The 57,671-nt window shown below is 52.1% G+C and carries 35 protein-coding genes, 16 tRNA genes and 1 rRNA gene (1 of these 52 running past the window's edge); 48 read left to right on the top strand and 4 right to left on the bottom strand.

What is annotated here, in order from left to right; translation table 11 throughout:
* The 26 genes from M3194_RS15065 to M3194_RS15190 all read left to right on the top strand — a co-directional run.
* Positions 1–127 (top strand): 23S ribosomal RNA (locus M3194_RS15065); the annotation flags it as partial.
* A 126-nt stretch (positions 128–253) separates the two neighbouring features.
* Positions 254–329, top strand: a tRNA-Asn gene (locus tag M3194_RS15070).
* 3 nt (positions 330–332) lie between these two features.
* Positions 333–423 (top strand) — tRNA-Ser (locus M3194_RS15075).
* 18 nt (positions 424–441) lie between these two features.
* A tRNA-Glu gene (locus tag M3194_RS15080) sits at positions 442–516 on the top strand.
* An 81-nt stretch (positions 517–597) separates the two neighbouring features.
* Positions 598–673, top strand: a tRNA-Val gene (locus M3194_RS15085).
* Positions 674–694: 21 nt separating this feature from the next.
* Positions 695–771 (top strand) — tRNA-Met (locus M3194_RS15090).
* 37 nt (positions 772–808) lie between these two features.
* Positions 809–885, top strand: a tRNA-Asp gene (locus M3194_RS15095).
* A 15-nt stretch (positions 886–900) separates the two neighbouring features.
* Positions 901–976, top strand: a tRNA-Phe gene (locus tag M3194_RS15100).
* 31 nt (positions 977–1,007) lie between these two features.
* A tRNA-Thr gene (locus M3194_RS15105) sits at positions 1,008–1,083 on the top strand.
* Between the two features lie 7 nt (positions 1,084–1,090).
* A tRNA-Tyr gene (locus M3194_RS15110) sits at positions 1,091–1,174 on the top strand.
* Positions 1,175–1,177: 3 nt separating this feature from the next.
* A tRNA-Trp gene (locus M3194_RS15115) sits at positions 1,178–1,251 on the top strand.
* A gap of 24 nt (positions 1,252–1,275) precedes the next feature.
* Positions 1,276–1,351: transfer RNA gene (locus M3194_RS15120), tRNA-His, on the top strand.
* A gap of 31 nt (positions 1,352–1,382) precedes the next feature.
* Positions 1,383–1,457: transfer RNA gene (locus M3194_RS15125), tRNA-Gln, on the top strand.
* Positions 1,458–1,462: 5 nt separating this feature from the next.
* Positions 1,463–1,537: transfer RNA gene (locus M3194_RS15130), tRNA-Gly, on the top strand.
* Between the two features lie 10 nt (positions 1,538–1,547).
* Positions 1,548–1,621, top strand: a tRNA-Cys gene (locus tag M3194_RS15135).
* 18 nt (positions 1,622–1,639) lie between these two features.
* Positions 1,640–1,716: transfer RNA gene (locus tag M3194_RS15140), tRNA-Arg, on the top strand.
* Between the two features lie 11 nt (positions 1,717–1,727).
* Positions 1,728–1,809: transfer RNA gene (locus M3194_RS15145), tRNA-Leu, on the top strand.
* Positions 1,810–1,924: 115 nt separating this feature from the next.
* Positions 1,925–3,391: a spore germination protein gene (locus tag M3194_RS15150; RefSeq protein ID WP_251654911.1), complete on the top strand. Its 1,467-nt coding sequence runs from the start codon at positions 1,925–1,927 to the stop codon at positions 3,389–3,391.
* A gap of 45 nt (positions 3,392–3,436) precedes the next feature.
* The gene (locus M3194_RS15155) at positions 3,437–4,609 is read left to right on the top strand and encodes a Ger(x)C family spore germination protein (RefSeq protein ID WP_251654912.1); all 1,173 of its coding nucleotides are present in this window, start codon (positions 3,437–3,439) and stop codon (positions 4,607–4,609) included.
* A 263-nt stretch (positions 4,610–4,872) separates the two neighbouring features.
* Entirely contained in the window at positions 4,873–5,973 is a 1,101-nt protein-coding gene (locus M3194_RS15160) for a GerAB/ArcD/ProY family transporter (RefSeq protein ID WP_251654913.1), read from the top strand.
* Positions 5,974–6,190: 217 nt separating this feature from the next.
* Entirely contained in the window at positions 6,191–6,490 is a 300-nt protein-coding gene (locus tag M3194_RS15165; protein ID WP_251654914.1) for a LiaF transmembrane domain-containing protein, read from the top strand.
* 24 nt (positions 6,491–6,514) lie between these two features.
* Positions 6,515–7,201, top strand: coding sequence for a PspA/IM30 family protein (locus M3194_RS15170; protein WP_251654915.1), 687 nt, complete (start codon positions 6,515–6,517; stop codon positions 7,199–7,201).
* A complete protein-coding gene (locus M3194_RS15175) occupies positions 7,189–7,686 on the top strand; it encodes a PspC domain-containing protein (RefSeq protein WP_251654916.1) in 498 nt (165 codons plus the stop codon). Before M3194_RS15170 ends, M3194_RS15175 begins: the two co-directional genes overlap by 13 nt.
* Positions 7,687–7,688: 2 nt before the next feature.
* Positions 7,689–8,384, top strand: a complete 696-nt coding sequence (locus M3194_RS15180) for a PspA/IM30 family protein (protein ID WP_251654917.1) — start codon at positions 7,689–7,691, stop codon at positions 8,382–8,384.
* Positions 8,385–8,512: 128 nt separating this feature from the next.
* Positions 8,513–9,526, top strand: coding sequence for a sensor histidine kinase (locus tag M3194_RS15185; protein ID WP_251654918.1), 1,014 nt, complete (start codon positions 8,513–8,515; stop codon positions 9,524–9,526).
* A gap of 23 nt (positions 9,527–9,549) precedes the next feature.
* On the top strand, positions 9,550–10,227 hold the full coding sequence (locus M3194_RS15190; RefSeq protein WP_311290904.1) for a response regulator transcription factor: 678 nt from the start codon (positions 9,550–9,552) through the stop codon (positions 10,225–10,227).
* Positions 10,228–10,336: 109 nt separating this feature from the next.
* Here M3194_RS15190 and M3194_RS15195 read toward each other — a convergent pair whose 3' ends face one another.
* Together M3194_RS15195 and M3194_RS15200 are read right to left on the bottom strand one after the other, a co-directional pair.
* The gene (locus tag M3194_RS15195; RefSeq protein WP_251654919.1) at positions 10,337–11,005 is read right to left on the bottom strand and encodes a hypothetical protein; all 669 of its coding nucleotides are present in this window, start codon (positions 11,003–11,005) and stop codon (positions 10,337–10,339) included.
* Between the two features lie 74 nt (positions 11,006–11,079).
* Positions 11,080–11,466, bottom strand: coding sequence for a hypothetical protein (locus M3194_RS15200; protein WP_251654920.1), 387 nt, complete (start codon positions 11,464–11,466; stop codon positions 11,080–11,082).
* 165 nt (positions 11,467–11,631) lie between these two features.
* Here M3194_RS15200 and M3194_RS15205 point away from each other — a divergent pair, with 165 nt between their 5' ends.
* The 9 genes from M3194_RS15205 (at position 11,632) to M3194_RS15245 (ending at position 21,862) form a co-directional block, all read left to right on the top strand.
* Positions 11,632–12,333 (top strand): YwmB family TATA-box binding protein, encoded by a 702-nt coding sequence (locus tag M3194_RS15205; protein ID WP_251654921.1) that lies wholly within the window; start codon positions 11,632–11,634, stop codon positions 12,331–12,333.
* A gap of 123 nt (positions 12,334–12,456) precedes the next feature.
* On the top strand, positions 12,457–14,001 hold the full coding sequence (zwf, locus tag M3194_RS15210; protein ID WP_251654922.1) for a glucose-6-phosphate dehydrogenase: 1,545 nt from the start codon (positions 12,457–12,459) through the stop codon (positions 13,999–14,001).
* A gap of 39 nt (positions 14,002–14,040) precedes the next feature.
* On the top strand, positions 14,041–14,664 hold the full coding sequence (locus M3194_RS15215) for a cyclase family protein (protein WP_251654923.1): 624 nt from the start codon (positions 14,041–14,043) through the stop codon (positions 14,662–14,664).
* 39 nt (positions 14,665–14,703) lie between these two features.
* Positions 14,704–16,293: a peptide chain release factor 3 gene (locus M3194_RS15220; protein WP_251654924.1), complete on the top strand. Its 1,590-nt coding sequence runs from the start codon at positions 14,704–14,706 to the stop codon at positions 16,291–16,293.
* A 203-nt stretch (positions 16,294–16,496) separates the two neighbouring features.
* Positions 16,497–17,510: a LacI family DNA-binding transcriptional regulator gene (locus tag M3194_RS15225; protein WP_251655347.1), complete on the top strand. Its 1,014-nt coding sequence runs from the start codon at positions 16,497–16,499 to the stop codon at positions 17,508–17,510.
* A 29-nt stretch (positions 17,511–17,539) separates the two neighbouring features.
* Complete coding sequence (locus tag M3194_RS15230) at positions 17,540–18,709, top strand: Gfo/Idh/MocA family protein (protein WP_251654925.1); 1,170 nt, start codon at positions 17,540–17,542, stop codon at positions 18,707–18,709.
* Positions 18,710–18,739: 30 nt separating this feature from the next.
* On the top strand, positions 18,740–19,435 hold the full coding sequence (locus M3194_RS15235; protein WP_251654926.1) for a ThuA domain-containing protein: 696 nt from the start codon (positions 18,740–18,742) through the stop codon (positions 19,433–19,435).
* The gene (locus tag M3194_RS15240) at positions 19,428–20,528 is read left to right on the top strand and encodes a Gfo/Idh/MocA family protein (RefSeq protein ID WP_251654927.1); all 1,101 of its coding nucleotides are present in this window, start codon (positions 19,428–19,430) and stop codon (positions 20,526–20,528) included. Before M3194_RS15235 ends, M3194_RS15240 begins: the two co-directional genes overlap by 8 nt.
* Before the next feature lie 131 nt (positions 20,529–20,659).
* Positions 20,660–21,862: an alpha-D-ribose 1-methylphosphonate 5-triphosphate diphosphatase gene (locus M3194_RS15245; protein ID WP_251654928.1), complete on the top strand. Its 1,203-nt coding sequence runs from the start codon at positions 20,660–20,662 to the stop codon at positions 21,860–21,862.
* On the opposite strand, the gene sspI is transcribed toward M3194_RS15245, so the two are convergent.
* Positions 21,859–22,086: a small acid-soluble spore protein SspI gene (gene sspI, locus M3194_RS15250; RefSeq protein WP_251654929.1), complete on the bottom strand. Its 228-nt coding sequence runs from the start codon at positions 22,084–22,086 to the stop codon at positions 21,859–21,861. The two genes, M3194_RS15245 and sspI, sit on opposite strands and share 4 nt — an antisense overlap.
* 157 nt (positions 22,087–22,243) lie before the next feature.
* Between sspI and M3194_RS15255 the strand changes: the two genes are divergently transcribed.
* From M3194_RS15255 to M3194_RS15295, 9 genes are all read left to right on the top strand, one after another.
* Positions 22,244–22,909 (top strand): potassium channel family protein, encoded by a 666-nt coding sequence (locus M3194_RS15255; protein WP_251654930.1) that lies wholly within the window; start codon positions 22,244–22,246, stop codon positions 22,907–22,909.
* A gap of 8 nt (positions 22,910–22,917) precedes the next feature.
* Positions 22,918–23,712, top strand: coding sequence for a TrmH family RNA methyltransferase (locus M3194_RS15260; protein ID WP_251654931.1), 795 nt, complete (start codon positions 22,918–22,920; stop codon positions 23,710–23,712).
* 414 nt (positions 23,713–24,126) lie between these two features.
* Positions 24,127–28,320, top strand: coding sequence for a family 43 glycosylhydrolase (locus M3194_RS15265; RefSeq protein WP_251654932.1), 4,194 nt, complete (start codon positions 24,127–24,129; stop codon positions 28,318–28,320).
* A gap of 135 nt (positions 28,321–28,455) precedes the next feature.
* Positions 28,456–34,314, top strand: coding sequence for a glycosyl hydrolase 115 family protein (locus tag M3194_RS15270; RefSeq protein ID WP_251654933.1), 5,859 nt, complete (start codon positions 28,456–28,458; stop codon positions 34,312–34,314).
* Positions 34,315–34,534: 220 nt separating this feature from the next.
* Positions 34,535–35,485, top strand: coding sequence for an ABC transporter permease (locus M3194_RS15275; RefSeq protein WP_251654934.1), 951 nt, complete (start codon positions 34,535–34,537; stop codon positions 35,483–35,485).
* Positions 35,479–36,375, top strand: a complete 897-nt coding sequence (locus tag M3194_RS15280; RefSeq protein WP_251654935.1) for a carbohydrate ABC transporter permease — start codon at positions 35,479–35,481, stop codon at positions 36,373–36,375. Before M3194_RS15275 ends, M3194_RS15280 begins: the two co-directional genes overlap by 7 nt.
* A 112-nt stretch (positions 36,376–36,487) precedes the next feature.
* Complete coding sequence (locus tag M3194_RS15285) at positions 36,488–38,092, top strand: extracellular solute-binding protein (RefSeq protein ID WP_251654936.1); 1,605 nt, start codon at positions 36,488–36,490, stop codon at positions 38,090–38,092.
* 111 nt (positions 38,093–38,203) lie between these two features.
* Positions 38,204–39,646: a response regulator gene (locus M3194_RS15290; RefSeq protein ID WP_251654937.1), complete on the top strand. Its 1,443-nt coding sequence runs from the start codon at positions 38,204–38,206 to the stop codon at positions 39,644–39,646.
* A 21-nt stretch (positions 39,647–39,667) separates the two neighbouring features.
* On the top strand, positions 39,668–41,473 hold the full coding sequence (locus M3194_RS15295) for a sensor histidine kinase (protein ID WP_251654938.1): 1,806 nt from the start codon (positions 39,668–39,670) through the stop codon (positions 41,471–41,473).
* A gap of 50 nt (positions 41,474–41,523) precedes the next feature.
* Here the strand turns inward: M3194_RS15295 and M3194_RS15300 are convergent, their stop codons facing one another.
* Positions 41,524–44,226, bottom strand: coding sequence for an MGH1-like glycoside hydrolase domain-containing protein (locus tag M3194_RS15300; RefSeq protein WP_251654939.1), 2,703 nt, complete (start codon positions 44,224–44,226; stop codon positions 41,524–41,526).
* A gap of 147 nt (positions 44,227–44,373) precedes the next feature.
* On the opposite strand from M3194_RS15300, the gene M3194_RS15305 reads away from it, so the two are divergent.
* The 4 genes from M3194_RS15305 to M3194_RS15320 form a co-directional block, all read left to right on the top strand.
* Complete coding sequence (locus M3194_RS15305) at positions 44,374–45,291, top strand: helix-turn-helix domain-containing protein (protein ID WP_251654940.1); 918 nt, start codon at positions 44,374–44,376, stop codon at positions 45,289–45,291.
* A 115-nt stretch (positions 45,292–45,406) separates the two neighbouring features.
* A complete protein-coding gene (locus tag M3194_RS15310) occupies positions 45,407–47,224 on the top strand; it encodes a sensor histidine kinase (RefSeq protein ID WP_251654941.1) in 1,818 nt (605 codons plus the stop codon).
* Positions 47,205–48,347: a response regulator gene (locus M3194_RS15315; RefSeq protein WP_251654942.1), complete on the top strand. Its 1,143-nt coding sequence runs from the start codon at positions 47,205–47,207 to the stop codon at positions 48,345–48,347. Before M3194_RS15310 ends, M3194_RS15315 begins: the two co-directional genes overlap by 20 nt.
* A 200-nt stretch (positions 48,348–48,547) precedes the next feature.
* Positions 48,548–57,671: the 5' portion of an S-layer homology domain-containing protein gene (locus tag M3194_RS15320; RefSeq protein ID WP_251654943.1), read on the top strand. Its footprint extends 4,724 nt past the window's final position; 9,124 of the gene's 13,848 nt are visible here — the first part of the coding sequence; it begins with the start codon at positions 48,548–48,550; its stop codon lies off the right edge, out of view.

Below are 57,671 nucleotides of genomic sequence, written 5' to 3' on the forward strand. Positions count from 1 at the left end.
AGCCCCCCTCAAGATGAGATTTCCCAACTAGTAAGACCCCTTGAAGACGACGAGGTTGATAGGTTCGGGGTGGAAGCACAGCAATGTGTGGAGCTGACGAATACTAATCGGTCGAGGGCTTATCCTACAACAAACCCCAAAAAGTGAAGTTAAGCGTTGCTGCTTATTCCGATTACTTTCCGGGGACCCCGCAAGAAACTTAAGGGATTCAAACTTTCGCATCCAGTTTTCAAGGCGCAAGCTTTGAACATATTCCCTGATAGCTCAGTTGGTAGAGCACTCGACTGTTAATCGAGTTGTCACAGGTTCGAGTCCTGTTCGGGGAGCCATATAGAGAGGTGTCCGAGTGGTCGAAGGAGCACGATTGGAAATCGTGTAGGCTCTAACCGGGTCTCGAGGGTTCGAATCCCTTCCTCTCTGCCATACTTACTTTAGTTATAAGGCCCGTTGGTCAAGGGGTTAAGACACCTCCCTTTCACGGAGGTAACAGGGGTTCGAATCCCCTACGGGTCACCATCTTTACAAAAAAGAAATAAAAAAACTTCTTGCAAAGCGAACTTGAGTGTGATATATTATAAAAGTCGCTCGAGAGAGCATGGAGGCTTAGCTCAGCTGGGAGAGCATCTGCCTTACAAGCAGAGGGTCGGGGGTTCGATCCCCTCAGCCTCCACCATATATGTTTTGCTTATAATGACGCGGGGTGGAGCAGCTCGGTAGCTCGTCGGGCTCATAACCCGAAGGCCGCAGGTTCAAATCCTGCCCCCGCAACCAAAACTTTATCTCTGGTGAAATACCGAGAATTCGATGTGGAGCTGTGGTGTAGAGGCCTAACATGCCTGCCTGTCACGCAGGAGACCGCGGGTTCGAATCCCGTCAGCTCCGCCATTTTATCAAACATCAGGCTCGGTAGCTCAGTTGGTAGAGCAGAGGACTGAAAATCCTCGTGTCGGCGGTTCGATTCCGTCCCGAGCCACCATGTTAGATGGTTGGAATTTTTAAATTAATATGCCGGTGTAGCTCAGTTGGTAGAGCAACTGACTTGTAATCAGTAGGTCGTGGGTTCGACTCCTATCGCCGGCACCAGTTTTATGGAGGGTTAGCGAAGTGGCCAAACGCGGGAGACTGTAAATCTCTTCCTAACGGTTCGGTGGTTCGAATCCATCACCCTCCACCACTTAGGGGCATAGTTTAAAGGTAGAACAAAGGTCTCCAAAACCTTTGGTGTGGGTTCAATTCCTGCTGCCCCTGCCAGATTTTAATAAAGTAGTGAGTATGGCGGTCGTGGCGAAGGGGTTAACGCACCGGTCTGTGGCTCCGGCATTCGTGGGTTCAAGTCCCATCGATCGCCCCATTTTCACTATTTAGTTACAAAAAGTTTTTGTTGGGGATTAGCCAAGCGGTAAGGCAACGGACTTTGACTCCGTCATTCCAAGGTTCGAATCCTTGATCCCCAGCCATTTATGCGGAAGTGGCTCAGCGGTAGAGCATCGCCTTGCCAAGGCGAGGGTCGCGGGTTCGATTCCCGTCTTCCGCTCCAATCATATGGTGGCGCCATAGCCAAGTGGTAAGGCAGAGCTCTGCAAAAGCTTTACCCCCAGTTCGAGTCTGGGTGGCGCCTCCACAATTATTTCAATAAGATGTGCCCTTAGCTCAGCTGGATAGAGCGTTTGACTACGAATCAAAAGGTCAGGAGTTCGAATCTCTTAGGGCACGCCATATTTACAAATGCCGGTGTGGCGGAATGGCAGACGCGCGCGACTCAAAATCGTGAGGGAAACCGTGGAGGTTCGAGTCCTCTCACCGGCACCATACATTGAAATAAGCAAGCCTTTAAGATCTCAGATCTTAAAGGCTTTTTTGTTGTTTATATCGATAATCGTATGACCATACTGATTAATATCAAAAATGGGTGATGTGATGCAGCATGAGTCAAATCGATATTGCAACAATCAAAGAGCAGCTTGGAAACAGTGCGGATATTGTATTTAAAGATTTCCATATCGAATTTGATAACAGGAAACAAAAAGTAGACCTGTTCTATGTGGACGGTTTAGTGGACACGAATTCTGTTCAGGATTTTATCCTGGAAACATTAATGGTGGACATGCCGCACCTCAATACGGACGAACATCCTTTCCTGGAATTATTGACAGCGGGAGAAGCAGGAGAAGTTACTTCAACGGATACGATGTATCATGACTTGTTCTCCGGATATGTCATTCTTGTTCTGGATATTACGAAGATCTACTCCATTGCCATGACTGATATAAAGGGTCGAGCTGTTTCAGAAGCAATAACGGAAACGGTAACTCGAGGTCCGAAGGAATCGTTCACGGAATCTATTTGTACCAATAGGGCATTAATTCGAAGAAAAATTAAGAACCGGAATTTATGGCTTGAAAATATGAGAATCGGAAAAATGACACAGACCGATGTCTCCATCATGTACATTTACGGAGTTGTAACGGATAAGATCGTTCAAGAGGTGCGAGATCGCTTATCAAGAATAGATATTGACGGAATACTGGAAAGCGGCTATATCGAGGAACTCATTCAGGATGCGGCATATAGTCCGTTTCCTACAATGTATAACTCTGAGAGGCCAGACGTCATTGCTGCAGAACTGCTTGAAGGAAAAGTCGCGATATTAGTTGATGGCACGCCTCATGTGCTGATTGTACCGGCGTTGTTTATTTCTTTTATGCATTCCGCCGAGGATTACTACCAGAGAGCGGATATTAGCTCGCTTATAAGGATTCTTCGTTTTGTGGGTATATTTATTGCCTTATTAGGGCCGTCGTTGTATATCGCGATTACCACTTTCCACCAGGAAATGCTCCCTACTCAGTTACTGATCGGGCTTGCAGCCCAACGGGAAGGGATCCCTTTTCCCGCTTTTATCGAGGCTTTGATTATGGAAATTACGTTTGAGATCTTGCGCGAGGCCGGAGTAAGAATGCCAAGAACAATGGGGCAAGCGATTTCCATCGTAGGTACTTTGGTTATTGGACAGGCAGCTGTTGATGCGGGGATTGTATCTGCTGCTATGGTTATTGTTGTATCGATTACAGCCATCTCGAGCTTTGTTGTGCCGGCCATTAATATGTCAATCTCGATCCGGATGATACGGTTCTTATTAATGGGCTTGGCTGCATCGTTTGGCTTGTACGGAATTATTCTGGGGATTTTTGTACTGGTGTTCCATTTATGCAGTCTTCGGACATTTGGAATCCCGTACATGAGTCCGTTTGGACCGTTTATTGCCCAGGATTTGAAGGATACCTTGTTCAGGCTTCCGCATTGGGCAATGCGGAAACGCCTGCGTTTAATTAATCAAAATAATGTTACTCGGAGCAAAGACAAGGCTCCTGGCCCAAATCGGAGAACCTAGGCAACGAGATGAGGAATTGCGATGCTTCGAAGATTATTAATTGCCATGATGCTCATTTCAATAGCTATGACGCTGGCGAGCTGCTGGAACCGTCGTGAATTGAATGATCTGGCCATTGCACTAGCAATCGGAATTGATAAGGCAGGTGATCAGTACCTGGTATCGGTTCAGGTCGTTGATCCGGGAGAGGTCGCTGCAAATAATAGAACAATGACGAGAACTCCGGTTACCCTTTACCAGGCAAAGGCACAAACGATACTTGAGGCGATACGTAAAATGACCACGGTATCTCCAAGGAGCATTTATGCGGCCCATCTTCGAATGTTAATTATAGGCGAAGATTTGGCAAGAGAAGGTATAGGCGATTCTTTGGAATATATGTCAAGGTATTATGAGCATCGCACCGATTTCTACATAGCGATAGCCAAGGGTACAACGGCAGCCAGTACGTTGAAAATATTAACCCATCTAGAAGCTATTCCGGCTAATCTAATGTTCTCTTCCTTGCAGGCCTCGCAGAAGGAATGGGCGCCTACGGCTGCAATCACGCTTGATCAGCTCATTATGGATATTGTCAGCAAGGGAAAAGATCCTGTTGTTACCGGTCTCCGCATTAAAGGCGACCGGGAAAAAGGGATGAGCAGGAAAAATGTCGAGAGTATTGCCTCTCCTGCCCAGCTGCAATATTCGGGGCTGGCAATCTTTGAAAAAGACAGGCTTGTCGGTTGGCTGGATGATGTAGAAAGCAGAGGCTACTCTTTTATCCATGATGATGTGTCTAATACGGTAGGAGTCATTAAATGTCCTGATGGAGGGAAAATCACCCTTGAGGTGATTCGTTCAAAGACGACGTCAAAAGCTAAGCTGATAAACGGTAAGCCTGAAATGCGACTAGGGATCCGCACGGAAGTGAGCATCGGTGAAGTGATGTGCAAAATTGATCTGACTCAAAAATCGTCCATTTATGAAATGGAGCACCTTGGAGAAGAGACGGTGAGAAGTTTCGTAGAGAAGACAATTAATGAGGTTCAGGAAAACTACAAGGTAGACATATTCGGCTTTGGAGAGGTTGTTCACCGTGCGTATCCTGCATATTGGAAGACAGTTGAGAACGAGTGGGATTCCGTTTTTCGGAATATGCCGGTCAAATTGGACGTTGTCATCAATATCCGCCAAACTGGTACGGTCAATAATTCGTTTATGAACGAAATGAAATAAGAGGGATTAGGCAGCCATGATGAAATATGTAGCGTTAATCGCGGCAACAGCGGCGATCATTCTGATTGAAGTGCCGTCATTGTGGAAGAGAAGACTGATAAAGGATCTTTGGGTATTCTCTTCCCTCCTGCTTTTGGGAGTCGGACTAGTCATGATGAGGTTTCTTAACTTGCATATACCTAACCCGGTGAATGGTATCGACTACGTCCTGCAGCCGTTAGCAGAGGCAATCTTTCACTATTTAGGAGGGGGGCAATGAAGGAGTGATTGAGAAAGGGAAAATAAGTCATCGGCAGCTGACAGTTTTAACCCTGCTATATACGATCGGCACCTCCATTCTGATTGTTCCATCCATCATGTCCGTTTTCTCCAAACAAGACGGATGGATCGCATGCCTTGTTGGAATAGCAGTCAATCTTCTTTTTATACTCATCTACAGTACATTAGCTGGCCGCTACCCCTCGCTTACCTTAGCGGAATTCAGCGAGAAGATAGTAGGGAAATGGCTTGGAAAGGCAATCTCGTTGTTTTTCCTTTCCTTCATTTTTTTGTTGTCCGCGTTCCTGCTGCGAGTCGTAGGGAACTTTATGACAACACACATTATGCCAAACACGCCAATCGAAGTGACCATTATTTTGTTTATTAGCGTCGTGATATATGCCGTAAGGCTTGGTATTGAGACAACGGCAAGGGCTGCCGAAATTTTCTTGCCTTTTGTTATTGCGCTGTTTTTGTTCCTGACCGTTTTTCTGCTTCCGCAGATTGAATTGGACCGGGTTGAGCCTATCTTTGAGAACGGAATGAAGCCTATTATTCTAGGCGCATTTTATTGTTTTAACCTTCAGGAACAAGTTATTCTAATGATGCTGATTCCTTATACGAACCAGCCTAGAAAAGCTAAAAAAGCCTTGCTTGCAGGTACTGTACTTGGCAGCGTGGTTATTATTACAACCGTTCTATTGTCGACCTTAGTGCTGGGAACCGAGTTCACGCAAAGGAACATGTACGCTAGCTATACATTAGCCAAGCAGATCAGCGTTGGGAACTTTCTGCAGCGGGTCGAGGCAATGCTGGCGATTTTATGGCTGATCACGATTTTCTTCAAGACGGTCATTTGTGTTTATGCGGTATCGCTTGGGACAGCCCAGACGCTGAAGCTGAAGGATTATCGCACCTTGACGCTTCCGTTTGGCCTTCTGCTCGTGTTTCTGTCGCTCCTTGTTTACGACAATATTATTAGCTTTATTGCGTTTACGCCAAAGGTTTTTTCTCTATATGCTACAATCTTTATGGTACTGATACCGGTTGCGCTGCTTGGCATAGACGCGTTGCGTTCCGGCCTGAAGGAAGACCAATCCACATAAGACGCTGATTCTCCTATAAGGGAACGGCGTCTTTTTGCGTTTTAAGACAGGCTTCGACCCTTAAGGCGGATGCGGCCACTCGACCTAGGTCTAGCATAGAAACCGTCGGTGGTCCGTTTTAGAAAGAGCGAATTCGATCTACAATAGGAACATAAGCAAGAGAGCTTCACAGTAAGAGATAAGCAAAGCAATTATTAGAGAGGCGGTGGAAGAAGCAATGGATGGTAAAAAGGCGTTAGGCTTAGTGCTTGCGGTTGCGGGCGGTATCATGGTACTTAAATTCTTCGGCATCCATCTTGGTGCATTAGTTGGTACCTTGTTCGCGATTGTATTAGTAGGACTTGGGGTAGTTGCTTGGAGAAGCGGTAGAAAGCTGATTGGTGGAATTGTTGGTGCAATTGGTATCTTGATGCTCCTGCCGGCATTGTCTAAATTGATTATGCTGGGAATCGCGGTTGTGCTGATCCTGTTCGGCATTTCCATGGTCAAGAACAAAAACAATCATCGACATTTCTAATAAAAAAAGTTGGGAGGGCCATACATGAGCATTATGCGGCGAGTGCGCGACATTACAGTGGCAAATTTAAATGAAAGATTGGAGAAAGCGGAAGATCCGGTTCGCCTGATCGACCAGTTCCTCTGGTCGACGCGCGAAGAGATTATTCAAGCGGAACGTCTGCATCAGCAATACCTGGGACATAGCAATCATCTGAAAGCGCAGTGGCTGCAGGCGGAGCAACAGAGGGAAAAGCGCGAGCAGCAAGCACTAACCGCGCTGAAGGCTGGAGAAGAGCAACTGGCACGGATAGCGCTTCACGAGAAAGCAACCAGCGAGGAGCGCTCCAATCAATACCGCGAGTTGTACGAGCAAAGCCGTCAAAATACGATGGACCTGGAAGATCAGCTCCGTGAAATGCGCAGCGAATATCAGCTGGTCTATGACAAGCGTGAATATTACGCAGCCAGAATGGAGTCGCTGAGACTTCAACAGCGTATGAACGCAAGATTCACGGAGGGCGGTAATGCGGGCGGCATCCAGCCGGGCTCCATGTTCCGCAGACTGGAAGACCGGATTGGCGACATGGAGATGGAGGCAAAGAGCCTGCATGACCTGCGCCGGATGGGCAAAGAGTTCATTCACGAAGCAGGCAATCAAGTGCAATCCGTTATCGAACGCGAGCTGCAGCAATTGAAGAAGAAGCTTGAGAAGGAAGGATGGTCGTCTTGAAAAAATTGTACCGATCCCGCCGCGATAAGAAGCTGTTTGGTCTTTGCGGCGGATTAGCGGAAATGATCAATGTCGATGCGACTCTTATCCGTATCCTGCTTATCGTCGTAACGATCTTCACTAGCGGTTTCGCAATTCCGGTCTATATTATTGCAGGTCTTATCGTTCCTAAGGAACCCACGTTTTATAACGGCAACGGTTTTGGACCTGGTCCCGGATTTGGAGGATACGGCGGCGGATATGGCGGCAACGGTTACGGCAATGGCTACAACGGCGGTCAAGGGGGCTTCGGCGCTAACTTCGGCGGCCCATACAAGAACCCGCCGCAAGGTCAATGGGGGGACAGCTTCTCGCAAACACGTTCCGGCCAGCAATCTTCGTCGCAGTTCGATAGCATGATGGATGATCTGGAGAAGAAAGCACTCCGTAAAGAAATTGAAGAATTACGCGCCAAATTAGCTAAATACGAGAAGGGAGAGATTTAACAATGGGAATTTTTAAAAGAATGAAGGATATGACTAAGGCATCGGTGAATGAGGTATTGGATAAAATGGAAGATCCGGTTGTCATGCTGAATCAATACCTGCGTGACATGGAATCGGAAATTCACCAAGCGGAAGTAACCGTAGCGAAGCAAATGGCGAATGAGCGCCGTCTGAAGCAACGTCTGGATGAAGCCGTTCGCAGCATTGGCGACCGTGAGTCAAAAGCAGAAGCAGCGCTCCGCGCAGGCCAGGAAGAGCTTGCACGCAAGCTGCTGGAAGAGAAGCTCTATTTCGACCAGAAGGTAAATGAGTACAGCGATCTTCATGCACAAGCAAAAACGCAGGCGGAAGAGCTCATGCAGCAGCTGCACGGCATGAAAGACGAATTCTACCAGCTTCGCAATAAACGCAATGAGCTCGCATCCCGTGCTCAAATTGCGAAAGCGCAAAAGCAAATGGCTCAGATCTCTTCGAACCAAACGATTGACAGCGGTACAGCTTCAAGAGGTTTCTACCGCATGGAAGAGAAAATTATGCAGCTTGAAGCCGAAGCCGATGTTCTCCGTACACCTTACGCATACAACGGAGCAAGCAGCAATGCGGGCGCTGTCAATGCCATCGACATGGAGAAAAAGCTGAAGGTTGACGAGCAGCTGGAAGCTTTGAAAAATAAGCTGAACAAGCCTGAAGAAGAATAAGGATTAAGAAGTATGTCATGATGGAAGAGCGGATCGGGTAACCGGAATGTCATTAAGCCTTAACTTAATGACATTGAGGGCAACCGGTCTGCTCTTCCCTGCGTGCGTAGTTAAAGGAGTGGACTTCGATGGCTGACGGACAAGCCAGCGAGCATCATCGTACGGAGAGGCCAAATAAAGAAGCAAGGCGCAAACACGTAACCGAGACCGTATTGTGGCTCATTATTATCGTGAGCCTTGTCATCATTGTGCTTCAGGCAATCGGTTATATACAGCTGTACACGTTCAAAGGACAATGGGCGATCGTAAGTCTTACCGTTATTGGAGCAGCCATGGCGGCAGCGGCTGTTGTAGGCTTCCTGCAGAATTCCAAGCTCAAGCAGGCTGTTGAGCGCCTCAGCGAACAGCAGCGCAGACGCAGCTACCGGGTAACGCTGAATTCGGCAGAAGAAGCCGAAGGCGTTCCCGTAACCGAGGAGGAACAAAGCAAGGCGATATGGAAAGAAAAGGTTAAGTTCTCCGCTGTTATCGAGGAACGGCAGCGTCTTGCCAGAGAGCTGCATGATGCCGTCAGCCAGCAGCTGTTCGCCATCTCCATGACGGCGACCGCAGTCAGCCGTACCATCGAGCGGGATTGGGAGCGTGCGCGCAGACAGGTGCAGCTTATTGAAGAGATGGCTTCCGTAGCCCAATCGGAAATGCGCGCGCTGCTGCTGCACCTAAGACCTGTTCATCTGGACGGCAAAAATCTGCCTGCCGCATTAAGCACGCTGGTGGACGAGCTTAAGCAGAAGGTTCCGATGACGATCGACCTTGATGTCGACGATACCATCACAATGAACCAGGAAGCGGAGGATCATCTGTTCCGGATCGCGCAGGAGGCTTTGTCGAACACTCTTCGGCATGCCAAAGCCGATAGCATGGAAATTAAGCTGCATCGGAAAGGCTCCGAAGTACGTATGTTATTAAAAGATACGGGGATCGGATTTGATCTGGAAGCGAAGAAACAGACCTCATACGGGTTATTAACGATGGAAGAACGTGTAAACGAGCTTGGCGGCTCATTACATATGGTCTCAAAGCCTGGAGAAGGAACAAGCATAGATATCCGGGTTCCGATTGACGGTGGAGTAGGGAAATAGTTCATGTACATGTGAAGGAAGCGGTGAAGAAGGTGGAACCGATCGAACAACTAAATGAGCGGATTAAAGTGTTGCTGGTAGATGATCATGAAATGGTACGCATCGGACTCGCTGCGGTGCTGGATACGGAGGAAGGCATTGAAGTAGTCGGCGAGGCCAGCAACGGCTACGACGGTATTCGGCTGGCGCAGGCATATAAGCCCGACATCGTACTTATGGATCTTGTTATGGACGGTATGGATGGCGTGGAGACGACCCAAAAGCTGCTGGAGCTGTATCCGGAATGCAAAGTCATAGTTCTGACGAGCTTTATTGATGACAGCAAGCTGTATCCGGTAATTGAAGCGGGGGCGTTCAGTTATCTGCTTAAGACCGCAAGAGCAACAGAGATTGCCGATGCGATCCGTGCAGCGGCACGGGGCCAGTCTGTATTGGAGTCACAGGTCGCGGCCAAGATGATGAACCGCCTCCGCAAACCAAAGCAGCCGGTGCAGGCAGCCTTGCACGATGATTTGACGGAGCGGGAGATGGACGTGCTGAAGCGGGTAGCGAGGGGCATGTCCAACCAGGAGATTGCGGACGAGCTGTTTATTGGGGTGAAGACCGTGAAGTTCCATATTACGAACATCTTTAACAAGCTTGGCGTTGAGGACCGTACACAAGCGGCCATCTACGCGCACAAGCAAGGAATTGCGGAGTAGGGAATATGATAAATACCGATGAGGGGCTAGCCTGAAGTTTATCTTTAGGAAGGCCTCTTTTTGCATCAGGGAGAGCTGGAGGACTAGCCCAGTTTTTGCTAAAATAAGGTTAAAGGCGACGATTGAGCAGCATCCCGCTTGTGGGGAACGGCCAGTACGTTGTCATGGAGTTGTAGTAACAGCTATAAGGCTGAAGAAGGGATATATCCTTGCGCAGCAGATCCAGGACTCTTGAAGAGTGAGGCTCCTCCAGCGCTTTAAGAAGACAGGTGATCCAGCCAGCTGGACCAACGAGATGCAGAACGGAGTATTCTTCGCCGGAGGCTGATTCCGGCAAGCGCAGCTGCCAGGCCTCTCCTTCTTCTGTCAGGCCTAGTAGGCTGGACGAAGGATGAGCCATCGCTTGCGCAACATTTTGCCATAGCTGAGGTTTCAGGAAAGGTTCATACTTGTGGAATAGTGCGCGTAATCCGTTAACCGCTGCAATTATTCGCTGCAGCTCTTCTTCTATAACGGACAGCGAGGGATTCTGCTTGATGCGTCTGGCGGAGAAGCGGATGGCGAGATGGGCTTGTCTGCTGTGCTGAAGCCATCCTGCTGCCGTCTCGGCGGCATGGCGGTATGGAGCCCCCCAATCAAAGCTGTCCCATAGAGCAGGTCCGGGAGGCAGTCTTGTCGGCTCTTCCTCACGGAATGAATGACTGCCGTAAGGCCGAATAGGGCAAACGACAAATGATCGTTCGGTGCGGTTGGCGTGCGACAACGGAGTTATTGGCATGTTGACTGCCTCCTTTGCAATTGATAAGACCAGCATATTACGCCTGGACGGCAAAGACTGGCGAAAGGTGTCTATCAGTACAAAAGAAATAAATAAGCTACATGCTCAAAATCCAGACTAATTACTTCACGGAAGGGAATATACGGACGAGGCTCGTAGTAGTAAGGGTCAAAAGGATAGGATTGTGTCTGAACGGGCGGATTCTCCGGCATGGCTGCATTAGCTTGAGATTGATTTTTGGATTTCGAACCGCTTTTCTTGCTCTTCTTTGTAGATTTAACCGGTGCGGACTCCGGCTCAGTTGCAACGGAAACATTAGGATCCCCATTCAGCGTCAGCTTCCCGCCTGCGCATCTGCTTAACAGGCCGATGTGCCTCGTTCCATCCTTCATCACGATATATACTGGCATCCCGTAATATTGAGATACGACATCTTCCTGCAGAGGATAAATTTGATCCATCCGCGCTCCTCCTTATGTGTACTTGTTTTAGGCTTTGCAACCAGTGTATTCACCTACAGGCGAATGGGTATGGTTAAACACCTAACGGTAATAAATGGTTGATAGGAGGGATCTGTCATCGGGGCAAATAATCGATTTGTTAGAAAGACAGCCGAGCAATCTTCTATGCAGAGAGCCCGGCTTGCCGTTATGTTGGCAGCTGTTGTGCTGGTAATGGGAATCATTTGGGCTGTCGTTAACAGGGACCAGATCCGGTCAGGTAAAAATCCGAGTCTCGTCGCGCATGACATTGCATTGCTGTGGCAGTGGACAGACAAGCTATACAGTAAAGGGGCAGCCGCTGCCGAATGGACAATCCGATGGGATCTTGAAGGAGAGGCAGCTTCTCTGGAGCAGGCGGAACAACAGCTTCAGGCGGATGAAAAGGGGCAGATGCAGGGAACACTGTCCATATTCCCGTTAACATCTGACAGTCAGGCGATGGTTGTGTATGTTACGAAGCAAAGGACAAATCAGAAAGATCTCCTGGCTTTTGTGAATAACGCGGAAACACTATTTAAAGAATCGGGCATTGCCTATACCGGGGGAATGACGGTTCGGGGGGAGGCGGAATATAATAACGCAGCAGACCGGCTGGCCCAGGCAGCGGGCGGCAAACGGATTGACCGGTATAAGGATGATAGCGGAACGGTAAGCGAAGCGTACTATTCCGAGAAGCTGTTCTCCTCCGTTGAAGCAGGTGCAGGGAAGAAGGCCAATCTGCAAATTGCCGAGCATAGGGAGACGGAATCCGGGGTGCTGTCCTTAATCGTTGGAACCCCTTTAATTACAGGGGATTATACGGTTTCGGAGCAAGGAAATGATTAGAAGAAATATGAAGGTTAATTAGTTTTTTTTTATGATGGGATGAATAGCAGTTTAAGGATTAATATGCTAAACTACATAAATAAAAATAAAAAAATATAGGAAAGAATGAGGGAACTGACTGAAATGAACGTTGAATCATCAAATGCGCAAGGCGCTATTTATTATATTTTTGGAGCGACAGGCGATTTGGCGAAGCGCAAGTTGTTTCCAGCCTTGTTCAGCTTATATAAAGAAGGAAAGCTGTCTGAAAATTTCGCCGTTGTTGGATTAGCCCGCAGAGAGCGCACAAACGAGCAGTTCCGTGCCGATCTGTATGAATCGATCGTAGAATTCTGCCGCTATAAAGCAGAGGACGTTGAGCTCTGGAACCGTTTCGCGGAGCACTTCGAATATATGCCGCTTGATATTAACAATGTGGAAGCTTTCCGCGGTCTGGCTACCCTGTCGGATCAACTGGATGCGAAATTCAATATTCCGGGCAACCGCCTGTTCTATCTGGCGCTTGCGCCATCCCTGTTCGGACCCGTATCGTTCAGCCTGCAGGGCGGCGGACTGCTGGAGTCGAAGGGCTGGCACCGCGTGGTCATCGAGAAGCCGTTTGGCTATGACCTGGAATCGGCGCAAAAACTCAATGATCAAATTACTCAAGTATTCAAAGAAGAAGAGATCTACCGCATTGACCACTACCTCGGTAAAGAGATGGTGCAAAATATTCAAGTTATCCGTTTTGCGAACGCGTTTTTTGAACCGCTCTGGAACAACAATCATATCGCAAACGTGCAAATTACGCTGTCTGAGACCGTTGGCGTAGAAGAGCGCGGCGGTTACTACGACAAGTCCGGCGCTTTGCGCGACATGGGTCAGAACCATATGCTTCAAATGCTGACGATGATCGCAATGGAGCCGCCTAGCCGTCTGCATGGCGAAGATATTCGCGATGAGAAGGTAAAAGTGCTTCGTTCCCTTCGTCCGTACAAATCGAGCGAAGAAGTGCGCAATATGGTTGTACGCGGCCAATACAGCGAAGGTTCCCTGAAAGGGAAGGAGCTTCCCGGTTACCGCCAAGAGGATTCGGTTGCCGAGAATTCCGCAACGGAAACTTATTTCGCTGCCAAGCTGGCGGTTGATAACTTCCGCTGGGCAGGCGTACCTTTCTATATCCGTACAGGCAAACGTCTTCCGGTAAAAACGACGGAAGTGGTAATCGAGTTCAAATCGATGCCGCAAAACGTTTTGTTCGCGCAGCGCCATGACCTGCAGCCTAACCTGCTCGTTATCCGCGTTAACCCGATGGAGGGCATCTATATTAAAGTGAATGCCAAAACTCCGGGCGAAGACAATTCGGTACAGCCGGTAAACATGGAATTCTGCCAAAGCTGCCAAATCGGCATCAATACGCCGGAAGCTTACGAGCGTCTGATCCACGATGCGGTTCGCGGCGATTCGACTTACTTCACACGTTGGGATGAAGTCGCTCAAGCTTGGGAATTTGTAGACCGTATTGCCGCTGCTTGGCGAGAAGGTACGTCTGACCTGCAGCATTACCCGGCAGGCTCGTGGGGTCCTGAAAAAGCGGATCAGCTGCTGGCGCAAGACGGCTTCAAATGGTGGCCGGTTAACGGGCAGGATGAAGACAACGTTATCTGGGTTTCAAATAGCGGCAAATAATTTATTCATAGCACACCGCTGACGGAGGGATATGCCTTTATGTTTAAGGTTTACGATATTTCGATGACAATCGAAGAGGGTATGCAAGTATGGGGCAACCATGAAGGCAAGCAGCCCAAAATCAACTCTCAGCCTACCTCTCCAGACGGCGTTAATGAATCGCGCATCGATATGGATGTCCATTGCGGCACCCATGTCGATGCGCCTCTGCATATGCTGGAGGATGGCGAAACAATCGAGACGCTTGGTCTTGAGGAGCTCGTTGGCAACGCACGGGTTCTGGATTTCACGAATGTGAAAAACAGCATCACAAGAGAAGACCTCGAAAAGCATGGCCTTCAAAAGGGCGAGTTCATTCTTGTGAAGACAAGCAACTCTTATACGGATACTTTCGAATCCGATTTTGTATTCCTGCGGGAAGACGGAGCTCGTTATCTCGTTGAGGTAGGAGTGCGCGGCATTGGTACAGACGGATTGGGAATCGAACGGTCCCAGGCGGAATATCCAACCCACCGCACGCTGTTCCGCAATAATATTATTATCGTAGAAGGGCTTCGCCTGAAGGAAGTGCCGCCGGGCTCCTACTTCATGGTGATCGCACCTTTGAAACTGACCGGTATTGAAGCCGCGCCGGCACGTGCGCTGCTGATCGGGAATGGATAAAGGAGCGTTGCTTCGCGACGCTATGAAGGGAAGGCAAGCATGAGCCAAACGTTAAGCAATGAAATAACACAGGAAGTAGATAAGCGCCGTACCTTTGCGATTATCTCTCACCCTGACGCCGGTAAAACCACATTAACAGAGAAGCTCCTCTTATTCGGGGGAGCTATTCGTCTTGCAGGGTCCGTAAAAGCCCGTAAGGCGAGCCGACACGCAACATCCGACTGGATGGAAATCGAGAAGCAGCGCGGTATCTCCGTTACGTCCAGTGTGATGCAGTTCGATTACCTGGGTCACCGGGTTAATATTCTGGATACGCCTGGTCACCAGGATTTCTCTGAAGACACGTACCGTACGCTTACTGCAGCGGACAGCGCGGTTATGCTGATCGACGTTGCGAAAGGCGTCGAGGCGCAGACGATCAAGCTGTTCCAGGTCTGCCGCAAACGCGGTATTCCGATCTTCACGTTCATTAACAAGCTGGACCGTGAAGGCCAAAGCCCGTTTGAGCTGATGGAAGAGCTGGAGCGTGTGCTGGGCATCCGTTCGGTGCCAATGAACTGGCCGATCGGCATGGGCCGCGAGCTGTGCGGCGTATACGACCGGATGAAGAATCAGGTTGAGTTGTTCCAAGGCAATGACCATAGCACGATTGAGGTTCGCAAAGTCGATGACTACAACGATCCGTATATTCGTGAAATGGCTGGAGATTATCTGCATGATCAGCTCATTCAGGACTTGGAGCTGCTTGATGTAGCGGGCGATCCATTTGATTTCGAAAAGGTTCGGGCAGGCGAATTGACGCCGATCTTCTTCGGAAGCGCCGTGAACAACTTCGGCGTTCAAACCTTCCTTGAGAACTTCCTGGAGCTGGCTCCAAAGCCGGCTCCGCGGATGAGCACGGGCGGATCTGTTGACCCGACAAACGAGAAGTTCTCCGGTTACGTCTTCAAGATTCAAGCCAACATGAATCCGGCGCACCGCGACCGTATCGCTTTCCTTCGGATTTGCTCTGGACGATTCGAACGCGGCATGAGCGTTCGCCATGTCCGCGCGGGCAAAGACATTAAGCTGTCCCAGCCGCAGCAATTCCTGGCGCAGGACCGCGATATTGTCGAGACGGCTTATCCGGGCGATATTATCGGTTTGTTCGACCCGGGTATTTTCCGGATTGGCGATTCGTTGTCGCAAGGCTCCGAGGTTGTATTCGATGAGCTTCCTACGTTCTCTCCGGAGATCTTCGCCAAGGTTACCGTTAAGAACGCTTTGAAGCATAAGCAGTATCAGAAGGGGATAGACCAGCTGACCGAAGAGGGCACCATTCAGGTATTCTACACCGCAAGCGGCTTTGCTGACGAGACGATTCTAGGCGTAGTCGGCCACCTGCAATTCGAGGTGTTCGAATACCGGATGAAGGGCGAATACGGCGTGGATATTCAGCTTCACCGTATGCAGTTCCAATTCGCGCGCTGGATAGTTGACGATAAGATCGATCCTTCGAAGTTCCGGATTAATTCCACGCTTGTGAAGGACAAAAAAGGCAATTATGTTGTCCTGTTCGAGAATGAATACGCGATGCGTACCGCTATGGATAAGAATCCTACGATGAAGTTCCTGGAGACGGCTCCATAAGCGGCGGAATATAGATATGCTAAATCCCCTGATCGGCTGAGATCAGGGGATTTTTTTCGCATGGCTTAGCTTTTATGAAAAAAGAGGAAATTTTCTTGGCTTATCCGATTGACGGAATAACGCTTTCATGACATAATGTACGCGTGTACATTACAGGAATGACAGCAGCAAAGTTGTCTTATGATTAACGTTTTAACAGGAGGCTGCCGACTATCAGCAGGAAAGAAGTAGCGAAGCTGGCGGGGGTATCGGAAGCAACGGTATCCCGGGTTCTAAACAACGTAGGGCCGATTAAGGAAGAGACTCGGGTTCGTGTGCTGGAAGCAGCCAAAGAGCTGGGTTATGTGCCCAATGCGCTGGCGCAGCGTTTTGCCAGGAGGAAAAGCGGTAACGTTGGCGTTATTCTGCCGTTTGTTCCGAAGGTGCATTTGTTCTCGACGTATTATTTCGCTGAGATCTTGAGCGGAATTGGCGAGGCGGCGAAGGCCTGCAATTATGATCTGCTCCTGATCTTCCGGGAGCCGGACGGCGCGAGGGATTACGCGAAGCTGTTCCGGACACAGAAGGTGGATGCCTGCATCGTTCTTGGCGCTCAAAATGTCGCCGAGGAGCGGGCTGCATTAGCAGAGCTGCAAGAGGAAGGTTCTCCGTTCTGCCTGGTGAACCAGCGCTTTGATGATGAAGGTTATTTGACCGTCGATGCGGATCACGAGTCGGGAAGTTACGCGGCTGTGCAGCACCTGATTGCAAGCGGCTTCAAGCGGATTGCCTTCCTGAATGGTCCAAGCGCGTTCTCCAGCAGCGGCGACCGGCTAGCCGGTTATGAGCGGGCTCTCTCGGAAGCGGGAATGACGCTTGATAACGAGAGAATCTTCACCGGGAATTACAGCAGGAAAAGCGGGTTTGAAGCGGCGGCACAAATGGCCGAGAGCATTAAGAACAAGGAGATTGACGCTGTCTTTGCGGCGAATGACAGGATGGCGATTGGGCTGATGGACGGCCTTCGGGAGTACGGCATTGAGGCAGGCAAGGATTACGGCCTAATTGGTTACGATGACTCGGACAGCTCCAGAATCGTAAGTCCAAAGCTGTCGACGGTAGCGGTTCCATTTTATGAAATGGGGCGCAGGGCAGCGATGAAGCTGCTTGCATCGGAATCCGAAGAGCATGGGAACACGATTCTACCCGTTCAGTTACTTAAGCGAGAAACCACATAATTATATATTCGAGAGGCGGTAGTGAAAGAATGAGCAAACTTCGTGTCGGAATGGTTGGCTATAAATTTATGGGCAAGGCCCACAGCAATGCGTACCGCGCGCTGCCGATGTTTTTCCCGGAGACGGCGGTCCTTCCCGAAATGACGGCAATCTGCGGCCGTGATCCGGTTGGGCTCGAGAAGGCCCGCGCGCAGTTCGGCTGGCAAAGCAGCGAGACGGATTGGCGCAAGCTTGTCGCGCGCGAAGACATCGACCTAATCGATATTAACGCGCCAAGCGATGCCCATAAGGAAATTACGATTGCCGCAGCGGAAGCAGGCAAGCATCTGTTCTGCGAGAAGCCATTGGCGTTGACATTGGAAGATGCGAATGAAATGCTGGTTGCTGCCGAAAAAGCCGGCGTGAAGCATATGGTTGGCTTTAACTACCGCTTTGCTCCCGCCGTGCAGCTTGCGAAGAAGCTCATCTCGGAAGGCCGCATCGGCAAAATCCATCATTTCCGCGCGGTATTCCTGCAGGATTGGATTCTTGATCCGGAATTCCCGCTTGTATGGCGGCTGAAGAAGGAAATCGCCGGTTCCGGCTCGCATGGAGACCTGGGCGCTCACTTGATTGATATGGCTCGTTTCCTCGTAGGCGAGTTCAAGGAAGTGATCGGGATGGAAGAGACCTTCGTGAAGGAGCGTCCGATCTCCGAATCCATGACGGGGCTTAGCGCAACTAAGAGCGGTGCGGATGCGCCCCGCGGCGAAGTAACGGTTGACGATGCAACGCTGTTCCTGACCCGATTCGAGAATGGCGCGCTGGGCAGCTTTGAAGCGACACGCTTCGCCGCTGGCCATCGTTGTACGAATGCCTTCGAGATTAACGGCAGCAAAGGAAGCATTAAGTTCGACTTTGAGCGGATGAACGAGCTGGAAGTCTACTTCACCGAGGATGCGGACGATGTACAGGGCTTCCGCCGCGTGCTTGCTACAGACGCTTCACATGCTTACATGGATGCCTGGTGGCCGGCTGGCCACACGATCGGTTACGAGCATACCTTCACGCATGAAGTGCATGAGCTGATGACGGCTATCGCGGAAGACCGCCAGCCGGTGCCTAACTTCCATGACGGCGTGAGATGCCAAGAGGTGCTTGTCGCGGTTGAACGTTCGATTGCGGAACGCCGCTGGGTTGCATTGAAAGAGTTTCAATAATTCCGATAGCAGAGGAGATCAACGAAGACGATGAGAAAAGCGCTAATCGTATGGGGCGGCTGGGACGGCCATCAGCCGAAGGAAGTTGCTGGGATTTTTGAAGAGGTTCTCTTGAAGGAAGGCTTCGAGGTTGAAGTATCGGATACGCTGGACGCATTCGCGGACGGAGAGAAGCTCAAAGGACTCGATCTGATCGTACCGATCTGGACGATGGATAAGATTAAGCCGGAATATGTGCAAAACGTATCGGAGGCTGTTCAAAACGGCGTTGGACTAGCAGGCTGCCATGGCGGCATGTGCGACGCATTCCGCGAAAATGTAGATTGGCAGTTCATGACCGGCGGCCAATGGGTAGCGCATCCGGGCAATGACGGAACGAATTACACCGTTAACATTAAGCACAGCTCCAGTCCGCTGACGCAAGACATTGAGGACTTTGAAGTAAGCTCCGAACAGTATTACTTGCATGTGGATCCGGCCGTTGAAGTACTGGCTACAACGCGCTTCCCCGTCACATCCGGTCCGCATTCCCTGAATAAAGCGGTGGATATGCCGGTTGCCTGGACGAAGCGCTGGGGCGTGGGCCGCGTGTATTATAACTCGCTTGGCCATCAAGCCAACATTATCGATATTCCAGTCGTGAAGGAAATGATGCGCCGGGGGTTCGTCTGGTGCGCAGAAGGAAAAACCGCAGCGGTAAACGGAGGGACTCACGCTCATGCATAAGCTAAAGGTCGGCGTTATCGGAACAGGCAATATCAGCAGCGCATACTTAAACAACGGTACAAAGTTCGACTCGATGGAAATCGTCGCTTGCGCGGACTTGGACGTAGCGCGCGCCAAAGCAAAAGCCGAGGAATTCGGAATCCGCGGCTGCTCGGTTGAAGAGCTTCTCGCTGATCCGGAGATTGGGATGGTCATTAACCTGACAATCCCGCAGGCTCATGCGGCGGTTTGTCTGCAGGCGCTTGAAGCCGGCAAGCATGTGTACGTGGAGAAGCCGTTTACGGTAACCCGCGAAGAAGCGCAAGCCGTGCTTGAGCTTGCCGCACGCAAAGGACTGCTTGTTGGCAGCGCGCCTGACACCTTCCTTGGCGGCGGTATTCAGACCAGCATCAAGCTGATCGAAGACGGCTGGATTGGTACTCCCATTGGCGCAACGGCGTTTATGATGTCAGGCGGTCATGAAAGCTGGCATCCGGCGCCAGAGTTCTATTACCAGAAGGGCGGCGGCCCGATGTTTGATATGGGTCCCTACTACCTGACGGCAATGGTTGCTATGCTTGGACCAATCAGCCGCGTTACGGGCATGGCTCGCGCTTCGTTCCCTGAACGGACGATTACCAGCCAACCGAAGTTTGGGGAAAAGATTCAGGTTGAGGTTCCGACTCACGTTGCGGGCATCATCGAATTTGCATCCGGTCCCATTGGCACCATTCTGCAAAGCTTTGACGTGAAGGGCGGCTCCACCTTGCCGCGTATCGAAGTATACGGCAGCGCTGGAACCCTGCTTGTTCCGGATCCGAATACATTCGGAGGTCCAATCCAGTTCAAACGCGCCGGTTCGCATGAGTGGTCCGATATTCCGCTTGTGTATCCGAATACGGACAACGTGCGCGGACTAGGCGCTGCCGATCTTGCTAAAGCGGCGCTCTCCGGACGCAAAGCGCGTCCTAGCGGCGAACTTGCTTATCATGTACTGGAAGCGATGCACGGATTCTTCGATGCTGCGGAGCAAGGTGCGCATTATACGATGAAGAGCACCTGCGACAAGCCGGCGCCATTTACGCTTGGCCTCCGACCAAACAGCTTGGACTAATCCATATATACGGGCTTTATCTAGCTGGCGGGTATCCCGCCGGCTATTTTTTTTTTTCGGCGAGACCCTCTTATGAACGGTATAAAAATATGGTATCTTTTGGGGAGAAGCATGAAAGGGGTAATGGCCTGATGACTGCTCAAACGCATAACGGAAGAATGCTTATCCGTAATGGAATTGTGGTGCTTGAAGACCAGCTTGCTTCTGCAGCGATCGCCGTGAAGGACGGTATAATTGATGCGGTGCTGATAGACGAGGCATCCATTCAGCAATATGAGCAGAGCTGCGGAGGTGAGCCTTTAACCCCTATTAATGCAGCAGGACGTTATATTCTCCCCGGGCTTATTGATATCCATAATGATGCTATCGAGAAAGAAGTACAGCCACGTCCCAATACGCTATTTCCGCTTACGATGTCCTTTTTGGAGTTCGAACGAAAAATGCCGCATCATGGCATTACCACGATGTATCATTCCCTGTCGCTTGGCGTAGGGCTGAGCTTGCGTGGCGATCATCTGCTGACAGGAATGGTTGACGTGATTCATAACTACCGAAAGACACGTTCCGTTATCCGCAACAGAATCCATCTGCGGTACGAAGTATCTTATCTAGCCGGTTTTCCGATTGTTGAACGTTATATAAAAGAAGGCATGATTGATTATTTATCTTTTATGGATCATTCTCCCGGTCAGGGACAGTACCGGGCACCGGGCTCCTTCGAGCGTTACGTTATGAAGAATCAGGGAGTTGGCGTTGAAGAAGTTCAGGTCATTGTCGAAGAATTGTTGATGAGGAGAAACCAGATCGATTGGGAAAATCTACGTGAGCTTAGCCGGCTAGCCGGACAGCAGGGGATCAGGCTTGCCTCACATGATGATGATTCCGTGGAGCAAGTGGAGAGGTCCAGGGGCTTTGGCATTTCGGTTACGGAATTCCCGATTAATATGGAAACAGCCAAGCATGCCGCGAAGTCTGGATTATTCGTATGCGTGGGGGCTCCAAACCTCGTCAGGGGAGGATCTCATGACCATAACCTTCGCGCGCTGGATGTGATTTTGGAAGAAGCGGGCTCCATCATTTGCTCGGATTATCACCCATCCTCCATGCTGACCGCAATCTTTATGCTTGCAGATCAAGGGATGATGGATTTACCGGGTGCGGTTCGTTTGGGTACTCTTTATCCGGCGCAAGCGCTGGGGATTGCGGATCGCTATGGAGCGATTGCGCCGGGCAAAGCAGCTGATTTAATCCTTGTGGAGCAATATCAAGGTCATCCATGGGTAACGCATACGATTGTTGGCGGAAAAACCGTCTACACGGCGGATGCGCATTAGGTCGCTGACGGCTTCGATTGCTGGAGCTTGGTATGAAGGACGTCAATGAGCTTTGCCTGCTCCTCGGCAGATATTCCCTTCCAGATCATCTCGAATAAAACACCAAGTCCGGGGAGCGTTTTCTCGTCATTGCCGATGGAATCTTCGATGACATCCTTCATTTCTTTCTTTGAGTTGTTTCGAACGTTGTTAATTATGGCTTGACGCAAATCCAGATTGATCAATCGGATTCCCTCCAAGTCTTCATGAAATCGTGACTTCATTAATGTTTCCGACGAAGGCGATTTTCATCCGAGCGCGGTGGATATGCTATAATAATCAGGATTAGGCAATATCGTAAACGCATCTTGCGGGCTTTGAAGGGAGTAGGATGAAACGAAAATGGCCAAGAAACAGTTTGCAGTGATTGGCATGGGGCGGTTTGGCTCCAGCATTGCTTCTTCGCTCACGCATATGGGCTTTGAAGTACTGGCGATTGATGCGAGCGAGCAGCGCATTCAGGAAGCCATTAATCTCGTTACCCATGCGGTGTCGGCAGATTCTACGGATGAGGAAGCCTTGCGGTCGCTTGGCATTCGCAACTTTGACGTAGTTGTCGTGGCGATTGGCGAAGATATTCAGGCGAGTATTCTGACTACGCTTATTCTGAAGGATCTTGGCGTTAAGATGATCGTTGTAAAAGCTCAAAATGAGCTGCACGGCAAAGTGTTGACCAAGATAGGCGCGGACAAGGTTGTCTTCCCGGAACGGGACATGGGGCAACGGGTAGCGCATCATTTAATTTCTCCGAATATCCTGGAATATATTGAGATTTCGGAAGATCACAGCATTATCGATTTGAAAGCGCCGGAAGCCATGATCGGGAAGAGCCTGAAGCAGCTGGACATCCGGGCCAAGTTTAAATGCAACGTAATGGCGATCAAGACGCATGGACAAATGAACATCGCGCCTTATGCGGATGACTTAATCCGTCCGGAGGACATTCTTGTTATCGTCGGGAAAAACTCGGATTTATCAAATTTAGAAATCGCTTATTCGGAAGGCTGATCGGATTTATGAATCATTTATTGTTAACCTCTATTCAGAATGATCGGGTGAAGCAGTGGGCTTCCTTGCTCGATAAAAAGTACCGGGACCGGACCGGACAATTTATTATTGAAGGCGTACATTTGGTACAGGAGGCGTTCCGCTCTTCCGCCGCCGTCAAATGCGTGGTCTATAACGGAGAACGCGGAATTCCGCAGGAGCTCGAGATTTTTGCACGGGAGGGCAGCACGGAATGGGTGCAAGCGACCCCGCAGGTCATGGCGAAATGTACGGGGACGGATACACCGCCGCCGGTTTTTGCCGTGCTCGAGAAGATCAATCGGGATGACAATGCCTTATTCCGTGAAGGCGGCCTTGTTGTTGTTCTGGACGGAGTGCGCGACCCCGGCAATGTCGGAACGATTATCCGCAGCGCGGATGCGGTTGGCGCGGACGCGGTAGTGCTCGGGAAGGGCAGCGTGGATCTGTATAACCCCAAGACGGTACGTTCGACAATGGGCTCTCTGTTCCATCTGCCGATTATTGAGGCGGATCTGGCCGAGCTGCTGCCGGAGGCGCAGTCACGCGGGATCAAGCTTGTCGGGACAAGCCTGCAGGCCGCGCATACTTGTTATTCCTATGATTGGACGAGCAGCACCTGGCTCCTGATGGGCAATGAATCGGAAGGTTTGTCCGAAGCCGTGCGGCAGACGGTAGATGAATCGGTCATCATTCCGATGCAGGGCGATGCGGAATCGCTTAATGTGGCGATGGCTTCTACGGTGCTTCTCTATGAAGCTTTGAGACAAAGAAAGTATAGTTGAAATTAAGTCTAAAAAAAGAGGAAAGACTGAAGCCTGGTTGATGAGTTTTCCAACCAGTTCTTCAGTCTTTTTTATTTATCTCTCCATTCCTCGCTCTCTTCCTGCATTACCCTATCCTCTTACACAATCAATCTCTTACCATAAATCGGGTTATATTCTAAAACTATTACCAAAAACAATTTAAGATAGTACATTTTGTAAGTTTTCCTCTGAAGGTAGAATGAGGGCATTAACCAAAAAATCAATGCGATAGGGAGATGAAAGAAATGAAAGCGGTTTATCTGGCCCGTCGGAATGAAGGGGGGACGCACTTCTGCATTACTTGGGCGAATAGTCATGCCAGGTTTTAAACTTTTTCCTCTATGGCTTTGAGCCGAGTTATTACTAATCATAGGAATCAAGGGAGGATTGTAAATGTCCAGGAAAAGATTCAGGTATTTGCTGCTTGGTCTCGCGGTGCTGCTGCTCATGCCGCAATGGAGCGGAGCGGCTGCGGCGGCAGAACAGGCGCCAGATCCAATAGATTCAATATCGTCGTCGACAACGGGGGGCACGGAGGTGTCGGATTTCTATAATGTTATCATGCAGGTTGGAGCTGACCCTTGGGTGTACAAGCATACGGATGGCTATTACTACAACGTCTTTGTCAACGCCAGCGGCATCATGATCCGCAGATCGAAGGCTATCACCGGCATTGATGCGGGCGAGAGAAGCCTTGCCTGGACGCCGGTTAAGGGAACTATGTATAGTTCCAATGTTTGGGCGCCTGAAATGCATTATCTGAAAGATACCGATGGCAGCTATAAATGGTATATCTACTTCGCGGCCGACGACGGAACCAATGCCAACCACCGCATGTACGTGCTCGAGAACGCCAGCGATAATCCGATGACCGGAGCCTGGGAGTTCAAAGGGAAGATAACCGATTCCACTGACCGATGGGCGATCGACGGCACGGTGCTCACGGTAAACGAGAAACAATACTTCATCTGGTCCGGCTGGGAAGAAACAGATGGAAGCTTTCAAAATTTATATATTGCGGAGATGAGCGACCCGCGGACGATAGGCTCGGAAAGGGTATTGATCTCGACCCCTGACCATGATTGGGAAACGTCCCCGGGCCGAATTAACGAAGGCCCCGAAGTCACTATACATGGCAATACCATCAACCTGGTCTATTCCGCAAACGGAAGCTGGACGGACAGCTACTGTCTCGGACTGATCACTGCCCAGCTTGGCGACGATTTGATGGACCCCGGCTCTTGGGTTAAAAAGGACCAGCCGATTTTCTCCAGCGCTAACGGCGTCAACGGCCCGGGTCATCATAGTCTGACCACTTCTCCCGACGGCAGCGAGGATTGGATTATTTACCATTCCGCCCGCTGGTCCGGATCGGGGTGGACCCGTAACGTTCGGGCACAGAAATTTACTTGGAACGAAGACGGAACGCCGAACTTGGGAGAGCCCGTCGATCCGAACAAACCGATTGCGATCCCTTCAGGGGAGCCGGTACGTCAGCGTTTTGAGGCGGAAGCCGCCCAGCTCGTGAAAGATCCAAGCGGCGAAACCGGTCCAAGCGTCTTGCGGGAAAAAACGGCTTCCGATGGGAAGAAGATTACGAATATGAAGAATGCCAATGATAAAGCCCAATTTACAGTCCATGTGCCAGAGGCGGGAATGTATGTGCTCTCCGTTCGAAATGCCAACGGCACGTCGAGTGCGGCGGATGCTTCCCATATTCTGTCGGTTAATGGCAACTCCGGCGCCAAGCTGAGCATCGTTTATTCCGGCTGGAATCGGTGGGGTGCCTCCACGGCGAAAGTCTATCTAGAGCAGGGCGATAATATCATTCGTTTCTCTACTGGTGCAAACCTAGCTGAAATAGACAGCATGGATGTATTCAAGCTTGATTCGTCAGAATTGGTATTCGATTCTCCGGGATACACGCTGGGGCTTGGCGACAATCGCAGCCTGCCCGTGTACATGGTAACCGGTACTACGAATACACTTGTGGACAGTGGAGTTACGTTCAGTTCCTCCGACAATCAGGTTGCCCAGATTAATGGGTCTGAGATCAAGGGAATCAAGGCAGGCAGTGCTACGATTACCGCAACCTATAACGGGAAAACGGCCACAACCACGGTTGTTGTTAACGCTGAGCCAAAGTCTGTGCAGTCCATTGCCATCAGCGGACTAAACAACATCCTGACCAGCGGGATGACAAGTCAACTGCAGTTATTAGCAAATTACAATACGTATGAAGTTCAGGATGTGACGGCTGGAGCGACATACTCCAGCAGCAATCCCGACGTGGCTAAGATTTCGGATACCGGTGAAGTATATGACGTTCAACAGGGAGATACGGTAATCACTGCCGCATACGGCGGTAAGGAAACAACGATTAATCTGATGGTAACTCCTGATCCGTCGCAGGCTCCTCAGGTTGTTACGCAGGTGAAGACTCCCTCCGGAGCAACGCCCAAGCTGCCCGGCGTTGTTGATGTCGAGTATAAGGGAGCAAGCAGCACGGCCGAGGTTAGCTGGAAGCTGGACGGCATTGACTTTAATTCCCTTGGCATTGTTCAGGTGCCTGTCCTATTGACCCTGAATGGTGAGGAGATTCCAGCTGCCGCTTCCGTGGAGGTTATCCCGGGATGGGGCCTTGATGAAATTGTAAAGCAAGCTCGCAGCCGAATAGACAATTTCTCGTATCCGCTAGGCGAAGGGCTCGGCAGCTATAGCCGGTCTGCGTACGATGCTCTTCTGGCTAAACTCGATCATGCGGAGAAATTATCTACCGACGCAAGTTTGACGGAAGAACAATTCAACGAAGAACGGATTTCCCTTGCCGAACTAGAAGCCGATCTATTAGGTTCGCTCAATAGCACGCAAGATGGCGTGTTCTATAACGCTTATCGGGATTTCTCCAGCGATGAGACGGGTAAGTACCCATTTGGCTTTAACATCGAAGATTTGACCAATGGCGCTGCCGCTACCGTGCAGGAGGAAGAGGGGAATAAATTCCTTCGACTGACCACGACGGCTACTGCGGGCAAAGCCAATCTGTTCCTGCCCTATCTGGGCGAGGTGACGGCTGCGGGGGATGAGCGCATCGTCATCGAATATCGCGCCAGGTTAAACACCAACTTCCAGTACGCCAATGGCGCCATGACGAGGAATGACAGCGGTACTGGCAATTATTCGATGGTTACGGCTTTTGACACGGGTAAAATCATGGTGCAAAATGGCGGGTCGAAGAAGTCCGTCCTCAACTACGCGCTTAATACCTGGTACAACATAAAAATGGTGGCGAACTGGGATGCCAAGACGTACACCGTGTATATCAACGATGATCCTGCTCCGGTGGCTACGGACTACACCTTCCGCCATACGGGCGGAAGCAAGCTGACCGGCCAGCGGTTTGGCATCGACGGCTACGCCAACGCCTCCATCGACTTTGACGACTTCAAAGTGATGGTGACGGGAGGAGCGAAATCTGCGCCCGAGGGGCTTGGGACAAGCAATGAAACGGCGGCTGGGGCTAATGATGGACGCATCACCGGCGTGAACGCCTCCATGGAATGGTCCTCGAACGACGGTAGCACGTGGTCTCCTGTAGAGGGAGAAGCCATAGCAAATCTGCCTCCGGGAACCTATTGGATTCGATACCGCGAGACCGATACGCATAAAGCGAGTCCTCATGTAGAGCTGACCATTAAGGGCTATGATCAACCGACTTCTCCTGGCGGCGGTGAATCTAGCGGCTCTACTAACACGTCTACTACCGTCAAAAACGAGGACGGCAGTACGACCATTATTGTCACCGATAAAACAACCGGTACAGTGACCGAGACGACCACGTGGCCTAACGGAATTAAGGTGGAGACCGTCACGACTTCGCTTGGGGAAGTAACGGCGAGTGTTCATCTGCCACAAGGCGTGGCAGAGGCGCGGATTACGATTCCCGCAAAGAATGCCTCTCCTTCGACTGTAGCCTATACGGTTAAGCAAGACGGCACGAGGAAAATAATCGGGGACTCCGTGCTAACGAAAGACGGAGTGAGCTTCATAGCGAGAGGCGATATGACGGTTAAATTGATAGACAACAAGATCGCCTTCAAGGATGTGCCTGACAACCACTGGGCAGCCGAATCGATTGCCTTTACGGCCAGCCGCGAACTGTTCCTTGGAACGGGGCAAGATCTCTTCACCCCTAATGCATCGATGAGCCGCGCCATGCTCTTCGCCGTGTTGGCAAGGCTCGGCGACATTGAGACCGAAGGCGGCGCGAATTGGTACAGCAAGGCGCAAGACTGGGCCGTAACGGCCGGGATCAGCGATGGCAGCGCCCCTGACGCAGCGATTACCCGGGAGCAGCTGATCACTCTCCTGTACCGGTACGCCGGACAACCTGCCGCAAGCGGCAACGGCAAGAGCTTTGCCGACAGCGGCGAGATTTCGGCTTATGCAAGGGAAGCGATGGAATGGGCTGTGGCGAGGGGGATTCTGAATGGCAAGCCGAGGAACCTTCTGGAGCCTGCAAGCAGCGTCACGCGGGCTGAAGTATCCGCCATCCTTGCGCGCTTTATAGCTTCGCGAACCGAATAAAAACCACCCCTTACACTCCCATTTGCGGGCTTTGTCCCAAATGGGAGTTGTAATGGGATCCTATTTACGGAGGCCAAAGAACCCGTTCAGCAAGTAATTGAAAGCGCGAACAAATAGAATACGAGGTGAAATGAAGTGATCAGATACACAAGACGTGTGATTGCCGTAATGATGATGATCGCGCTTTTTGTAGGGATGATGCCTGCTTATGCAGCCAGTAATCCATCCACCGAGGACAAGGACGAAGGGATGATTCAGGAGACGGGAGAAGCTGGCGATTTCCCGTTAGCGGTTAACGGAACGGCAGCGAGCATTTGGGTGGACGCTGCGGAGGAGGCTCCGGTCAGACGAGTGGCGAACGACTTGAAGGATGATATCAAGCGAGTCACCAATCTGGACGCCAACGTGAGCAGCGAGACTACTCTGCCCGCTGGTCCCGTCGTAATCGTGGGCACGCTTGCTGACAGCGAGCCAATTAAGGCGCTGGTCAGCGAAGGGGAAATTACCGCGGATGAAGTAAGCGCGATCCAAAATAAATGGGAAGCTTACTTAATCAAGGTGGTGGACGAAAATACCTTGGTTATAGCGGGATCGGATAACCGCGGAGCTATTTTTGGCGTATACGAGCTTTCGGAACGGATGGGGGTTAGCCCTTGGTATTTTTTTGCCGACACAGCTATTCGAACTAAAAGCGCCGTATATGTAGCTGCGGAAACTTCCGTTACCGATATGCCGGATGTCCAGTACCGCGGCGTTTTTCTTAATGATGAAGAGAAGCTCGGCCGCTGGGCTAAGGAAGTATTCAAAGACCCGGATAATATGGGACCAAAAACGTACGCCAAAATTTTCGAGCTTATTTTACGGTTGAAGGGTAACTACATTTGGGCAGCCATGCATGTGAACTCCATTAATAACGTGCCCGGGAATATTGATCTGGTGAAGGAATACGGCATCGTGCTTGGTTCCAGTCACCCCGATATGCTCCTGCGGACGAACACGCACGAATGGGACGACTGGAAACAGGACTATGCCAAGAGGATGGGCGTTAATCCGGATACGATCGAATATGACTTCACGGCAAGCAAGGATGCGGTGCTCCAATACTGGCGCGAAAGTATTGAAAGCCATAAAGACATCGATGCGCAATGGACGCTGGGGATGCGGGGCATACATGACGAAGCGTTCAACGTGAAAAATCTAATGGAACCCGCCTATGATTACTTAGGCGGCGATCTGGATGAGCGGAAGGCCGGACTGATGAATGAGATCATCCGGGAGCAGCAGAAGATGCTTCTGGAGATATTAGGCCAGGAGAAATACGATCATTCGTTTCAGGCGTTTATCCCTTACAAGGAAGTTCTTCCGATCTATAATCATCCCCAATTTGATCTGCCCGAAAATGTGACTGTGATCTGGTGCGACGATAATCACGGGATCATGCGAAGAATGCCCGATGCAACAGAACGCGCTCGCGAAGGAGGACACGGATTATACGATCACGTTTCCTACTGGGCTCCCGCTGACCAAAGCTATACGTGGCTTAATTCGATCCCTCTTTCCTTAATGGGGGAGGAGCTTGGAAAATCTTGGGATCATAATATCCGCAAGTCTTGGATACTGAATATAGGCGACATCAAGCCGCAGGAAGCCGAGATGACCTTCTTTATCCGTTACGGATGGGACGTAGAGAAGTACAAAAATAATTCGGAGCAATTTCTGAAAGACTGGATCGGTGAGCAGTTCGGCAGCTCGTACAGCGACGAGACAGCTGACATTCTCACTACTTTCTATCAGCAGACCAACGTTCGCAAGCTTGAGCACATGCAGGTTGGCGTGTTCAACCAGACGCAATACGGGGATGAAAGCTCGAAGCGCATGGCGGTCTATCAGGATTTGTTCGACCGTACCGCGGCTATCTACAACGCGCTGCCGGAGGAGCAGAAGCTGAGTTTCTATGAACTGGTGCAATCCAAAATAAACTGGGCGTATTATGTCAACAAAGCCTACTATTATGCGGATCGAAGCAACCTGGCTTCCGATCAGGGCAGGATGGCTTCCGCCGATGCGTTCCTCAAGCTTTCGCAAGAGGCCGACCTGGCAAAGAAAGCGGAAATTGTACGCTATAGCACGATGGCGGGCGGCAAGTGGAAGGGATTCATCGATCCCGAGAACGCATCGCCTCCGGTCATTAACCAGCTGCCTCCCGGCACGCCGGCGCTGGTTCTGGGAGAACCGTCCTTGGGCGTGGTTGTACAAGGCGAGACTAGGCCGCAGGAGAATTCCAAGCTAGTCTTCTCCCCTTACAATCAAGAAGGTAAATTCATCGATATCTTCAATAAGGGAGCAGGCAGCATCAACTGGACAGCCGCCGCCGATCAGCCGTGGGTGCATCTCTCCTCTGAAGCCGGCACCATCAGCGACGAGACGCGTCTCTGGGTTACGATTGACGAGATGGAAGCACACAAAGGGGCAACAGCCGCAATTACGATTACCGATACATCAGCAGGCACGGCCAAGACCATTCAGGTGGCAATTGAGAATCCGGCAAAGGCCTTGTCCGAAATCCAAGGCTACGCGGAGGCGGACGGCTATGTTTCGATTGAAGCAGAGCATTACAGCCGATTAAACGCGAACGGCGATAAGACTTGGGAAATCATTCGAGACCTAGGCCGTGCTTCCGGCTGCGATGTCGTGCGTGCTTATGACCCTGAACTAGGAGCGGTGGATGAAGCAGCGATCATTGCGACTGCTCCAAGCCTAGAGTATGACATTAACTTGACTTCTTCCGGTCAATTCCCGCTTGAGATCTACCGGATACCAACGCTTAATTCCAAGGGGAAGGTACGCTTTGCCGTCTCCGTGGACAATGAAGCCCCGATTGTCGTGGAATCGGCAGCATCCGATGAGGGACAAGGCACGGTCTGGGTAAGCAACCTTTTCCATATGATCGAGAAGCATGTGGTGAATATGCCCGCTATGGCAGCCGGAAAACATACCATTAAGCTGTGGATGGTAGATAGCTTTATTATGATTGACAAGATGGTGCTGTACACAGGTCCGGATGGTGTCATTCCTACCGAGCTTGGCCCGGACGAGAGTTATCACGACGAATACAATACGGCGTTCAATCCTGGCGTCGAGCTTCCGGCCAGGACCTCTACGGCAGCTGAACCTATGAACATTCCGTCAGGTTGGGGAGGAGGAGCTTTTGTTGAAGCGGGCGGAACGGTAGGCGTTGAAGCCGAGTATGCCATGGAGCATGTGCTGGATTCGGCAAGCCAGATAACGGCGGACATGAAGGCGTACACCGTATCCAAGCGGGATAAGGCGGTTGAGACACCCGGAAAGATTCCTAATGCCTGGCGTCTCACCCAATCGGACACGGGCATGGCCATGCGCCTTCCCGACCTGGGAGGGCAATGGACAAGCGATGCCGAATTCCCTGTATCCAGTCCGGAATTGACGTACAAAATCAATTTTAGCAACACGGGGTCCTATAACGTGTGGGTACGCTGGAGATATGTGGACAACGCTTCCGACTCCATTCGCGGCGGTTTGGACGGAAGTAACGGCAGCTTCTCGACCGATGTTTTTTTCTCCAATAACTTGGACGAGAAATGGCACTGGAAGAACGTCGGCAAGGTTAACGTTGCCACAGCGGACGAGCATTCCTTCAGCCTATGGATGCGCGAGGACGGTCTGTATATAGATCGCATCTACTTGACGAAGAGCGGAGAAACTCCATCCGATGCCCTCTGGAATCCCTCACTCCGGACGGAGAGTACGGCTGGACAAAGGCTCCAAGCAGCCGTGGACGCCAAACGCGCCGGGATGTCCGGCATTTCTTATCCATTGGGGAATTCTCTTGGACACTACCGCCAGGCGGCTTATGACTCCTTGATTAGCGCGTTGAACGACGCGGAGGCCCTGGCTAAGAGCGGTACCGCTACGCAGCAGCAAGCAGACGACGCTCTGAACGCCCTTACTGCCGCCGAGTCGGCCCTGTCCGACTCTCTCATCCTTACAGAGGATGGCGTCAGCTATAATGCTTATCGGGATTTCTCCGGCGATGAAGCGGGAGAAGTTCCTTACGGCTTTAACATCGAAGACCTGACCAATGGCGCTGCCGCTACCGTGCAGGAGGAAGAGGGGAATAAATTCCTTCGGCTGACCACAACCGGTACGGCGGGCAAAGCCAATCTGTTCCTGCCCTATCTGGGCGAGGTGACGGCTGCGGGGGATGAGCGCATCGTCATCGAATATCGCGCCCGGTTAAACACCAACTTCCAGTACGCCAATGGCGCCATGACGAGGAATGACAGCGGGACGAGCAATTATTCGATGGTTACGGCTTTTGACACGGGTAAAATCATGGTGCAAAATAGCGGGTCCAAGAAGTCCGTCCTCAACTATGCCTTAAATACCTGGTATAACATCAAAATGGTGGCAAACTGGGATGCCAAGACGTACACCGTGTATATCAACGATGATCCTGCTCCGGTGGCTGTGGACTACACCTTCCGCCATACGGGAGGCAGCAAGCTGACCGGCCAGCGGTTTGGCATCGACGGCTACGCCAACGCCTCCATCGACTTTGACGACTTCAAAGTGATGGTGACCGGAGTAGCGAAATCTGCGCCCGTGGGGCTTGGGACAAGCAATGAAACGGCGGCTGGGGCGAATGATGGACGCATTACCGGCGTGAACGCCTCCATGGAATGGTCCTCGAACGACGGTAGCACGTGGTCTAATGTAGAAGGAAATGCCATAGCAAATTTGTCTCCGGGAACCTATTGGATTCGATACCGCGAGACCGATACGCATAAAGCGAGTCCCCATGCGGAGCTTACTCTTACAGCACCGAATCCTGTCACCGGCGTAAGCCTGGATAAGATCAGCGCTCAGCTGTATACCAACCATGGAAGCTCGACCGTCCAGCTCACCGCAAAGGTAGAGCCTGCAGACGCAGCGAACAAGACCGTGGCGTGGAGCACGTCCAATCCGGCTGTAGCTACGGTGGACGACAAAGGTCTTGTCAGTGTCCACACCTCCGGCACAGCTGTCATTACGGCGACTACGGCAGACGGCGGTCACACAGCGTCCTGCACGGTGACGGTGTCTGTATATACCGCTGGCGGCGGTGAATCTAGCGGCTCTACTAACACGTCTACTACCGTCAAAAACGAGGACGGCAGTACGACCATTATTGTCACCGATAAAACAACCGGCACGGTGACCGAGACGACCACGTGGCCTAACGGAGTTAAGGTGGAGACCGTCACGACTTCGCTTGGGGAAGTAACGGCGAGCGTTCATCTGCCCCAAGGCGTGGCAGAGGCGCGGATTACGATCCCCGCAAAGAATGCCTCTCCTTCGACTGTAGCCTATACGGTCAAGCAAGACGGCACGAGGAAAATAATCGGGGACTCCGTGCTAACGAAAGACGGAGTGAGCTTCATAGCGAGAGGCGATATGACGCTTATATTGATAGACAACAAGATCACCTTTAAAGATGTGCCTGACAACCACTGGGCAGCCGAATCAATTGCTTTCACTGCCAGCCGCGAACTGTTCCTTGGAACGGGGCAAGATCTCTTCACCCCTAATGCATCGATGAGCCGCGCCATGCTCTTCGCCGTGTTAGCCCGACTGGACGGCGTTGAGACCGAAGGCGGCGCGAATTGGTACAGCAAGGCGCAAGACTGGGCCGTAACCGCCGGAATCAGCGATGGCAGCGCCCCTGACGCAGCGATTACCCGGGAGCAGTTGATCACTCTCCTGCATCGGTATGCCGGACAACCTGCCGCAAGCGGCAACGGCAAGAGCTTTGCCGACAGCGGCGAGATTTCGGCTTATGCAAGGGAAGCGATGGAATGGGCTGTGGCGAGGGGGATTCTGAACGGAAAGCCGAGGAACCTTCTGGAGCCTGCAAGCAGCGTCACGCGGGCTGAAGTATCCGCCATCCTTGCGCGCTTTATAGCGTTGCGCAGCTAGGAATTACCCGTAAAGAGCCTTGAGCAATCAAGGCTCTTTACAATGCTAAGCGTTTATACGCTTTTTCATATAATCATGGCTTTGAATTCTCCGGATTACTTATATCGCCACCATTTTAAGTTATTACCAAATTCATTTAAATGAGTACATTTTTATAATTTCCCCGGTAGCTATAATGAAAACATAAGAGCTCCTTAATACAGCCGGAGGGATGAGAGAAATGAAAGCGGTTTTAGACAAATCTCCAGACTACGCTTCATTAAAGAAGAAAAACAAATTTATAAACAATCTCAAAAGAGACGTGTGGTTATACGCCCTCTTGATGCTGCCCTTTGCCTATATCCTGATCTTCAGGTATGCCCCCATTTATGGCGTGATTATGGCATTCCAGGATTACAACATTTTTGCGGGAATCAAGGGGAGCGAATGGGTAGGACTGGATGTGTTCCGGTTTATATTCCAGCAGGACAGCTTCTACCGCGCGCTCAAGAATACGCTGGCCCTGAATGTTTATGATTTAATCGCGGGATTCCCGGCGCCTATTATTCTAGCGATTCTGCTCAATGAAGTGAGACTGGCAAAATTCAAGAAAATTACGCAGACCGTGTTGTATCTGCCTCACTTTTTGTCCTGGGTTATTATAGGCGGCATGGTCTATCTGATGTTCTCCAACAGCGGCATGGTCAACACGTTCCTGGCAAACCTCGGCCTTGCCAAGATCGAGTTTCTGTCGCAGAAGGTGCCTTGGCTAATGACTTATATCTCCGTTGGCGTATGGCAGCATATCGGATGGGGAACGATCATCTATCTGGCGGCCATGACGGGAATTAACAAGGAATTGTACGAAGCTTCCGATATTGACGGCTGCAGCAGACTTCGCAAGATATGGCATATTACGCTGCCGGGCATTAAGTCAACGATTAATATTTTGCTGATCCTCCAAATTGGCAGGATGGTTTCCATCGGGTTCGATCGTCCGTTTGTTATGGGAAATTCACTGGTTAGCGATTACGCCGACGTAATCAGCACGTTCGTATACAGAGTCGGCATTAGTTCGGGGGATTTCTCCCAAGCGACTGCGGTAGGATTGTTCCAATCCGTCGTTGGCTTGATCCTCTTAATTGGAGCTAACTATATTGCGAAGAAATTGGGTGAGGATGGGATATGGTGAGCATGACGAGCAGTATCGGCACAAAGAAAAAAATGAGCGCAGCGGATATTCTGATTATCGTATTTATCGTGGCGTTATCGTTCACATGTATCGTTCCGTTCCTGTATATGATTGCGCTTTCCTTAAGCTCCAACGAAGCGATTATCTCGCAAAAAGTAGGATTGTGGCCGGTGGGCTTCACAATAGAAACATACAAAACCATCTTAAGCGACGTGGAGATGCTTTACACGCTTGGCTACAGCATTGTGCTTACGATTTTGTACACGGCGGTATGCATGTTCCTGACTATCTGCGGAGCTTATCCGCTAACGAAGAAGCGGCTGATGGGAAGAAACTTTATCCTGTCGGCATTGGTCTTCACCATGTATTTCAGCGGTGGTTTGATTCCTTCTTATATACTGGTTAAAAACCTCGGCATGATGAACACGGTGTGGAGCTTGGTGCTGCCGGGCGCGATGAGCGTGTTTAACTTAATCATCCTGAAGACGTTCTTCACCAACCTTCCGGAAAGTCTGGAAGAATCGGCTGCCATTGACGGCTGTTCGGATCTGGGCATTCTCATGAAGATTGTGCTCCCCCTGTCGCTGCCTTCGATCGCCACATTAAGCCTCTTTTATGCGGTGGACAGATGGAACGGATTCCAGGACGCTCTGTTCTACATTACGGATAAAAATCTGTATCCGATGCAGATGAAGCTGTACCAGATCATTTCGGCCAATCAGCAGCTGGACAGCCAACAAGGCGGAGAAGGAAGCGCTGGAGCCTACATTGTACCGGAGTCACTGAAAGCGGCAAGTGTTATGTTTACAACCATTCCGATCCTGCTCATCTATCCCAAGCTGCAAAAGTATTTCGTAGACGGCGTGATGACGGGAGCCATTAAGGGCTGATGAGGATAAAGATCAGTTTGAAAGGGGTGATTCCCGGGCTGTGCTGGTGGATGCAAAGAGGCTTTGCGGTACGAATCATTTCAATATCTATCATTTGAAAGGGTGGTTTTAAGTGAATACAGGTACAAAGAAAAAAGCGGCAATTCTGTTTAGTACAGCGTTACTGGCCAGTATTATGGCAGGTTGCGGCGGGAATAACGGCAATAATGAACCTGCGGCATCTAATGACGGGTCCCCGGCAGCAGAAGCATCTTCCGGTCCCGTAGAAACTTTGACTGTAGAAGTGTTCGACAGAGGCATTCAGGGGCAACCGGACTTGAATAACAATACGTGGACCAAATACGTCAACGAAAAATTCGGCAAGCCCAATAATGCCGTCGTAAAATTTGTAACGGTACCCCGTTCCCAGGAAGTCGACAAGCTGAACGTGCTCATGGCTGCCAACGAAGCGCCGGATATTTCCTTTACCTACGACGGTACGACCGTAACCCGCTTTGCTAAAAATAATGGCCTCTATACCTTGGACGAATTGCTCGAGAAGCATGGCCAGCAATTGAAATCCTATCTCGGCGATACCGTTCTTGACTATGGGAAATACGAGGGCAAACAAGTTTCCATCCCGGCGAAGCGGACTTTGCTTGCCTGGAGCGGATTGTTTATCCGCAAGGATTGGCTCGATAAGCTGGGATTGCCCGTTCCGACGAATAAGGACGAATTGTACGATACGCTTGTTGCCTTCCGCGACAAGAACCCCGGCAATGTGACGGGTGTCATTCCGTGGGGGACTGCGGCTGCGGGCATGAACTATTCGTTCGGCAACCTGGTTCCGTCCTTCTGGGGCCCCATGTCGGAGGAAGAATTCGTTACGACCACCAACTGGCTGAAGCCCGGCAACAAGGATGCGTATAAATGGCTGAACAAGCTGTATTCGGAAAAGCTGATCAGCCCCGATTTTGCTTTGGACAAAACGGCCAAGCAAGCGGATGCCGACGTAACGAACGGCAAGGTAGGCTTCTATGGGGCCAACTGGGATTATCCGCTTACTGCAAAAATGCGCGAACCGCTGAAACAAAACGCGCCGGACGCGAACTATGTTCCGATCGATGTCTTCAAGAACGCGGAAGGAAAATATATCAAAGAGACGTATAATGAAAACGGCCTTTTCTCCTTTATCCCGAAAAGCAGCAAACACGCGGAGCTGGCCATGAAGTATCTGAACTGGATGGCTGATCCGGAAGTGCTGTTCTTCCTGCAGTTCGGCGAAGAAGGCGTCAACCACACGATGGTAGACGGCATCCCGCAAGGGATTGCGCAAACCGGCGAAAATATGCAGATGAGCAATCTCAATCTGGATTACACGCTCATTGTTAACGGCGCGGAGCTGGGCGATACCGAAAAGAATGTCAAAACGTACGCGGCAGCCTTGGCAACCGGAGATAAAGACTATGAGAAAATGGCTATTGATTCCTACAGGATCAATACGACAGACGGCTATACCGGCTTTTACTATGGCGTTCCGAACGAAGCCAGCATCAAATACGGCAAGACGCTTGGCGACATGAATAAGCAAATGATGGATAGGCTGATCGTGGCAAAGCCGGCAGAGTTCGACGCCTTGTATGACAAGCTGGTGAAGGAATATATGGACGCCGGCGGCAAAGCCGTGCAAGAAGAGAACGTGAAGCATTACAGAGAAATTAAAGAGAGCGGCAAGTAATTCATAGAATACGGATAAACCGTCGTACACCGCGGTTTATCCGTATTTTCGATTGCTATTCAAGGGCAGGTTTGCTATTATTCGGTGAATCAGACGTTCAGGAGGATACCCATGTATAAGGTCATGATCGTAGATGATGAGTCGTGGGCGATTAAAGGGATCCGCAACGCCTTTGACTGGGATAAGTACGGGTTTGAAATCATAGGACAATTTACAAGCGCTTACATAGCGTGGGATGCCATAAAAGAGGCGAAACCGGATTTGGTATTTACGGATATCCGCATGCCGGACATTTCCGGACTCGATCTCATGAAGAGGGCTAAAGCGCATGACCTGGACATTGAGTTTGTCGTCGTAAGCGGCTATGCGGAATTTGAATACGCCCAAGAAGCACTGCGCTACGGCGCGCTCAATTATTTCCTTAAGCCTTTGGATGTCGATATGGCTGATCCGTTCTTAGCGGAGCTGGCCATGCACTTCTCCCAGAGAAGCGCCGCACGCAATCACCTCCTTTTGGATGCGCTGACCTCGCCCAATGAGGACGAGATCAAACGGTTCCTGCCGATTTCCGATTGCGAGGCTTGCTACTATCAGGTGCTTTCCATCTATTTCGAAGGCGACAGCATGGATTTCGGAAAGCTGCTGACTTTGGAAGGGAAGTCTGTTTATGCCGTGGAGGTTGAAGCGGGAACCAGAAAAAGACTGGTTGTTCTGATGTCGGAGCATAAAGCTTGTTTGGAAGGATACGAGGATGAATGGGTTCTGAGCGATAAGGGAATCCATGCCGTGGGCATTAGCAGTATCTCGGGCGAGCTTAGGCATTTAAGCAAGCTGGTTAAAGAAGCGGACCTGTCGGCCTCCCGGACTTTTTTGGACGAAGGGGCGGGCGTCGTGCATTTCGAGCCGAAGGTTCATTTGGTGAAACCTTGCATCGATGATATTTACCGGATCATTCAGGGGGATCCGCTTGAGGATATGGATGCGTACATAAACGGGATGCAGGAATACTTCAGGGATCAGCAGCTCGGCATGAGCGAGGTTGTTTACTTATGGAATCAGGCCGTCGGGATCCTTATCAACGCTTATGCGGAGGAACTGAAGGATATGGAAATGGAATTCCTTAATTATTCCGAGATTAAGGAACGATTCGAACATTTCGAGTCTTTGTGCAGCTTTTTGCATGACGTCCTCGCTTCCGTGACGCAAGAGAACAACCGCTCTTTGCATGAAGGGGATATCTTGTCCTGCTTCAACCGAATGGTTGCCTATATCAACGGTCACTATGAACAGAAATTGTATTTGAAGGATTTGTCCGCCCAATTCTACATTAATCAAGTGTATTGCTGTCAACTATTCAAGAAAAATCTGGGCAAAACCTTCTCCGAATACGTGTCGGAGCTCCGAATTAAGAAGGCCCGCGAGTTATTGAAGAAAACGGACCTGTCGATCGAGGAGATCGCCATTCAGACCGGGTATGTGGAATATTATTATTTCAATAAAGTTTTCAAGAAGCATTGCGGGATAACGCCTGCGAAATTCAGAAAAAGCAGTTAACGATGAACGGAGCGGCAGGCCATGAAGACCAGTAGACTGAAATTGAAGCATCAGATATGGCTTATCTTTTTTTTCGCTATCGTTATTTTTACGGTCATGGTGTTGTATTTCTTTTATAGCTTCTCCCATCTAACCCAGAATAGGGCCGCCAATTTCGGCAATCAAATGATTGAGCAAACGCGAAGCAAGATTGATACCGTGTTTAACGATATCCGGGTCAGCACCGGCATTGCGGTCAACAGCAAACTGATCCAGGAATATACCGTAGTGGATGATGATTACAAAAGAGCGTTTGATAGCGGGAATTACGCACTGGATCTCATGGATTATATGAGGTCCTTTAATTCGTACGTGAAAGGAATCGTGATTGACGACGTCCGGGGGAGGCAGCTCTACAGTCTGGATTCCTCGGGCGGCGATATTTTCTTTCTCAATCGTTATGACAGCTTTATCCGGACTTATAAGAAGGATCCTTCGCTTCGGGATAAGGGAATGTTCACCACCACCTTAAAGGACGACAGGACGGGATCGGAACAGTTTTTTTATATCACGCCGATTGTGGAATCGATTGGGGGAGTCCATTTCTCCGAAATAACGGGTTACTTCACCATAATGGTCAATATGGACAAGCTGCAGGGGCTTGTGGAAAATACGGAATTGACGCCGCACTCCACCTTGTACATTCTGGACAGCCAGGATGAGGTCATTGCGTCCACGAATGCCAAGGCACAAGGCACGTTGTTCAAGGACGTACTGTCTATGGATAAGGACAATCTGCTTAACGGCGTGAAAACAACCATCGACGGGGAACAAATTCTCGTTCAGGTCAAAGGTTTGGAGCAGGCGGACGGGTGGCGGATTGTCAGCATGATTCCGGTTCATGAACTAACCGCGGACATGAACCCCATGAGGAAGGTCATTATTATCGTGGGGATCGGAATTATTTTAATTCTGATTATGATGGGCATTTTCTTCATGAACAGCCTGATGAATCCGGTGATGGGACTTGTCATGGACATGAAGAGGGTAGGGAGAAGGGACAGGGGCTTCCGAATCAAGGTCCGGTCTACCAATGAAGTAGGCTCGCTTGCCCGCGACATCAATCGGATGATGGATGAGATGGAGGAAATGACAAGGGATATGTTCAATACCCAAGCCAGATTGTACAAATCCGAGCTCAGCCAGAAGCAGGCGGAGTTTTCTGCCCTGCAGAGCCAGATTAACCCGCATTTCCTGTATAATACGCTGAATTGCATCAGCAGCATCGGATTGGAATACGGAAGCAGGGAAATCGCTCAAATGACGTCAAGCATGTCCAAAATTTTCAGGTACAGCATCAAGCAGGATGAGCTCGTGCAGATCAAGGAAGAAGTGGACTGTATTCAGGCCTATATCAAGATTATCTCTATTCGGTACGATAATAAATTCGCCATGAATATGAATGTCGAAGAGGGCCTGCTCGAGATGAGAACCCCCAAAATGATTCTGCAGCCCATAGTGGAGAATTCCGTCTATCACGGGCTTGAGCGGATGGACCAAGGGGGGAGTCTTGAGGTTGCCGGGAGCATGGATGCGCATGGGGATGTGTGCTTCCGCATTACGGATACCGGGAAGGGAATGGAGCCGGAGGAGCTGGCCGCTCTCCAGGCCAAGCTGGACAAGGATTATTCGGAGCGTGCGGCAGACGAAGAACCGGCAACAAGCATCGGGCTAACCAATATTCACAGCAGGCTCCGGCTGCTGTTCGGAGAGGGCTACGGGATCGCCATAGAAAGCCGGATCGGTCATGGGACGACGGTGAACATAAAGATCCCTTCATTGAAATAGAAAGAAAGCCAAGGCCTGAAGGAGGCATTTCAGGCCTTTCGGCGAAGAATTTAAGCCGGTTGAATCGAAATAGAGGCCTGCGGGAAGCAGTCGGATAGCCGCAATTCCAATCCGCCGCCCGGATGTGTTGAGCTTTGTACTTTACACCCATTGCCTTTCGCGGAGAAGGGTATTCCTTCGGCCAGGTTAACCAATAGGGTAAAAACGTCGCCGCGGTTTCCCGCATAATGAAATTCAGCCTTGTATTCCGTGTAATCTTCGTTGAACGATTGCTGCAGCATCCACACGTTAAAGCCGGTCGTAACGTTGCCAAGCTTATAATAAGCGGCAAACCAATTGATTACGGGAGCAGATAACCCGCCGAACTGATGCCAGCCTGCGCCGCGGCCCGACTGAACGATAAAATGCTCGTAACAGTTGTAGGTAGCCTCCGTCTCCGCTTTCCATAATTCGAGCGCTGTGCGAGCGATGCGGAAAGCAAGCTCCGGGCATCCGTGGTCGAGGAGCGTCTTCCAATAAAACCACTGATGGGGCATCCACACTGCACCGTTCCAATAGCCGTCAGCCCGATAATAGGGGGCGCTTTGGTCGACCGTCGATAAGCCGATTGGCGTCCATAAGCGTTCTTCGTCAAACAATGCGGCAATCAGCCGCTTTGCGCGCTCTCCATCGCAGATGCCCGCAACCAGCGGATAGAGACCGTCCATGCCCATATTATAATTAGCCCCTGAGTCATGCCGCAGAAGACCTTCGGCTTCTCCTTGTCCGTTATGGACGACATAACCGTAATAACCGGCTTCTTCATCCCATGCGTACGTATCCAGCGCATCGCTCCATAGCTGAATATTGCGATCATATTCCTGAATATCCTTATGCCAGTCTTCGTTCATTGCCGCTGCCATCCGAAGAATCTTGGCGATCCGAATGACCTGACTGGTTGTAATCACGGGGGCAGCCGCCGCTTCCAATTTCTGCTCATGCACGTATTGCTGAGGGGGATAATCATCCCAGCCTCCCGAGTTATAAAAGTAATCCCATGTTTTAAGCAGTCCCGTACGTAATGCGTTTGTCGTCGATCCATTAATTTTACCCGCCAAGAATAAGTAGTACTGCCGCAGCCGCGGGTAGAAATGGCGAAGGAAAGCAGACGATTGCCCGCCATTCCACAGCTCATGGAACAGATAATGCTGCACGGGCACCGGGCTCCCGTGATGAATAAAAGCGGCCTCGGCATTCCCGGGCTCCGTCATATAAGCATTCAGGCAGTCAATCGCGCGCCCAATATCGAGGTGGACAAAGCCGAGACCGATAAAGCCGGAATCCCAGGTATAGAGGGAATCCCACCATCTTCCGGGTGTGTTGTGCCGAATATATTGGCGATTCGTATAAACGGGGAACACCGTATTCATAAGCAGGGTAGCCCGCATCAGCTGCTGGCTAAAAGCATAACGATCACCGGAAGAATAATGGGGGAGCGGTTCGAGCTTTGTTCGTGCGGCTTGATAGACAGCCTCGCATGCTTCATCGTCCAGCGTTATATTCGAAAGATAGGAATACACTTCTTCTAAGGTTCCGGAACAAACCATGCCGTGAAGCAGGACGGATGAGGCCGGCGAGATTGGGATCGGGCGCATAAACACGTTGGTGTAATGTCCTTGTCCACGACCTCGCAGGACGGCATCGACATGATTATGTACGGTATGGCGGGCAAACCGATCAAGCTCATCGGTTCTGAACTGTCTGATCTCAACGTCGGAATAATTCCACATCAGGCCGTAATAAAAAGGACCTTCCGGATAATGGAGGATCAGACTGCCCGGAACGGGGCCGTCCAGAAGCTCAGGCTCGATCTGCCATTGACGATCAACCAAAGCGACTTCAGTAGAAGCGCTTCGCTCAATAATGGTAAATCCGTCAATGATTAAACCATTTGAGCTCAAGGTACTCAGACGAACCGTGACGCTGCCGCGAGGCATCGTCCCAATAGGCAGTTCAGCCAAGATTAAGGCGTCCGACGCTTCCAGTTCAAGGCGAAACGGCCGTTGTCCGATCCAGAGCTCCAGCTCTCCGCCGAGCATCGACTGACAGCGCAGCACAAATAATGCGTCAAGGATGGCATGCTCGAGGTCGATCTCGTAGATTAGCGAGTCTCCGGTATCCGCCCCGAATTGGCATCCTATTGCGGAGCCGTTGGTAAAATGCTGTCCGCGCACCTCGCCTTTCTTAAATCCATCATAGACTAATCCATCCGAAGGACGAGGCTTTGCGAAGGTAAGCTCCTTATAATCCAGTGCATCTATCCAATTTGCGCCATCGGGAAGCCGTGCTTCCGTAATGATTTGTATATCCCCATGTCCCGAAAGCCGTGGCGGCTGAAGGGATGCCATCCAATGCAGCACGAGATTTTGCGGCTGTTCGGTTTGATTGACCAGATGCGCCCGGATGAGACGGCTATTGTCGTCAAGGGTGCTAAATGAAATGTCGGCGTAGACGCGGTCCTTCCATTCCAGCTCGTGGCGGTGGGAATAGCAGCTGAAATCGGCCGCCGCTTCCCACGGATGATAGCCGGATTCCCACAGAACGTTGGGGATGTCTATTTTTCTTCGATAAAACCCCGGAAATAAGCTGAGATCAAAACGTAATCCCTTGGACTGGTCGCTGATATGCGAGAGGCCAATATATTGTTTGCTGTAAGGACCCCAGGCGGGTAATGAAAGGTCATGATTGGCAGGAAATCTCTCGAGGTCATGCATATCTCATTGCTCCTTCACGAGTAGTGATTTCTCTTCATTATAAAATGTCAGGCTCAATTAAAGCCTCTTGAAAGCAGTCTCCTTTATCTTGAAAACGGACATCCGCGATAGGCTAAAAGCATGATGGAAGGAAGAGGGACGGCCAAAATGAAATTTAGTTTGACTGCTTACGATAAGGAACAAGTCGATTATTCGGATTCGAATTTTCGAATGAAAATTTGGATAATCACTCATCCGAGTCAATCCACTAGCGAGTATGGTCCTTGGCACTGCCATGAAGAGGTCGAGTTGATCGCCGTTCTGGAAGGGACAATGACAATGGAGACGACGCAGCGCCATTATCGTCTGCAAGGCGGCGACGTGGCCATTATTGGCTCGAATGAGCTTCACCGCTCCCATAAATACGGACAGTCCGACCTTGTCTATCTTGTCTGCCATGTCGATATGAACGCGTTTATGGATCCATCGCTGACGATCTATCAGGCTGCATTTACGGGCAGATCAGCCAATTTAACCTTGTTGAATGAATCAGTAACCCGTTCCTTATGCGGAAGGCAAGCGATGCATGCTCTACTCCTTAAGATGCATCGCGATCTGACCGCAAAACATAGAGGCTACGAGTTCATCGTGAATGCAAGCTTCAAGAGCCTGCTGTATACGCTGATTCAAATAGACGACGCGGAAGTCATTACCCCAATGGATCCGCAATTGGCCGTGAAATTGCGCCCTGCATTAACGTATATCGAGCAGCAATTGGACTCGGCTTGCCAGGTCGCCGATATTAGTATCCGGATGAATTACAATAGCGGTTATTTCGCCAAGCTGTTCAAGAAAGGGATGGGAATGACCTTTACCTCCTATGTTCAGATGCGCAGAATGAAGCGGGCGGAACAGCTCTTGTTGACCGAGGCGTGGTCGGTAACCGAGATTAGCGGCAAGGTTGGCTTTGCGAGTCCCGCTCAGTTTTATCAACTGTTCAAACGATATTTCGGCTGCTCTCCGAGAGAATATGTCAACCGGTATAGGCGAAATAAGCATTCCGCAGCCGATATCTATGCGGACTAGCCGTCATACCCGCATGCTTCCTGCGAAAAAGATTATTTTCCCACGTCCATGAACGAGATGGTATGATGCCAATAGATTGTTTTTTCTTGTCGAAAAAAGAAAGCAGGTGCCCGTCTTGGACACTCGATTGTGGATGTCGACATTATTGTTTATCGCGACGGCATTGATGGTGTTCGTAGCGGTCTTGTCCTACCGGAAACGTTATCTGCCCGTAGCCCGGACGATGGTGCTAATGATGCTGGCCGGATCCTTCTACGCCTTGGGCTACGGCATGGAAGTGCTCGCACGCAGCTTGGAGCAAGTGAAGCTGGCGCTTCAAATCGAATACATAGGCATTCCGTTCGTTACGACGCTGTGGCTCTATCAAGCCATTCAATTCACGGGGACGGCCGAGCGTTATCGCCGAAAGCTTGCGGTCGCGCTATTCCTCTTCCCGGTTCTGTTGTTCGTTCTCCACCTGACCAACGATTGGCATCATTTCGTGTACGCCAGCTACTCGTTAAACGCCGAAGCAGCCTTTCCGTTGTACACGACGGCCAAAGGGATCGCGTACAACCTGCATGCTCTCTACAGCTACGTCGTGCTGGCGTGGGGAGTTGGCCTGTTCGTCGCGATGTATGTCCGAGCGCTCCCTGCTGTACGCAAGCAAATATTGATCCTCCTCCTTGGCGCATTCGCGCCGATGGCATTCAATCTGCTGTTCTGGTTCGGCGTGCAAATCGATTTCACCCCCTTCGGCTTCGCCGTCTCGGGAATCGCGTACGCATGGGGGATTCTGCGTTTTAACCTGCTGCGCTTAACGCCGCTCGCGCTCGCCAAGGTGTTCGAGACGATCCGAGACGGCGTCCTGCTGCTCGATGGCGAGGGACGAATCGTCAGCTATAACGGCGCGGCTGCTCGTATTTTTCCCGAGCTCGAGTCCGCACAGAGGCGTTATCCGGTGCCGGCCGTAGATATTTTGACCGAGCATCCGCACTTATTGCAGATTATCGCATCCGATCGCGTCGAGGATGAACGATTCTCGTTCCGAAGGCAGTTGGACGGTCATAGCCAGCATTACAGCTGCAGCTTGTCGATCATCTACGATGGGGGGACGTTGCCGGTTGGCCAAATGATCTTGTTCAGCGACGTCACGGAGCTGATGGAGAACGAAGCGCGCCTGCGGGAGAACGCGAGGCAATTGTCGGAGCTTAACGCGTTCAAGGACAAGCTGTTCACAGTCGTCGCCCACGATATCCGTGATCCGATCGCCCTGCTCGTCAGCTTGACGGACCTGCTTGGCGACGAACTAACCGCCGCCGGTATCGAGCATGCCGAGGTGTTTGTCGAGCTCCGGGGACAGGTGCAAAGCACCTATCATCTCGTCGACAATCTGCTCGATTGGTATCGCAGTCAGAAAGGGGCGGTCGTCTTCAGGCCAACCGGCTGGAACATGAGGCAGGTCGTGCTGCAGGCGATGTCTCTCGCAAGCCCCAAGGCCGGCATGAAAGCGATACGAATCACGGAACGGATAGATACCGCACTTGCGGTCGAGGCGGATAAGGAGATGCTGGATCTCATTTTGCGCAACCTGCTGTCGAATGCCATTAAATTCACGGGCGTCGGCGGCGATATCGAGATCGGCGCCAAGAGCGAAGAGGGTCGAATCACCGTGTGTGTGCGCGACAACGGAGCAGGCATCGACGACAAGACGTCGGACATGCTCCGGCTCGAAGAGCCTTTCTCGAAGGGCGCAATAAGCGGCGGCGATTCCGGAGATACGAGGTTCGGCTTGGCGCTGGCTCGGGAGTTCGTCCGCATTCACGGCGGCGTGCTGCGATTCGAGAGTGAGCCCGGCAGGGGCACGACATTTACATTTACGCTGCCCGAGGCTAACTCAAGGAGATACTACGTTGAAGAGGAGGAGCGTAACGATGAAAGTCATACTGGTTGACGACGAGCCGATGATGCATCTGATCATGGGGAAAATGCTGGACAAGCTGCCGGGCGTCGAAGTGGCAGGAGCTTTCGTGAATACGAAGCAGGCGGCGGCTTTCCTGAACGAGAACGACGACATCGGACTCGCCTTCGTCGATATATCGATGCCAGGCGAGACGGGGATGGCATTCGCCGCCAAGCTGGAGCAGGCCCGCTCGCCAATGCAGATCGTCTTTGTTACGTCCCATAAGGAATTCGCGCTTGACGCGTACGAGCTGTCGGTCACCGATTATCTAGTCAAGCCGGTGTCGCAGGAGCGGCTGGAGCGGACGGTGAATCGGGTTCTGGCAATTCGCACGGCACATGTAGCTTCGCAAGAGCGTGCGGTCTCGGCGGCGCCAAGACTCATCATAACGACGCTTGGAGACGTGTCGATCGGCAGCGAGACGCTTCGCGTAAAGTGGATTTCGCGCAAATGCGCAGAGCTCTTCGCGTACCTGCTGCTCCACCGGGGTAAACGGATCCCCCGTTCCCGGTTAGTGGCGGACATCTTTGGCGGTATGCACCTGGAGAATGCGGAAAACTATTTGAACACGACCGTCTATCAGCTGCGCAAATCGCTTCAGCCGCTGGGGCTAAGGGAAAACATACGCTCGGAGAACGACGGTTATGCGCTGGAGCTGCCGCAAGGAGCGTTCATCGATTACGCGGAGTTCGAGCAGCAGGCGCTGGCGCTTCAGTCCATCGACGCCGGCAACGTGGAAGAGGCGATGCAAGCCGAGCGGCTGTACACGGGCGACTTATTCGGGGACAAAGCGTATGTCTGGGCCATTCACGAGACGGAACGATATGCCGAATTGTACGAGGCGTTCGTCATCCGCATGACAGGCGTGCTGATCGCCATGAACAATACGGCGTCAGCCTCCAAGCTGTTATCAAAACTGAATGAGCGTAATCCGCTCGACGAGACGGTCATTCGGCTGCTGATGGAGGTTCGCGGCATGACGGGGGACCGCAAAGGGCTGACCGCGCTTTATACCGGTTATGTACGCCTGCTCAGCAGGGAGCTTGGCATTCGTCCGTCGGAGGAACTGACCGGGTACTACAACGGGCTGACCGCTCGTTTTTTTGAAAAGTAAGTTTTTATGACAGGGTAATATAGAAGGGGAATACGAAAGGAATTCGAAAGGCAAAAATACGCGAAACCCAAGCGGGCCGCGGTTTTTGTCTTTTTTTGTCTATTTCTTTCATTATTCTTTTAGTGACGGATTGTAGAATGGGAGGATAAACGCTAGGAATCCGTCGAATCGGCGGATGGATCAACGAGGGGGAAATCGTTATGGACTTCATTAAGCTCGGGGAACGGTCGAAGCTATTCGTTCAATGGCTCGTTATCGTGAGTCTCGTCTGCGGATTGGTGCAGCCGGGGATCGGATATGCAAGCGGAACGGAGGCGGCGGGCAGTTCTTCCGTGCCAACAGACATACAGGGCCATTGGGCGGAGAGGACGCTGACCGATTGGCTCGGAAAAGGATACATAAAAGGGTTCGAGGATGGCACCGTTCGTCCGGACGCGAGCATCTCGAGAATTGAATTCGTCGCCCTCGCGAACCGTTTGTTCGCCTATAAAGGCGGGGCAGACGCGTCGTTCAAGGACGTACCCGCAAGCGCGTGGTACGCATCCGACGTTGCCGCGGCCGCTAGCGAAGGTTACGTCTACGGCTTTCCGGACGGAACCTTTCGTCCGAGCAAGACGCTGACCCGCGCCGAAGCGGCCTCGATGCTGGCGAAGCTCGTGCCCGCGCTCGTCCGGGAGGACGCTGAGCCGCTCTCCGCGTTCAAGGACAAAGGCAGCGTGCCCGCGTATGGCCGTTATGCTCTTGGCGCCGCGCTTGATGCGGGGCTTGTGACCGGCTATCCGGACCATACGCTTCGTCCGGCGGCCTCGATGTCGCGGGCGGAAGCGGTCGTGGTGCTGGACCGGATCTTAAAGCAATCGGTACCGAACGCCGCGGGGGGAATCGTTGTTGCGGCGAAGTCGTTACAGGAGGCAGGGACGTATGGACCCGAGACCGGCACGCTAACCGTTGCGGGGGATTTATCAATTGACGTTCCCGGCGTCACGCTTCGCAACGTGATCGTTAAAGGTAATCTGAGAATCGGACAAGCCGTCGGAGACGGCGATGTTTATTTGGACAGCGTTACCGTGAAAGGAACGACCACCATTAGCGGAGGCGGCGAGCATAGCGTGCATATCGACGACGCCAAGCTGGGTACCGTGATTGTCGAGAAGAAGGACGGACGCATTCGCGTCGTCGTCGACGGTTCTACGGTCATTGAGCAGCTGGATGTTCGGACGGACGCCCGCATCGAGTCGAACGGACCGGAGTCCGGCATCGCGGGCATCGCTATTTCCGCGGATGGGGAAGTCGCCTTATCCGGCAAGTTTGCGCTAGTCGAAATCAAGAGCGACGTGAAATTGATCGTCGATACCGGGTCGATCAAGCGTCTTGTCGTGAACGAGACTGTCGGCTCGACGAAGGTAATGTTGAACGCGGGCGTGGAAGTCGCCAGCGCGGAGCTGCACGGCACAACAAGCGTGCAGGGTACGGGCATCATTGCCAAAGCGCTCGTGGACGCGCCGGATGTCATATTCGAGACCAAGCCGCTTCAAGTGGAAAAGACGGAACGCGGCGGCAAGGACAGCGGCGTTCCGATCGGCGGAGGAGACGGGGGCTTGCCGAATCCAACGGTTACCGTATCGGTAACCGCGAATCAGGCAGGCGTCGCCGGCTTTAAATTGAATTTCAACAAGGCCGTCGCCGGCTTGACGCCCACCGAGGTCACGCTGCTCACCAACGGCGGCCAACCCGTATCGGTCGGAGCCGTAGCGACTTTGGACGGCGGTCTATCATACGGGGTTGTGGCTGCCTTATTGGAAGGCGAGTCGTATACGGTCGCATTGGCCAAAAGCGGCTACGAATTCGGCAGCGCCGTTTCCTTCAAGGTGCCGGAAACGCCGCCGCAGACGATTCAAGTCGCCGCGAACGTTACCCATATCTCGGCAGCGGGCTTCAAGGCCGTATTCGATCAACCGGTAATCAATCCCTTATTTACATTGAAGCAGGGCGGAAATACGGTTGCGATTACGGATGCCGTAACTTCCGATAACGGGATGTCGTATGCGATTGCCGCAATATTGGCGGAGGACGTTACCTATACGCTTACCGTTATGAAAACGGGTTACGATTTCGGCAGCCCGAAATCCGTATACGTGCCGGTAACAACGCCGGAAACCGTACCGGTGACGGCATCGGTCAATGGCGTCTCCGAAACGGGATTTACCGTTTCGCTGAGCGGCGCGGTCGCCGGCTTGTCCGCCGGCGACTTCCGCTTGACGGACGGGCTAGGCGCGCCGGTCGGTTTAACGGCTGCAACGACAGACGGAGGAGAAACCTATTCGATTGCCGCGGCGCTAACAGCCGGCGGATCGTACACGCTCGCTATTACCAAGTCCGGCTACAGCTTCGGCGAAGCTCTTGCGGTAGTCGTGCCTGGCACGCCGGACATCGTTGTCGTATCGCCGTCCGCGAGCAACGTGACAACGGCGGGCTTCGTGTTGTCGATGGATCAAAAGGTACCCGACATGGAGCCGCTTAGCCTGGAGCTGAAAAACGGCGATAATCAATCGGTCGGCGTCGACATGCTGAGCGCGGTCGTCGTCGGCTCACGATACGAAGTGTGGGCATCGCTGGACATGAACGAGACGTATACGCTGACGCTGAACAAAGAAGGATACGCATTCGACGCGCCCGTTGCCATAGAAGTGGTCCCCGAGCGGATACCCGCGGCGGTGAGCCAGGTGTCCCACGGGTCGTTTCGATTAAAGTTCGAAGCTCCGGTCAGCGGTTTAACCGCCGATCAGTTGGCGCTGAAGGACGCGAGCGGGCAACCCGTCGCGATTTCCGGTCTTCGGACGGAAGACGGAGGGCTTATATGGAGCATTGAAGCCGATATGTCCGCTGCCGGCATTTATACCTTCCGCGCGGATATGCCGGATGCCAAGTATGCCGAGGTCGACGTCGTTGTTTCCGAGACGATTGGAATCGGCAAGTACACGACGATCAACGGACCGTACAGTCCGCAATATACCGGATATACGGTTCACTTAGACCGAGCGGTACCGGGTCTGGATGCCTCCCATTTCTCGCTGACGAATGCCAGCGGGGATCCGATCGTTCCGACAGGGGTCTCAACGACGGATAACGGCTTGACCTATACACTGCAGACGACGGAAATTAACGCGGGCGGACCTTTCACGCTTGGCGTGACCGCGCCGGGCTACGACTTTGGCCCGCCGGCGATTATCGTCAGCGCAACGCTGAATCCGTGGAACACGAGACAGCGCCCGCCGCAATTCATGGCCGGGTTTAATCCGTACGTTCCCGATATGACGAAGGACAATTTTCAAGTCATTGACGAATCGGGAGCCGAGGTCGAGGTTATCGAGGTCGTCTGGGATGCTCAGATGCGTCTCTATATCGGCAAGTTCGCCGGCTCGAACGGGCATACGTACTCGTTATCCGCTCATGCCGACGGCTATGACTTCGGCGCTCCGAAGATGATTCGCGTCTCCGCGCGCAACGAACTTTCGGCGGTGTCGGCAACGGGAGTGACGCTTAGCCTGAATCCGCCGCTCAAGCTCGATACGTCGAGCGCGTTTACGCTAAAGACGCTTGACGGCGTTAAGGTCCCGATCAATTCGGTAACGACCGACGATGACGGTTCCACATACCGAATTGCGGCGAATTTGGCAGGCGGAGAATACATGCTGAGCATGAATGCCGATGCCGATCCGAATCAGTTCTATATCAATATCCCGATTCTCTCCAGGATATCGATCGGCGCGATCGCAAGCGACGGCATAACGGTTGCGCTGGATAAACCGAATAACGGCTTGTGGGCGGGAAGCTTCCAGCTGTTGCACGAGTCAACGGGCGATCCGGTGACGATAACGTCGGCAGTGACTTCGGACGGCGGTTATTCTTACAAGCTTAACGCCGGATTGGCGGGAGGCACGTATAACCTGAAGCTGATCGGGCATTTACCGGAAGACGGCGTCTCGTTCCAAGTGGCGGATACCGTCGACGCGGGATCGACGACGATATCCAAGATTACGAACGCGGGCTTCGAGCTTTCTTTTGCGAACGCGATTCCAGGCCTGCTGCCGGTGAACGTGGATATCCGGGACGCGGCCGGCAAACGGCTGAGCGGCGTCACGCTGGCAACCGACGATAACGGGGCGACTTACCACGTGCGCGTCCCGTTGACATCGAACCAAGATTACGCGGTTACGCTGACAAAGGCTTTTGCCATTTTCCAATCGCCGGTATCGTTCCACGTCAACCGGTTCATTACGGGAAGCGTGACGGACGTGACAGTAGGCGGGCGTTTAATTCTGAGATTCTCCCCCGCATTCCCGGAAATTGAAAACTATCTCGGATTGGTCCTGAAGGATGAGAACGGGCAGACCGTTTATCCAAACGGCTTCGAATCTTTCGATAACGGTGCCAGCTATCGGGTAACTGTTCCGGGCGGATTCCGTCCGGGAGCGGCTTACACGTATACGCTTGAGCTGGATGGATTTGAAATGAAGCCCGTAGCGTTCGTCGCGCCGCCGTCAATTTCGGTAGCAAGCGCGTCGGCTACCGGCGTAACCGTAGCTTTCGCCGATCCGATAGCGGGGCTCCTCCTTCGCAACTTCGTTGTCCGCGGCCCGCAAGGCGAGATCATCGCCATGACATCCGCGACGACGAACGACGGCGGCTTAACCTATTCGATCGCGGGCACGTTGGCTGCAGGCAAGGCGTACACGATTCAATACAAGCCGGATGCCGCGTCCCAAGTCAACGAGCCGGTTCCGTTCGTCGTCACGAAGCTCGTAACGGCAACGGTCTCGAATCCGACCACCACGGGCTTTAAGCTTCAATTCAATACCCGAATCGCAGGCCTGCTGCCCGGGCAGCTGATTTTGCGGAACCCGGACGGCAGCCGAATCGCGGTAAACCAATATACGCTCGCGACTGCGGATCAGGGACTTACGTACAAGGTGACGATGTCCATGGTTGAAGCGGGCGATGGGTACACGGTTGATTTGGCGAGAGACGATTTCAAGCTCGCGTCCCCGGTGTCGTTCAACGTGCCGGCGACGGCGCAGACGCGATTGCTTGGCACGCAAACTAACCTGATCGCCGTTCAAGTGTTCCCGGACATGCCGGATCTCACGGCGGCCAACTTCGCGCTGGTCGATGGGACGGGTCGTTCGGTCGCGATCACCGTTTCGTATCAGGGAGGCGCCATTTATCACCTGAAAGGCATCTTCGATCCGAATCTGACCTATACGCTGAAGACAAGCGTACCCGGCTATGCGTTCGGCGATCCGATACCGATCGCTTACATCGTGAAAGTCGATGCGGTCGTGCTTCGGCAAAATCAATCAGGGTTCACCCTTCATTTGAGACCCGCGATTCCTGGGCTGACCGCGAGCGATCTCCACCTCTCGGATGCCGACGGCAATACGGTCGCGATAACATCAGCCGTCACGTCGGACAATGGGCTGTCCTATCAAGTTCAAGCGGCATTGACGGCCGGCAAGACGTATACCGTGTCGACAACGAAGGCCGGCTACTTGGTCGTCACATCGGATCCTTTCTCGCTTACGTCCAAGAGAGCGTCGATCGACCAGGTGTCCGTTCACGGCTTCAAGCTGAACTTCACGTCGCCGATGGCGCTGCTCGATACGGACCTGGCATTGACAAACGAGCAAGGCGATCCTGTAAAAGCGACGTTCGTCTCGTGGGACGGCGGGCTGACTTATCAAGTCAGCGCCGAATTGGCGGCTGGCGTTCCTTATTCGCTGTCGATCAACAAGATGGGCTACGATTTTGGCGCCGCGCTAGCTTTCTCTCTCCAAGCCGTGGTTCCAACGTTCGGGGGGACGATGGCCGGCAATGTGAATGCCTTTACGCTGAGCTTTGATCGGCCCGTGCAGGGCTTGCGTCCGAGCGACTTCGTTATCATGCGAGAAGGGTGGGGCCAGCCGATTCCCGTTCAGCAAGCAACAACGACCGACGGCGGTTCAACGTATCTGATCGAGACGACGTTCTGGGGCGCGGCGCGTTACACCGTTCTTCCTAAGAAGGACGGCTACGACTTCGGAGCGCCTGTCGCGATGGACATTCCCGTAGCGGCTAGCGCGGCTGTGCTAAGATCGGGAGCCACGTACATGGACATTGGCTTGAACCCTGCTGTTCCGGGGTTAGACGCGTCGGACTTCTTATTGAAGGACGATAACGGCAATAGGCTGAACGCGACGGCAGCAGTCACAACCGACGGCGGAGCGACGTACCGCGTTACCGCTGGATTCGTCGGCGGCCGAACGTATACGGTGCAGCCGGTTAAACAAGGCTACGACTTTGGTTTGAAGACGTCAGTCTTCTTCCCGACAACGATTAAGGTACAGCAGGCCGGCGTGAAAGCCGGTCAACTAAGCGTGAAGCTGTCTCCCGCCATCGGCGGTTTGCCGGCGAGCGCCTTTACGCTTCGGAATGCCGGCGGAGGGCTCGTTAAGATTGATTCGGTCAAGGAGCTGAACGACGGTCTGGCTTACGCTCTCCATGCAGGGTTGACCGAAGGCGAGACGTACACGCTTAAGCTTCACGCCGACGGCTACGACTTCGGAACCGCGCTGTCGGTTAACGTGCCGATCACGGTCGGCATAAGCATGGCCGACATTGGCGCAGAAGGCTTCGACGTCACGCTCGATCAAGCCGTTTCAAGCTTAATTGCCGGCAACTTCGCTCTGACGGACGATCGAGGCGCTTCGATCACGGTTCAATCCGCTACGGCCGTTAACGGCGGCGAGCGTTATCATGTCGATGCAGCGCTGACGGAGGGCAAGACGTACACGCTGACTTTAGAACGCGGCGGCTACGATTTCGGAATCGGTCGGCAATTGTTCGTTCCAGTCTCCGCAGCATTCACTTTGCAGTCGGCTAACGCCGCCGGAATCGCGATTCAATTCCAGACCGCGGTCGCCGGATTAACGAAAAGCAGCTTCGTATTGCTCGACGAAGAAGGAAACACCGTCAGCATCCGATCGGCGGCGACTTCCGATGACGGCATAACGTATGCCATCGCTGCCGATCTCGCGGACGGCAAGTCCTACACTTTAACCGTCGCGGCATCCGGTTACACGTTTGGAGCACCGATAGAATTCGACGTTCGAACCATAGCGGTATCTAACGTGACGACATCCGGCTTCAAGCTTGGCTTAAGCGCGGCCATTCCGAATTTGAACCCATCGCTCGTTCAGCTGAAGGACGGCAACGGAAACGTAATCGCCTTGGATGCGAGCAAGTTCTTCGACGAGAACCCGAATTCTCCGAACAAGGGCAAATCGTACGCGGTGCTCGTGCCGATAACGGCGGGCGCCATTTATACCATCGAGGTGCTGGATCCGGCACATCCGACTACGGGATCGTCCGAAGTTGTATTGCCAATCCGCGTCCAAAGCAGCGTCGTGGAGGCGAATGCCAACGGTATTACGGCGTCGCTTTCTCCGGCACAGGTAAACCTGCTTCCGGCGGACCTGACGATTGCGACGGCAGAGGGCGAGCGAATTCCGGTCTTGGCCGTCGTGCCGGGAGCGGCCGCAGGCCAGTTCATCTTGCAGGCGCCGCTCGCGGAAGGAAGCACCTACACGCTAACGTTCGCGAAGAAAGGCTACGAATTCGCTTCGAGCATAACTGCTTATGTGCCGATAACGGTCGAACCGGCGATTCAGTCGATGAACGAAAGCGGCTTTACGATAACGTTAAATGAGCCTGTCTCCGGTCTGTCCGTCAAGCTGATTGACAGCCTTGGCAATCATGTTTCGCCGGTAACGGTCACGGCTTCCGACGAAGGCCTCAGCTATAAAGTCGCCTTTAATATGGGCTACAATCGCGATTTCACGCTCAAGCTGAGCAAGGCCGGTTATGACTTCGGCGGTGACCGCATCGTCAACAACGTCAGCTCCGTGCCGAAGCTCATTGCGGCGACGTCCGACGAGAGCGGGACGAAGGTGATCCTGACGTTCGACAAACCGATGAAACCGACGGATTCCACGTCCTTTTCGGTGAAGATCGACAATCAGTGGCAGAGCAACGTGAGATCCGCGCTCGGTTCTGATCCGACGACGATTGTCTTGACGTGGAGCGCTACGGGGAAGGTGATCGGCTCTACGGCAACGGCGCTGGTCGCCTATGCCGGCGTCAACCGCGTGCAGGCGGTGAACCTGTTGTTCTTGCCGACATTCGGTGAGACTCCGGTAACAAATGCCGCGACGGTTCAAGGCTTCGTATTGAGCAGCGCGGTCAAGGATTCATCCGCCGTCTACCCGGCGCAGGTGCTTCGCGGCCAATACGGAATGACGGCGCTTGAAGCGATTAAAGCGCTTCGGGAGGGCGGGTTCACAGTCGCCTCGTATACGAGAGCCGTCTATGCCGTATACGAATTGTCCAAAGAAGCGATCATCGGGCTGTTCGGCGAGATGGAAGCCGACGCGACGACGATGCTGCAAGGACAGGATGCCATGTTTGATCCTAGCTATCCTTATTACGGTAGAGACATGATGGCGGCAGGCTATACGCCGTCCGAGTTCGGACCGTTCTTGCGCAAGCACGGCAAGACGGGCAAGCAAGCGGTTGTTCAATTGAAAGCCGCCGGAGCCTCCGCATCCGACGTCGCGGCCATGCTGCGGTCGGCGTACGATGAAACGGCCGGAAGCGGGGCAGCGATTCTGAAGGCTTCCGGTTATGAATTGGAAGAGGCAGCGGCGGCCGTACAGTATGCATACGAGCTAAGCGATGCGAACGCGATCCGCGCCTTGAAAGACGCAGGCTGGCAAGCGAAGGAAGTTGCCGCCGCGATGAAGGCGCAGCTGTCCGCGGGAGCCGCGGCAATGGCGGAAGCACTTGCCGAAGCCGGTTACGCGGCAGCCGCGATCGGCAGCGCTGTTGCGCAGGCCTATGCATTCGATGACGCCGATAAGGCCGTCGCGGCATTCGTCCAAGCCGGCTTCTCCTCATCGGATACGTACGGCATCGTCCGCGGGTCGTTCCCGCAGTCCGGCACGGCGAAAGCGATGCTGGAAGCAGGCGTGAGTTCCAAGGAAGTCGCCTCTGCCGTTTCCGAGGCAGGCGACAGCCCGGCGGTCTTCATTCAAGCGATGAAGGCGGTTCAAGCGGAGGATCAGTTGATCGCCGTAACGATCAAAGAAGTATGGGGCGTTACGTCCGCGAGCGAAGCGATGAAGGCGTTTGACGCGAACGGCTACGATTTGGCGAAGCGGGCCGGCTTGCTGCGTCGCGCGTACGAAGCGGACATCGCGACGGCCGTCAGCGCGCTTTACGACGGCGCGA

This window comes from Paenibacillus glycanilyticus (genome assembly GCF_023715145.1).
GTDB lineage: Bacteria > Bacillota > Bacilli > Paenibacillales > Paenibacillaceae > Pristimantibacillus > Pristimantibacillus glycanilyticus_A.

Bases quoted from the DNA above. Each gene is read 5' to 3' on its own strand.
- M3194_RS15150 (WP_251654911.1), top strand. From the start codon at position 1,925: ATGAGTCAAATCGATATTGCAACAATCAAAGAGCAGCTTGGAAACAGT.
- M3194_RS15155 (WP_251654912.1), top strand. From the start codon at position 3,437: ATGATGCTCATTTCAATAGCTATGACGCTGGCGAGCTGCTGGAACCGT.
- M3194_RS15165 (WP_251654914.1), top strand. From the start codon at position 6,191: ATGGATGGTAAAAAGGCGTTAGGCTTAGTGCTTGCGGTTGCGGGCGGT.
- M3194_RS15170 (WP_251654915.1), top strand. From the start codon at position 6,515: ATGAGCATTATGCGGCGAGTGCGCGACATTACAGTGGCAAATTTAAAT.
- M3194_RS15175 (WP_251654916.1), top strand. From the start codon at position 7,189: ATGGTCGTCTTGAAAAAATTGTACCGATCCCGCCGCGATAAGAAGCTG.
- M3194_RS15180 (WP_251654917.1), top strand. From the start codon at position 7,689: ATGGGAATTTTTAAAAGAATGAAGGATATGACTAAGGCATCGGTGAAT.
- M3194_RS15185 (WP_251654918.1), top strand. From the start codon at position 8,513: ATGGCTGACGGACAAGCCAGCGAGCATCATCGTACGGAGAGGCCAAAT.
- M3194_RS15195 (WP_251654919.1), bottom strand. From the start codon at position 11,005: ATGCCAATAACTCCGTTGTCGCACGCCAACCGCACCGAACGATCATTT.
- M3194_RS15200 (WP_251654920.1), bottom strand. From the start codon at position 11,466: ATGGATCAAATTTATCCTCTGCAGGAAGATGTCGTATCTCAATATTAC.
- M3194_RS15205 (WP_251654921.1), top strand. From the start codon at position 11,632: ATGCAGAGAGCCCGGCTTGCCGTTATGTTGGCAGCTGTTGTGCTGGTA.
- zwf (WP_251654922.1), top strand. From the start codon at position 12,457: ATGAACGTTGAATCATCAAATGCGCAAGGCGCTATTTATTATATTTTT.
- M3194_RS15215 (WP_251654923.1), top strand. From the start codon at position 14,041: ATGTTTAAGGTTTACGATATTTCGATGACAATCGAAGAGGGTATGCAA.
- M3194_RS15220 (WP_251654924.1), top strand. From the start codon at position 14,704: ATGAGCCAAACGTTAAGCAATGAAATAACACAGGAAGTAGATAAGCGC.
- M3194_RS15230 (WP_251654925.1), top strand. From the start codon at position 17,540: ATGAGCAAACTTCGTGTCGGAATGGTTGGCTATAAATTTATGGGCAAG.
- M3194_RS15235 (WP_251654926.1), top strand. From the start codon at position 18,740: ATGAGAAAAGCGCTAATCGTATGGGGCGGCTGGGACGGCCATCAGCCG.
- M3194_RS15240 (WP_251654927.1), top strand. From the start codon at position 19,428: ATGCATAAGCTAAAGGTCGGCGTTATCGGAACAGGCAATATCAGCAGC.
- M3194_RS15245 (WP_251654928.1), top strand. From the start codon at position 20,660: ATGACTGCTCAAACGCATAACGGAAGAATGCTTATCCGTAATGGAATT.
- M3194_RS15255 (WP_251654930.1), top strand. From the start codon at position 22,244: ATGGCCAAGAAACAGTTTGCAGTGATTGGCATGGGGCGGTTTGGCTCC.
- M3194_RS15260 (WP_251654931.1), top strand. From the start codon at position 22,918: ATGAATCATTTATTGTTAACCTCTATTCAGAATGATCGGGTGAAGCAG.
- M3194_RS15265 (WP_251654932.1), top strand. From the start codon at position 24,127: ATGTCCAGGAAAAGATTCAGGTATTTGCTGCTTGGTCTCGCGGTGCTG.
- M3194_RS15275 (WP_251654934.1), top strand. From the start codon at position 34,535: ATGAAAGCGGTTTTAGACAAATCTCCAGACTACGCTTCATTAAAGAAG.
- M3194_RS15280 (WP_251654935.1), top strand. From the start codon at position 35,479: ATGGTGAGCATGACGAGCAGTATCGGCACAAAGAAAAAAATGAGCGCA.
- M3194_RS15290 (WP_251654937.1), top strand. From the start codon at position 38,204: ATGTATAAGGTCATGATCGTAGATGATGAGTCGTGGGCGATTAAAGGG.
- M3194_RS15295 (WP_251654938.1), top strand. From the start codon at position 39,668: ATGAAGACCAGTAGACTGAAATTGAAGCATCAGATATGGCTTATCTTT.
- M3194_RS15300 (WP_251654939.1), bottom strand. From the start codon at position 44,226: ATGCATGACCTCGAGAGATTTCCTGCCAATCATGACCTTTCATTACCC.
- M3194_RS15305 (WP_251654940.1), top strand. From the start codon at position 44,374: ATGAAATTTAGTTTGACTGCTTACGATAAGGAACAAGTCGATTATTCG.
- M3194_RS15315 (WP_251654942.1), top strand. From the start codon at position 47,205: ATGAAAGTCATACTGGTTGACGACGAGCCGATGATGCATCTGATCATG.